The following is a 54,098-nucleotide window of genomic DNA, read 5'->3' as shown; positions in this document are numbered from 1 at the left end:
GGGCGTCGTGAGCGGGCATCGGATCCGCATCGTCGGCTTGTCTCCTGCGGTGACTGGGGCGAAGCGTCGCATGTACCGGACGTCGTGTTCGTGTGGTTGGGAGTATCGCGGTGATTACACGCGTCACGAAACGTTGGCGGCGGAGCGGGGCCGGGAGCATCTCGAGCAGGCTGGTCGGCCGCCGTGCCCGCATCCGGGAAAGAAGAAATTCGCTAGCCGGGAGCGGGCTGAGCAGTCGATGTCGACGGTGTGGCAACGCTCCCGCCGTAGCGGCGCGTTGCCGTCTCGTTCGTACCAGTGTGCGTGTGGGTTCTGGCATTTGACGAAGGCCGCGAGAAAGGACTACTCGGCATGAGCGAACGAGATGCATTGGCTGCGACGATCCGCGCCGACTACGACAAGCGGCCGCCGGACCGTTACCCGACGGAACACGCTCTCGCGGAGGCGGTTCTCGCTGCGGGTTGGCGTCCACCAGCACGACTGATCGAATCGGTCGAAGAGCTGGACGCTTGCGTGATGGAGACTGTTATCCGCGACGCTGACACGGCCGTGATGGAGCGATGGAATGGCGGTTGGGTCGCAGTTGGTTACGGCGTTGGGCAGCCGAAGTTGTCTGCGACGGTGTTGTGGGAGTCGGGTGATCCACGATGAGCCTCACGAAGCGTGACAAGTTCACACCCTCACGGACGCCATATGCGTTCGCACCGGCAACGTTCGACGGCGAGCGAGTCGACGCGCTGTGGGCGAGCCGTAAGCACGGCGAGACAGTCGTAACGCTCGGCTCCTACCGCCTGTTTTCGTTCACTGATCGTGATGCGAGCGACTTCGACTCGTTGCTGTCTGTCGCTGACACCCGCTACGGCGGGAACTGGATGTTTCGTTGGGATGGAACGACGTTGCTGCACAACCCGGAGTTCAAGTCGGCGTTCGGTGGCTGGCAATCGGTGACCGAGAAGCTGGATGCGGTGCTACGTGGCTTCCCTGAGGTGCCTGTGGATTGGGACGGTTGGTACTACCGAGAGAAGGCCGTCTGATGTCTGATGTGTCACCCGAAGCCATCATCGCGGAGCACGGCCTGTCGAGTTGGTCTTTGGTCTCTATGCCAGGGAGACATGAAGTGCGCGCGGTCTGCCTGTGTGGCCATGAGGAGGTGGCTCCGAAGTCTAAGTCGGAGTTCCTGATACCTCCGCAAGCACGCCGAATACTTGCAGGCCACCAGGTGGAGCGGTTGCGGCACCACGGACACACCATCGTGCCCAGCGACGGCATAGTGCGCACCTACCGGGCCGCGTCGACCCTCGGTCAGAAGTACATGTTGCCGACGACGTTCGGTTGCGATCGCGAGGAAGCCGAGCGGTGGTTCGAGTTGCATCAGAGCGCACTTGCCGGTCTGCCTGGCGTGGACACGGTTCAGTTGGAGTACCGCGACGAACTGGATTCGGATTGGGAACCCCTCGCCGCTGCTGCTTCGCCTACCGCACCCGCACAGGAGGAATCGTGAGCGCCTACCCGCAGGACATCTACACGAGCAACGATCGTTGGGGGCGGATTCACCAGGGCCACGACCTCGATCGTGCCGAGTTGCAAGCGGACCTGGAGCACAACGTCGGCCTGCAACACGGTAGCGAGGTGCTGTCGATCACCGAGTCACGTCTCGCTTACCGGCCGCGCGTCAAGTGGTGCGGGCGCGTGGATGGAGTCGGCTGCGACAACGAAGGCGAGTGGCACCGTCACTGGTTCGAGGTGCGGCAGAACGGGGAGCTGTTCACGATCGCGCAGTGGCTCCCCGCCCCTTCCGCACAGGACGGTGAGTGATGGGCGCGAAGTTTCGGTGCTGCCCGCACTGCGCGACAGACCCCAACCACGAAGCCCTCAACCTGACCGACAACCACGATGGTGCGTGTGAGGCGGAATGCGACGACGGCAATCGCATCGTCCGGGCCGCGCCTGTTTCCGCACAGGAGAACACCAACCATGAGTGACCATCGGCCTAGCCTGCGTGAAATCCGCGAGCAGTATATGGCTCTCGGATACGAGGATGTCGACTCCGGTCCTGTGATCGGACGCGGCAATTCAGAGTCGTGCGGCGACTGCGAAGCCTGCTGAGGAGAACACCAATGACTGACAACGCAATCGGAACCGTCCTCGACATGGGCTCGCCCGAGCCCGCAGAGAACGTGATCGCCGTCGATTCGATCGAGTTCGACGACATCGACGAGTACGACAGCGGAGTGGCGCTGAGGTTCGGGCGCACACACGACAACGAATGGAAGGGCTACCTGTTCGGCGGCAAGGTTTACTACGCCTGGGACGAGCTGGTGCGCCGGTTCGGGCCTGTGCGTATCGCCGCTCTCGCTGCTGTGCCTGCTGCTGGGGAGGAGAGCAAGTGAGCGCGGGGGATCGGGTAGCCATTGCATTCGCTGCCCTCGTAACACTGACTCGGATCACGTCACTGCTTGCTGCACTGTGGTTTGCAGTCGTCGCCTCGTGGAGATGGGATTCGAGCTACGTCCCCACCATCGCAGCACTGTTCACTGCCTACATCGCATCGTCGGCTGTCATGTCGCTGATGTTGTGGCGCTCCGGATTGAGGGGTGGTGTGTGAGCGTGGAAACCGACCTCACCGCACTACTGCGAGACCACGTCTGCCGCTACTTCGGGCCAGCATCATCCGACGACGCATCGAACTGCGAATGCGGATGGTGGGGCGAGAACTACCCCGCTCATGTGGCTTCTGTGGTGTCGGCGGCATACACCCTCACACCGAAGGAGCCGGAGCCTCCAGCGGTCGACATCGAACTGGAACGACCACGGCTCAAGGTGATGCACGCGCAGGAACAACGGGACCGCGAATACCGGCACCCCGAGACCGACTGGCAACACCAGTACGCCGTCGATCATGCGCTCGCGGAAGCACAGGATGCACTCGCGAAATACTACGAAGCGCGGAGGACCCCATGAGCGGAGCAACGATTCTCGCGTTCGTAGCTGGACTGTGCGTCGGATTCGGCGCGACACACGAGTGGTTCTGCCACATGTCGTTGCGCCAGTATTGGCGCTATCGGGCGCTGGCCTTCGCGATGAGAGGCGGTAAGCGATGAGCCTGCCAGTAGAACCGAACGAAGTTGTTCAGCTCGTTGAGGAGTACGTCGACAACGAGCGTCGATCCGCCGACAAGTTCGACAACAAGACTGCCCTTGACGAATCGGGCATCTCCGATCTGCATCGGCTAGCGGCACGTATCTACGCCCTCGGGCACTCCGACGGCACCTGCGTCGCCAACGAACGCCACAACCGGCGTCGAAGCCGCGAACGCAAGGACCAGGAGCAAAAGCCATGAGCGCCCGCGTGATCGAACCACGCGAGAACAGGAAACACCAGTGCGACCTCCCAACGATGCGAGGCGGCTACGGCTCCACCGGATACGCCGACTACTCAGTCGCGGAATGCGACGAGTGCGGCCAATGGTGGTACTCGGCGCCCTGCTACGAGCACTACGGGCCGACGTCGACGTGGAAGAAAGTGCGCTGGTACGTGTACCGGCTTCGTCGTCTCGCTGCGGAAAGCCAGACGTGAACACTGAAGCGGAGGCGTGGGAGTCGTTCATCGCGCAACTCGACACCGGGCAGCGCATCGAACTGCTCACCCACATGTCGCAAGCGCTGACGCTATCCCTGGGTGCCCTGTGTTCGATGCTGGGCATACCGGAGTCGATTGCGGCCGAGAATGCTGACAGCCTCACTCTCGAGCTGATGGACGAAATCCTGTGACCGCCACCCTCGTCACACTCCCCTACCTGCGGCCACCGAAAACATCCAACGAGTCCGCCCGGTCCACCGGCCGCCACAACTCGCGCACCACCAAGACCGTCCGCCGCGAAATGTGGGCCCTCGCGAAATCCCTGAAGATCCGCGAGCACACCCGCTCCGACGTCCTCATCACGTGGTGGGCGCCCAACGCCATCCGCCGCGACGCTGGCAGCCTCTTTCCTCTCCTGAAAGCGACGATCGACGGCTTCAAAGACGCCGGTGTCTGGCCCGACGACCACTACGTGTTCGTCCGCACCGAGTCCTGCCGCGTCGAACTCGACCGCGCGAACCCGCGCATCACCTTGGAGATCACCGAACTGGAGACCCCATGATCCTCGTAACGATCCGCGGCACCGCCAACCAGCGCGGTGCACTCAACGGCGCCATGACCGGCCACGTCGCCCGCCACTTCCAAAACAAGTGGGACCTTTACGACATCTCATATTCGGCATCGATCGGGAACATCCGCGCGGCCGGGGAACTCCCACTGTCCCTCGACGACTCCGTCACCCAGGCCGTCGCCGACCTCGTCCGCTTCGTCCAATCGACGAACGATGTTGTCGGACTCGTGTCGTACAGTCTCGGTGGCATTGCCGCGATGCGGTTCCTCGAAGGCGTCGCCTCCGGCAAGTACCGGAACCGTGACGGGTCGCGGATGGAGATCGCTTTCCACGTCGGCATCGCAAACCCGTCCCGAAACAGGGGCGACTCCGCCGTCTCCGGGCTGAAAGGCTCTGGCCTTCACTCATCCCACGGCCCACTCCCCGCCGGAATGTTGAACCTCGAAGTCTGCAACCCGCACGACATCATCGGCAACGCCGACGAATACTCCCCCGCACGACACATCGCCCGCGGACTCTCCCCCTTCGCAGCACTCGAAGGCAAAGCCGCCGACCCGTTCAAGTCCGTCGACGCCCTCCGCAAAGCTGACTGGCTCGCCCGCATCCGCCCCGGCCGCTACACCGAAGCACTCATCGGCCTCGCCGGATACGCATTCCCCAACCCGGCCCGGACACCGCGCACCACCGAACACACCCTGTATGCGACCGAGCGATTCCCCGGCTCGACGCTGACGTGGACGGACTGGGCGGCCGCCGAGATCGACCGCCGATTCTGACCGTTCGGAAACAGGTTGAGTGTCAACGTCGGCGCCGATAACGTTTGTGGTGCTTCAGGTGTGATCGGGTCGCGGTACTTCTTTGGGTGAATTATCCCGTGCCCCACGGCTTTCTCTGAAGCATTACAACTGAACAGCGTGGCTGGTGTGCAGATGCATGTGGTTACTTCTCCTGCTAAGAGAGAGACGTGGGTTCGAATCCCACCGAGGCTCAACGAGTCCCGTAGTTCAGCGGCCTAGAACACTTCGTTACCACCATCGACTTTTCCTCAGCCACGCACTAAACGCATTTGCACTCCCGGTGTGTCGCGTCGGACCGTTACTTCTGGTTCAGGCAACGGACTGTGGTTCGTTGTTGCGGTTCAAGCCCGCAGACGGTTACGCACTATTCCTCGGGGGCCTAATTCCATAGTGGCAGTGCCGGTGTGCCGACTGCGCATCCTTCTGTGTCGCGGGTTCGACCCCCGCCCTGTGCGTGCAGCTCAGGTAGCTCAGTTGGTAGAGCGAGAAATTTAATCAGCGTGGCCCCCTTCCGTTTCTCGGCACTGCTACGCATGGTTCGGCTCCCCTCCAACGATGTTGAGAGAGGCCCCATGTCGAAGTTCAACACCGCCCTGGCTCGTCCGGCGGGTAGAGGCCCGATCCGGTCGGAGACCTCCCCGTCCGGCCGCACGTTCGAAGGCGCACCCGGGTTCACCCGTGACACTAAGTCGGAACTGTTCCTGCTGGCGGTGGCGAACATGGTTGGCGAGGACACGTTCTACGAGAACGCCCGCGACCGCGACTCCCGCTTCACCTCACTGGTCAAGGCGGTCGCTGTCGATGACTTCGACTGGTTGACACGGTTCGCGACCTGGCTGCGTTCCGAGGCGAACATGCGGACTGCGTCTCTCGTTCTCGCTGCCGAAGCAGTGAAGGCCCGCCTCGACGCGGGCCTTGACGGTTCCCGCGGCATCGTCAACGCGGTCCTGCAGCGGCCGGACGAGCCAGGCGAGTTCATCGCCTACTGGCATTCACGGTACGGCCGGAAGCTGCCGAAGCCGGTGAAGCGCGGCGTCGCTGATGCAGTCGTTCGGCTGTACACGGAACGCTCGGTCCTCAAGTACGACACCGCGTCTCATGGTGTGCGGTTCGCTGACGTCATCCGGCTGACCCGGCCGACACCGAAGGCCGAGTGGCAGCAGGCGCTGTTCCATTACGTCATCGGGCAGCGGATCGGCGTCGACGGATTGGAGATCCCCGGCGAGCTCGAGACCCTGCGCCGCAATGCCTCGCTTCGCAAGCTCAACCCCACCCAGGTCACCCATCTCGCCGAGACGGGTGCGCTTGCGCCTGCGCTCGCAGACGCAGGCGCGACGTGGGAGTCGATTCCGTCGTTGGTGAACGGGCCGTGGACGAAGGAGCTGTGGGAGGCGATCATCCCGTCGATGGGCTACATGGCCCTGCTCCGGAATCTCCGCAACTTCGACCAGGCTGGCGTTTCCGATGAGGTGGCGGAGGTCGTCGCCGCGTTCCTGTCCGAACCGCTTCAGGTCGCGAGGTCTCGCCAGTTCCCGCTCCGCTTCCTGTCCGCGTACAACGCGGCCCCGTCGCTGCGCTGGTCGTACCCGCTGGAGAAGGCACTCGACGCATCGGTCGCCAACATCCCCTCCCTGCCGGGTCGGACGTTGATCATGGTCGACACGTCGAGCTCGATGCATTCCGGGTTCTCGAAGGACGGCACCCTGATGCGGTGGGACGCCGCCACCCTGTTCGGGTTGGCGTTGGCGCGGCGTTGCGACGACGCCACCGTCGTGTCCTACTCGAACCGGGCCGCGATCTTCCCGAAGGTCCTCGGTGAATCCCTCCTGTCCGGGTTGAAGCGGTGGCGGACGGACGGCTACTTCCTCGGCGGCGGTACAGCGACCGCCGGGGCGACGAAGGCTGCGTTCTCCAGTCACAACCGTGTCGTCATCCTCACGGACGAACAGGGCGGCGGCTACTACGGAGACCCGGGCGACGTCATCCCCGATCACGTCCCCCTGTTCACGTACAACCTGGCCGGATACCGGCATGGCCACACCGCATCCGGACCCAACCGTCACGTTTTCGGCGGACTGACGGATCAAGCGTTCCGGCAGATCCCCCTCCTGGAGAACGGAACCGACACCGACTGGCCGTTCTGATGAACCCAGAGCAGGACGTCCTCGACGACATCGATCGCCTCGTGGACGAGCAGATGGCGGGCGGCGAACCAGTCTTCGGGGGCCGCGCCCCAGTGTGCCGCTGCGGCAGGTCGTGGCACGGCCTGCCGCAGACAGGCTGCCCCGGCTCGGCTTCCGAGGGCCCGCTCACCGACAACGTGTTCGTTCCATGGGGCAGCGGAACACCAGGGTGGACTATCACCGTCGGGGACGGCGTCACGTCGGCGCTCCGTCGTCTCGCCGAGCATGCGGAGTCCATAGCGGCGATCTTCCGTGACATCGTCCTCGTTGATGCCCCTCGCCCTGAGGCGCCGAGACTGCAGCGCGGCGACCGCATCGGCTACCAGGACGAGAACGGCCGAGTCCATATCGGTGTCGTCGCCGAGCATTCGACAGATCCCGACACCGGTGTCACCACGACACGGATGGAAGGCGAAGACACGCCCCGCGAATCGGGGCATGCATGGGTCCGCATGCCCAGCCCTTCGTTAACGCCACCGATGTGGGCGAACAACCCGGGCCGTTCACGTCGCCCACGCCGAAACCGGAACCAGCCAAACCGACAGGGGATCCGATGAGCGACACCGCGAAACTCGTTCGACCACACCCGAAGTTCAACCCCGAAACCCGCACCTCGCACATCCTTCTGGAAGGCGTCGTCGGGTCGGTCGCCTACGGGCTGAACACGCCAACTTCAGACATCGACTACTCCGGCATCTACGTCGAACCGACCGAAGTGCTGCTGGGACTGCATCCGCCGCAGCGTGAACGGGCGACGTGGAAGCGGAAGGACCCGGACACCACGTTCCACGAACTCGGCAAGGCGCTCGGCCTCATGTTGTCGTGCAACCCGACCGCGTCCGAGATCCTGTGGCTCCCCCACTACCTCCGACAGAACCAGTTCGGTGAGGAACTGATCTCGCTGCGATCGAACTTCCTCACGAGGAAACGAGTCCGCGACGCGTTCTTCGGTTACGCCACCAGCCAGTTCCACCGTCTCGTGCACCGTGGACGCTTCCAAGGGTCGCTCGAGACCCGCCGCGAGAAGCACGCTCGGCACACGATGAGGCTGCTGTGGCAGGGCTACGAGCTGTACACGACCGGCGTGCTGCCGATCAAGGTGCCGGATCCGCAGCCCTTCTTCGACTTCGGTCGGTCGATAGTCAACGATCCCGAAGCGCTCGCCGCCCGCACCCTCATCACCGAATACCAGATCAAGTTCAACGCTGCCACGTCCCCGCTGCCCGACCAGCCGGACGAGGCGCCGGTCGAGGACTTCCTGCAGCGCGTCCGCCGCCACTACCTCGGGGAGATCGCATGGTGAACATCGACCAGCTTATGAGTCCGGTTGCGCTGCAGGCCCGGATCGATGAGGGCATGGTCAAAGTCCGCGCGCATCCGACGTTGCCGTACCGGATCTACAACTACTCGGAGCTCGCCGCCTACTCGCGCACGTGGGACGACGTCACTCTGCAGTGCCGCGGACTCATCGTCGACGACACCGGTGAAGTTATCGCCCGGCCGTTCCCGAAGTTCTTTAACGACGCCGAGCACGACGGCGACCGGCTGCCGCAGCTCGACCTGTCGGCACCGGTGGAAGTGACTGACAAACTCGACGGCTCACTCGGCATCCTGTACCCGACAGGCCAGGGCGGGTATGCGATCGCGACCCGCGGCTCGTTCGAATCAGATCAAGCGAAGTGGGCGACCCAACACTTCACGGACCTCTACTTCGATGTGTGGAGCCCGGAGCCGGGGTTCACGTACCTGTTCGAGATCATCTACAGGGCGAACCGAATCGTCGTCGACTACGACTTCGAGGGACTCGTCCTGCTCGCGGTGGTGGACAACGAGACCGGGCACGTCGGGTCCCCGCATGCCGGCTACGAGTGGCCTGGCCGGAAAGCGGAACGGTTCCCGTACGCCACTCTCGGGGAGGCACTTCGAGCGCCAGTCCGAGACAACGCCGAGGGCTTCGTCGTCCACTTCCAAGACGGCACCATGGTCAAGCTGAAGCTGGAACGGTACGTGCAGCTCCACAAGATCGTGACGGGCATGTCCGAGAAGACGGTGTGGGAGCATGCCGCCGCCGGGAAGCCGTTCGAGGATCTCGTTCTCGACCTGCCCGACGAATTCCACGACTGGCTCACCAAGACTTGGCTCACGCTGCAGAAGCAGCACCGGGCCATAGCGGACACTGCGCGCGCCGCATTCGATTCGATCCGCGAAATCGCGCCATCTGGTGACCGCCGAGAATTCGCCGAGATCGCGAAACGTCACGACAACACGCCGCTACTGTTCTGCCTCCTCGACGGCCAGCAGGACCGCATGAACACCGCCATCTGGAAGACCCTGAAACCCCGCGGTGACACGTTCATGCTCGACCATTCGGAGGCAGTCGCATGACCGTCGTCGTCGCGACGCGCGGCTACCCAGGATCCGGTAAGACGACGTGGGCTCGCACCTGGGTCGCCGAGGACCCGGAGAGGCGTGCCCGGCTGAACCGAGACGATCTCCGTGCGTCCCTGTTCGCTGTCGATGGTGTTGGCACCTATCTACAAGAGCGGGCCGTCACGATCGCCCAGCACACCGCGGCGAAACATCTGCTCGAGAATGGCGTCTCGGTGGTGTTCGATGATACGAATCTGCGGATGAAGTACGCCCGCGAGATCGCGTCTCTGGCGAAACAGGTGGGCGCCGACTTCGTGACGCAGGATGTCCCGACGCCGTTGGAGGAATGCCTACGCCGCGACAAGCACCGTGCAGTCGAGGGTGGCCGGTTCGTCGGCGAGACGGCGATCCGCGATATGGCGGCACGGTTCCCGATCAAGTCGTGGCAGCCGATCGAGGTGCGGCCTGACGTCGCGGTGAAGCCAGCACCGTATGTGCCGGACCTGTCTTCGCCGCGCGCCTACATCGTCGATGTCGACGGCACCCTCGCTTCGATGGGCGACCGTGGACCGTACGACTACACGCGCGTCTCCGAGGACACGCTGGTGGTTCACGTCGCAGAGGTTATCGATCGGCTCGACGGCAAGATCATCGTGATGTCCGGCCGCGAAGATTCCTGCCTAGCAGACACGGCGGCGTGGCTTCATCGCTTCGACGTCCGCTTCGACGAGCTGCTGATGCGCCAGAACGGTGACGGACGCAAGGACGCCGTCGTGAAGGCTGAACTGTTCGACAAGCATGTGCGCCACCGGTACAACGTGCAGGCCGTATTCGATGATCGAACGCAGGTCGTGCAAATGTGGCGGGAGATTGGCCTGCCCTGCTTCCAGGTCGCGCCAGGAGACTTCTGATGGACAACTCGTATGCAGCGGACTGGATGCTCTGCTACTGCCCGCAGTGTCGTCAGAAGCGTTGGGGCGACCAGATGTCGCGGATCCTCCAGGACGCAAATCCGCCGCTCGTCGTGACGGTGAGGCTGTGGCCGCCACGGCTTCCGTTCGAATGGCCGACGACACAGAAAGCGATCTGCCAGTGAGTGAATGGGCTTTGGTCGTCAGCTTCGGACTCGTGCTCGCGTTCCTGGCTGTCATGTATTGGCTGGGTGAGTCGTGAGGAAGTCGGAGTACCGCGAGGAGAGGTTGGCGTTGCAGCGTGAGGAGGTTGCGACGTTGCGGCGGATAGCGGCTGTGCTCGAACAGAACTCGGCGGTCCAAGCTATCGCGGCGGAACGGTCTCTCGCCCCAAAGCAGTACTTTGGTGACGGAGAACTTCTAGACGACGTCCTCGCGGAGCCGGTGTGGTTTCGATGCGAAGACATTCATTCGGCCCGAATCGAATCGTTCACCCTGCAGAGTCCGCCGGAAGTCGTCATCGGCAGTATCGCGTACTCCGAGCGGATTCGGCTTTACACGGACAAGCACGGATTCGCGATGAAACGTCACTGCGACAGACAAGGTCGCCCGATTGCGGTCGAGGTACTTACCAAGCGGAAACCATCGTGCGGCACATGGGCGGAAGTGGAGGGGGAACAGTGAAAGATGGGCGCGTGAAAGGCCCGAAGGCGTCTGATGACCTCATCCCCGCGATCCTGTCGGGATCGACTCACGAGTTCACGCAGACGCGGGTGGAGTGGGCGACAGTCACCGATGACAGTGATCGCTATGCGTCGGGACCGACGCGTGAGGCCGCCATCGAAAGTCATCTGCGTGGTAACCGTGATTTGAAGCAGGCTGTGGCCGACCTCAAGGCGTTGAATCCTGATTCCGGTTGGGAGAAGTACACGTTTCCGGAGATTCGTGGGGTGCGGAAGACGGTGACTGTTACCCGTACTGAGGTGTTCGTGTCGCCGGTGGAGACGGACGGGTTGCCTGCGGATGCTTTCGGGTGGGAGAGGGACTGACGGGTTGACCTGCTGTAAATCGTTATCTTTCCAGGGGTGTTGACAGCTCGAGTTTTTGGTGCATGTCCGGTACAATTGATTCCGTATACCGTTGTCCCACAATGGAAGTCGAGAATATGAGCGTTACTACCGATGCTGAATACCTGCCAGCCGCCATCACGGCACTCGACGACGCCATCCATGACCTCATCAAGGTCCAAACGATGCGAGATGCTGACGGGCAGGTGTACACGGCGCCGAACCTGTACGTGCAACTGAAGACTGCTCTGCACGGACAACAGTCAGGCGAAGGCAAGTCAGCGTTCCGATCCCGGCCTTCGGTGTGGATTGCCGGTCTCGATCTGGTGGAGCGTATCGAGCGAACCGTAGCGGAGTGGGCGGCGCCTCACCGAGGCCATACCCTTTCTCTCCTTGCAGATCTTCCCCATATGGGTTGGAGGCCGCAGGACTCGTCCGAGCTACAGAAGTGGGCGCTGACCATTCGCGGCTGGGTGAAGACAATCAATAACCTGCTCGACGGCGTCTCCGAGGTGGAGGTGACTGGCGCCTGCCCACAGTGCGAGGCGAAGACGGTGTGGCGTCGGGATGACCTCGACGAGAACGTGAAGCAGCCAGCGCTGTTGGTGACGGCCCAGGAAGCTCGCTGCCTCTCGTGTGGGACGGTTTGGCCGCCGACGTCGTTTGAGTTGCTGGCGGCGGCGATTGGCTGCGCGAAAGTTGCATGATGTCGCGATGTCGCGTGTCATGTCGCGTTCGCGACATCAAATGCTACGCTGATCCCTGTCGGTGAACTGTGTCCAAATCCAGTTGCACCGACATTCTTGTATCCCAGTCTTGGCTCCCTGACTTCCCCAGCATCCTCCCCCGGGTGTCCGTGCGATCACGGAGCAGGGAGCCAACTCACTTCCCGCCAATGCCGGGTTGAGCAGTACCACCACCATCACCAGAAAGATCATCATGATCACTGTCCGCATGCGCACCGACGACCACCGCTCGACGGTCGAATATCCGACAGCCACGAAATGGCATGTCGATGAACGCGGTGGATTGCACCTGATCGCAGGTAAAGGCAATGTCGGTACACACGCCGCTGGAACTTGGGCGTGCGTAAAGGAAGATGGGCAAACAGTCCGAAACGCTGTCGGCGATCTCGTCCCGGCAGTGGAGGCCGGTTCGCTATTCGACAATGCATTCGGCAAACTCTGCGAGGCGCTGGGTATGAACCCGGCAGCATTCAACGACGATGTCGTCAGCGACGCGCGATTGGCCTTTCAGCAGGCTGCACGTGCGGGGAAGGTGTCGGCATGACTGCGGTGAATATCTGGGGCGAGGAATGGAAACTCCTCGGCTCGGCGGCGGATGGATGGAAATGCACGGACACTCGGTGCACCATCCCGCTTGCCGATCCTTCGGCTCGCGCTATCGCTAATGAAGCGTTCTCCGATCGCGGCGTCTACGTCACGTATGACCGCTCGGCAGCTCGGGTCGGTGGGTTCGTACACACCGCAAGCATCGTCCAGGCAGAAACCAGCGAGAAACTTCTAGTCCTGGATTATGCGGGACGGGTTGCAACGGAGTGGGTGGCGAGTCATGCGTAGTTGGTTGGCTGAGGTTCTGCGTGTGACCGCGAACCACCTGTCCCCGATCAAGCCTGTGGTGATGAAGTGCAACGTTCACAGTGCGCCGGGCGTGAACGAGGCAATCTCAAAGGGAATCCAGCAGAGCCTGACCTACACCGGACGCAGGATGTAGCGATGCTCGCTGAGGCTCGCGCGCTCCTAGCCGATGACACGGTTATCCCGTACGTATTGATTGACCAGTATCTGAGGGCCTTTGAGATGTCCGGCGCGACGGAGATCTCCATCGCGCACATCCGCTCGATGATCGAGAATCTGCGGCGCTGACCATGCTCGCCGACTGGTGGTCCGAGATCGTGGCGTCAGTCATCCGTTGGGCTGTTCGACGGGCACGGTCATGACGCGTATCGCGAACCTGTTGCATGCGATCGCGTATCGCCTTGCACCGCAGTCGTACACAGTGTCTGAGTCGGATCATCATGGCCAGCATCGCATCACAGTCACTGCTGGCGGTAACCGCTTCGTCTGCAACTACGGGCCGCAGCATCCTGAGCAGGATGGCTGCTGATGCCGTCACTCGAGCAGCAGATCACCGACGCCTACCTCCTCGTCCTCGGAGCTAGGGAGCGCGGCGACCTCGACGCCGAGCTGGTTCAGACTGAGCGGCTCGACAATCTCCTCGCCCGATACCCACACGACTCACGCTTCTGACCAGCATGAAGTCACCATCCCTCACCGGCGGGTAAGCGAACACCGAACGGAGCCAGTCAGTGTCACGCACACCCGAACAGATCGCAGCCGACGACGCCATCGAAGCCGCGATCGAACAAGCCCGTGTCGCGTACGGCGAGGACGATCCGGACAGCGGCAAGATCATCACCGCCTGGTACCTCGTCTCGAAGGCCAGCTACTTCGACGGAGATGACGACCTGGTGGCATGGTCGTTCTTCAAGCGAAGCAGCATGGACATCGGAGACAGCCAAGGCATTCTCAATGTCGCCTCTATCCGTGAGGACGGCATCGCGAGCGCAGTCCTGTTCGGCGAAGACTGATGGCCACCGGCGACATCCACGTCGTGCCAGTCGACGACCTCATCGAACACCTCGACGGCGACTGCCCGTGCGGCCCAACCACCGAGCCTGTACCACGCGACGACGGCAGCATGGGCTGGCTGGTCACTCACCACAGCCTCGACGGCAGAGAGCTCCACGAGTAGTGTCACGCGCCACGCTGAAGGTGTGCCGCATCGCCGGATGCCCACGCATGCAGGCCGGCCCCCTGTGCCGGGAGCATGCAAAGGACCGAGAACGACATCAACGAGCGACAGTCCCCACGAAGGCCACACGCGACGGTGAAGAGCAGGCACGCCGCAAGGCAGCCGTCGACGCCCACCGAGCGATCAACGGCGAATGGTGCCCCGGAATCGGACGCCCCGCCCACTACCTCACAGAGCGGGACGGCGGCCTCACCGCCAACCACGTGACCCCTATCGCCCTCGGCGGCGACCCACGCGGACCGCTCTCCGTCACCTGCCGATCCTGCAACTCCCGCCAGGCCGCCCGATTCTGACACCAGCTCTGACCAGCGGAAACGTAAACTCGTTCGCATCGGTAACGACAATCCGGCAAGCCTCTGACCAGCGGAAACACCGGGGCGGGGGGTGACCCCCAGACCCCCCACCCGCGTTTCGCCGCGGGGGAGGTCAGCCGATGGCGCGGAGGGTTCAAGAATTCCGGACCGCCTTCGATGTCCAGCACTTTGGTTGTAGCTTCCTCGGCTGTGCCCCAGCGCCTTTGCGCGCTCGGCCGGCACGCAGATTCGTTCCATCCGGTCGGCGCGATGCCGACGGGCTTCCGTTTGTGGCGCGATGCCACGGAGGAGAAATCACATGGCCGGTCATGGCGGTGCTCGGAACAGATCCGGGCCGCAGAAAGATCCGAACTCTGCTCGGTCCGACCGAAGGGGGATCTCGCTGGTGGACCTTCCGGCGGAGGGATTCACTGGTCGGGTTCCGGCTTGGCCGTTGTCTCGTGCGACTGCACGGGAACGGGATGTGTGGAAAGAGGCGTGGCGAACTCCGCAGGCGACGCAGTGGGTCGGCCAGAAGTGGCGTCACCGTTCGGTCGGGCTCTGGGTCCGTTGGACAGTGCGCGCCGAGAATCCCGATTCGCCGGCCGCCGACGCTGTCCAGGCACAGCGGCTTGCCGATCAGATCGGACTCAGTCCCGCAGGACTGAAAGAGAACGGCTGGCAGATCGTCGCGGATGAAGTCGGCGCGGCCCGTGAATCGAAGCGAGCAACGGCTGCGAAGTCGGAGGCGAAGCCTCGTCCAGCTCGCCGTTTGAGGGCGGTCGCCGGTGGAGGCAACTGACGGCTTCCTGGTCGACTTCCCCACTCTTGGTGATCTTGGGGAAGCGTGGACTCGGCAGCACTGCCGGATCCCGGACGGCTACAACCGTGGCGCCGAGTTCGTGTGGTCGGATTGGCAGTTCTGGTGCTCCGCCAACTACTACCGGATCCGACCGGGCGTGGAGTGGATCGACGGGCAGCCGTTGTTCAACCAGGCGTTCACCTATCGCCGAGCTCAGATCGTCGCGCCGCAGAAGGCGTTGGCGCTGGATACGCCGATCGCTACTCCTGACGGTTGGTCGACGATGGCGGCTCTGCAAGTCGGAGATTTCGTGTTCGACGAGCAGGGTGACCCCACCCGTGTCGTGTCGAAGTCTCCTGTCTGGCATTCGGATACATACCGGGTGGCGTTTTCGGACGGTTCGTCGTTGACGGCGTGCAAGGACCATCAGTGGTGGGTCGAGTGGCGGAATCCGTCGTCCAAGTACGTGCCGATGCGGGTGCGGACCGAGGATCTCGTGGGGAACTTGGTTCGCGATGGTGCGCGGGTGTTCCGTGTCCCGAATGCGAAGCCGCTGCAGTTGCCCGACGCCGAGTTGCTGCTTGACCCATACACGCTGGGTGCATGGCTGGGTGACGGTAATTCCGATGATGGTCGACTCACTGGACTGGACGTCCAGATCTGGGAGAACATTGAGCTCGCGGGTCACGAAGTTCGGCGCCACAAGGTCGAGAAGCGGGTTGGCGTCGTCGGGTTGAAGGCGACACTTCGACGGCTGGGCGTGTTGAATAACAAGCACATTCCGGCTGAGTACTTGCGGTCATCGGAGAAGCAACGTTGGTCGTTGCTGCAGGGCTTGATGGACACGGACGGGCACTGCGACGAGCGTCAGGGCAAGTGCGAGTTCACGACCACACTTTCAGCCCTCCGCGACGGGATGCTTGAGCTCCTCGCGTCGCTTGGTATCCGGCCGAAGTGCTACTCGGGTCACGCGACGTTGAAAGGCCGTGTGACTGGCCCAAAGTGGCGCATAGCTTTCTCTGCTCGCAGCGATATGCCGGTGTTCGGCTTGGATCGGAAGCAGGAACGCCTACGTTCCCCTGGCCGCGGTCACGCCCAGTTCGGTCACCGTCGGATTGTCAGTGTGGAGCGCGTCGAAACTGTCCCCACGCAATGCCTGACTGTCGCTGCAGACTCGCACGTGTTCCTCGCCGGCCGGGAGATGATTCCGACCTGCAACACAGGCAAGGGACCGTGGTCGGCATCGATGGCGACGTTCGAGGCTGTCGGCCCGAGTCAGTTCCTCGGATGGGCTGGTCGCGATGACGGGTATGCGTGCTCTGACTACGGGTGCTCGTGCGGCTGGGAGTTTCCGTATGAGCCGGGGGAGCCGATGGGGATGCGGCATCCGTCGCCAGTCATTCAGCTGACTGCGACGAACGAGGACCAGGTCGACAACGTCTATCGGCCGCTGACGGCGATGATCCGTCTTGGGCCCCTGTCCGAGTTGCTGTTCGTGCGCGAGGGTTTCGTTCGAATCGCAGGCGAAAGTCCGGGTGAGGATTTCGACCGGATCGACGCAGTGACGTCGTCGGCGAATGGTCGTGTCGGTAACCCGGTGTCCTGGGTGCTGCACGACGAGTCCGGCTTGTACACGCGGTCGAACAAGATGCTGAAGGTCGCTCAGGATCAGCGTCGCGGCGCAGCCGGCATGAACGGTCGGACGATGGAGACCACGAATGCGTGGGATCCGGCCGAGAACTCGACCGCTCAGCAGACCTACGAGTCGCGGGTGACTGACGTGTTCAAGTTCTACCGCATTCCGCCGGTTGGCCTTTCGTGGGGCAACAAGCGTGAGCGTCGGAAGATCCTGAAGTACGTGTACGAGGGTTCGCCGTGGGTGAACCTCGACTCGATCGAGGCGGAAGCGCTGGAGATCGGCGAGACCGACCCAGCTCAGGCTGAGCGGTTCTTCGGGAATCGTCTTGTGTACGGCCAGGGCTCGTGGTTGCGGGACGGCTTGTGGAACGACAGGTACGTCGATGCTGTGGCTTCCTAACCCACCGGCCGGAACTCAGGTGGCCGTTGGCTTCGACGGTTCCGAGAACAATGACTGGACCGCGATCCGTTGCGAGACACGAGATGGCGTTCAGTTCACTCCTCGGTACGGGCCTGACGATCTCCCGACGATCTGGGATCCGAGTGAGTGGGAAGGCCGTATTCCTCGCGGCGAGGTCCATGCAGCGGTCGACGAGATCTTCGACAGGTACAAGGTCGAGCGAATGTACTGCGACCCGCAGGACTGGTACTCGGAGATCGGTGATTGGTCACGAAACCACGGCGAGGAGCACGTCTTCGAGTGGCACACAGGGCGTGTCAATCAGATGTACGAGTCGATCCGCCGTTTCGAGACGGATCTCGCGACCGGGCGCATATCGCATGACGGTTGCCCGATCACCGCGATTCACATCGCGAACGCACGCAAAGTGGCGAAGCCAGGCCAGAAATACGTTCTCGGCAAACCCACCGATCACCAAAAGATCGACGCCGCAATGGCATCAATCGTCGCACATGAGGCAGCTGCGGATTCCTGGGCAGCTGGCTGGCCCGAACCGAACCAGGTGAGCAGCCGAATGATCGTTTTCTGAACTGAATGGGGGTGTCGTGGCCGACAAGACACCACTGGAGCTGATCCCGGAGCTCGAAAAAGGGCTCCGCGTCGACGTCGACAACCTGACGAAGTGGGACAACTACTACGAGGGCGAGCAGCCCTTGAAGTACATGTCCGAGGCGATGAAGGACGAGATCGGCGAGACGGTCGCCGAGCTGGTAATCAACTGGGCGCGGTTCGTCGCCGACGCCTACGAGAACCGTCTCGATGTCGAGGGATTCCGGTTCGCGGACATGGATTCCGGCGACGACGAGCTGTGGTCGTGGTGGCAGTACAACAACATGGACGAGAAGTCGCAGCAGGCGCACCTCGATTCCATCTCGTTGTCGCGGTCGTACGTGACGATCGGCACGAACCCTGAGAAGGGGATGCCGCCGATCAACTCGATCGAGTCGCCGTTTCAGATGTGGGCGCAGCGGGACCCGGCGACGCAGAAGGTGACTGCCGCGATCAAGCGGTGGAAGGATCTCGACGACGTCGAGCATGCGCTCGTGTACACGCCGATGGAGACGTCGGAGTTCGTGCAGACACAGGGCGCGTGGGCGAAGGGCGAGTTCCAGGACAAGCACAACTTCGGGGTCGTTCCTGTCGTTCCGCTGGTGAACCGTCCTCGAACGTTGCGTCCGAACGGCACCACCGAGTTCAAGGATCTGCTGCCTCTCGCGGATGCCGCGAACAAGATGGCGACGGACATGATGATCTCGGGCGAGTTCCATGCGATGCCTCGCCGGTGGGCTTTCGGCCTGACGGCGAAGGACTTCGAGGATCCGTCGGGTCGTCGTGTGACGGCGTGGCAGCAGATCAAATCACGGATCTGGGCGAACGAGAACCCGAATGTGAAGGTCGGCCAGTTCGCTGAGGCTGATCTCGCGAACTTTCATTCGACGATCAAGCTGCTGGCGCAGTTGGCGTCGCAGATGGCTGCGCTGCCACCGCATTACATGGGCTTCGTCGGCGACAATCCTGCGTCCGCGGATGCGATCCGGTCGTCGGAAATTCAGCTGGTGAAGCGCATCGAGCGGAAGCACACGTTCCTTGGTGGCGCGCACGAGGATGTGCAGCGCATCAACCTCATGTTCATGCGCGGCAAGTCCGAGCTGGAGATGCGTGACTATTCGCTCGAGACGGTGTGGCGTGACCCGTCCACGCCGACCGAGTCGCAGAAGGCTGACGCTGCGGTCAAGAAGTACGAGTCAAAGATCGTGCCGTTGGAGCAGACGCGTATCGATCTCGGGTACACGGAGACTCAGCGGAAGCAGATGCGGCAGATGGACTTGGAAGCCGCGGTCGATCCGCAACTCGACCGCGTGAACCGTAGCTTCCAGGATGTCACCGGTGGCGCTGCCTGATTCTGTCGGCGCGTACTGGCTCGGCCAGCAGCGGATTTCCGCTGCAACGCTAGCGCTGGTGAAGCGGCTGTGGCTGCGGATGGGCAACGACTTCGACGAGTCGTGGGACCAGATCGCGCCGACATTGGTTGGTTCGGTGGAGCAGGCGCAGTTGGCGTCGGCGAACCTCGCTGTCGACTTTGTCCCGACGGTTCTCGACGAGCAAGGCCTGCAGCCTGACGTGCTCGCGGACGTCGTGCCGGAGTCGTTCGTCGGTGTGACCGGCGGCGGTGTCGAGCTCGGCGACGCGATGTACCGGTCGGTGATCGAGTCCAAGACTGCTGTCGCCTCGGGACTGGCTCCGGCTGACGCGCTGTCGGCGGGCGCCGAGGTGTTGCAGATGCTGGTGCAGACGACACTGTCGGACACGGGTCGTGCCGCGGAATCCGTTGGCATCACAGCTCGCCCGTCGGTCGGATATGTGCGGATGCTGAATCCGCCGTCGTGTGCGCGGTGCGTGATCCTGGCTGGCCGGTTCTACAAGTGGAGTGCCGGATTCAGACGGCACCCGCGGTGCGACTGCCGGCACGTTCCGTCGACGCAGAAGATCGCGTCCGAGATCTCGGTCGACCCGGACCGCTACTTTCGTTCGCTGTCGAAGGTCGAGCAGGATGCGGCGTTCGGCCCGACTGCCGCGCAAGCCATCCGGGACGGCGCAGACATCAGCCAGGTCGTGAACGCGGACCGTGGGATGCAGCGAGCGCAGGTGTACGGGCGGCAGCTGGCGTACACGACTGAGGGCACAACGAAGCGCGGTGTCGCGGGGAAGCTGATTCGTGCGCGCGGCCGGACTCCGACGACGACGCCGAGACTGATGCCGGAAGCGATTTACGAGGTCGCCGAGTCCCGCGAGGATGCGCTGCGGCTGCTGAAGCTGAACGGCTACGTGCTCGAACGCTCCGGTCCTGCTTCGGGTGTTGGGTCTCGCACCGGTTTGGTGCCGGATCTCGACGAGCTGCTGAACGTTCCGCTGCACCAGCTACCGACGGTCGATTTGGATCGGGTCATCGCATCCGGTCGGGTCATGTCGTCGCCGCCGGTTGTGCGACCGAGTCCGCCGGTGCAAGTGCCGGTGCCGCTCGCTGAGGCGACACCGCAGCAGGTGTTGGACACCGCTGCTGGGATTTCGGCGCATCTGCGGTTGGAGTTGAATCGGCGGAAAGATCCGATCGACCGTGCGACGCCACTGAACCCTGTCGCCTACGACCTGCCTGAGATCGCGGATTCCGTCCTGCAGGCTGGGCTGAACGTCCAGCCGCTGGAGTACATCTACAAGCCGGTCAACGATCGTGCTTCGACCACCGCGGTGCTGGACTCGATCTTCGGTCAAAACCGGACGTACATGTCGGAGTCGCCGCACCGCGGCGTCACTCGGCCGTACTCGAGCACCAGCATCGAAACAGGCGATCGAGCGGATGCGCTGCGGGTCGCGGTCGCGTTGAAGCAACTCGGGCGTGACGACATCAATTTCGATGTACGCCCGGGTCGATTCAGAGTCTCGGGCACCGCACAGGCGCCGACGCTAGTCGACGAGATCCTCGCGGACGGCTTGAATGTCGAGCATCTGATCGATCCTGACATCCTGCCCGGTGTCGACACGGCAATCCGCAGCCGTCTGGATGAATTGATCAGTGCGGCGAAGGTCAAGGACGATGCAGTGCTGGCGGCCGAGAAGGCCGCCGAGTCGGCGGCAGCGAAGCTGAAGTGGGACGAGAACCGGGCGAAAACCGGTGCACCGTTCAAGGGCTACCTGACGACCTACCGCGGCACCGATGTCGAGTCGCTGTCGCAGAACAAGCTCTACGAGGTAAACCAGTCGGTGCATTCCTGGCTCAGCTATCAGGCGGCCTCGAGCTACAGAGACGCGCCAGCGGGCCGGTTGACTGGTGGTGCACGAACGAGCGACTTCGACATGCGGGCCGTCACCAACGAGATCATCGAAACCAAGCTGAATGTCGCCGGAATCAACGACCCGGATGCAGATTTCTTGGAGTCGGAAGAAATCGGGTCCGCGTTGTGGTCGATTCTGCAGAAGCACCGCCGGGTTGAGTCCAGACCGCTTCCCGTAGATGTGACTGGGTCCCCGAAGGTTGTGAAGTCAGTCAAGGGCGGCGAGTTCGTCGACGAGTACAGCGACTTTGCCGCCGCAATGGAGGAATTGGACTTCGACATCGGCGACTCGGAACAGCTCCGAGAGGTGTTCGACGAGGTTCTGAAGTCCGGCCTGAACATGCGGCTGATCGGCGATCCTTCGGCGCCGGCACCATTGAAAATGGCTGCGCAGGAGAAGTTCTGGCGAATGGTCGAAGGGGATACCGATGAGGTCGACGTCGCCCCTTCGCCTGCTGGCGCCGCCCGAGGCTTGACGGTCGCTCGCGAACCCGCTGGGTTCAGCGCGAACGAGCCGGTGACACCCGAGATCGATGGTCGTGTCGGCTTCATGGAGCGGCTCCAGTTCGAGAACGACTTCCTATCTGTGCCATTCGCCGCCCGACAGATCCTCGGTGACACAGGTGTCCGGGTTGTGGCGTCACGGAAGGTATCGGAAGGCCCGTTCGCGGCGATGTTCGACGGAATCACCAGTGCCGATGGCCGTCCGATCGATGCGATCTCGTTCTACCAAAACCAGATCAAGGCAGTCGTCATCTCGACGGACGCGCCGCACGGTTCGGTGAACGTCGTCGCGCACGAGATCGGGCACGCGCTGGACTCGAACACGCTGCGAGACAATCCGATCGATGTCCGCTGGCAGGAACAGGGCAACCCGAACCTGCCTGCGAGCATCGTGGCACGAGCTCAGGAACCAGTCGACTACACGGTGGGCCGGTTCGTCGACGACCCGTACATCCAGTGGGCGCACAAGGAATTCGTCGAGGCGAACTCTGGCGTGAACGACTACTACCGATCGGGATCGGAGGGCACTTCGGTGTCCGGCCGGGAAGAGTGGATCGCGGAAGGCTACGCCGCGCTCGTGATGGGCAACCCTGCTCAGCTCGCAGCGATCTCAGGTGGCAGCCGTGAAGCGATGGATATACTTGCCTGGACGTTCCGACGGATGGGGGTCCTGCCATGATGCTGCCGAACTTGGTGCTGGGCAACTACCGTTACCTCGACGTGTTCGGCAACGTTCACCCGGCGCGGAAAGTGTTCACCGACGCCGAGATCAAGGCCCGCCTGCGGATCAATCCTGACTTCGATCCGCAGGAAGAATCGGCGCCGAACACCCCGACCAGACTCACCGACGAGAACCGTGAGTACTGGGAGAAAGCCGCCGCCAAGGGCGGCCACACACTCGACGAACTACTCGCCGAATAACCGTACACACCCTCTTAGCCCCGTAAGCCACGCGCTGCGGGGTTTTTTCATGCCCAAATTCTTCCCCACGCCGTGGGGATCTAAACCGCCTCAGGCGATCTGGGGTGGTCGACGTCGCGATGACGTGTCCAACCCTTCCTGGAGGTTTCCATCCGATGACTGCTCCCGCTCCGGCTACGACCGCACCGGCTGCACCTGTCCCCACTCCCGCGGATGTTGCTGCGCAGCAGCCGCCCGCGGCCCCGCCGGCTGACCCGGCCACTCCCCCAGCTGCACCTTCGCCTGCACCCGGCGCGACGCCGGATCCGCAGTATCCCGACGGTCTCGGTGACCCCGGAAAGAAGGCCCTCGACGCGGAACGTGAAGCACGTGCCGCTGCCGAGAAGGCGCTGAAGGAATTTCAGGACAAGGCGGCTGCCGACGCGAAGGCCGCGGAAGACGCCAAGCTCTCCGAACTCGAACGAGCGCAGAACTTCGGCGCCGAACGGGACACCGCCGCAAAGGAAAAGGAAGCCGAGAACCTTCGGCTCCGATTCGCGATCGCTAATTCGGTCCCCGCTGTGTGGATCGACCGACTCAAGGGCGCGACGCCCGAAGAGCTGGCTGCTGACTGGGCGACCATCCAGCCAACTCTGGCCCCTGCCACTCCTCCACCCCCTGTGGTGGATCCGAACGCGCCGCGTGTTCCTGCTCCGGTGCCGTCGCAGGGTGCTCAACCCGGTCCCCCGCAGACCGCGGACGACCTCCTCTACGGGGAGTTCTACGGATCTTCCCAGAATCGAAAGTGAGGCCCTGACATGGCCGAATACGTTCCCATCCGTAAGCCAGGTGCCGATCTTCCGATCGCTACCTCGGCAGCCGTCACCGGCGGACAGCTGGTTGCGGTGTCCGGCAACGACACCGTCGCTCCGACCTCGGCAGCGACTGCCGCATGGCTCGGTGTCGCCGCGTTCGATGCAGCGTCCGGCGAGAAGGTCACCGTCCACGCCGGCGGCGTGCACGAGCTCGCTGCGTCCGGCGCGATCGCTGCTGGCGCGAATGTCGTCGCCGCAGCGGCCGGCGCCGTTGCAACTGTCGGTGCAGGTACCGCCGACCAGGTCGTCGGCGTCGCGCTCGCTGCCGCCGCGTCCGGCAAGGTCCGCGTCCTGCTGCGCTGACGCGCCGCCCCAACACATCCCATTCCCCCTGGGGCCGAGCGGCTCCCAGTCTTGAAGGAGGGCCACCGTGGCCATCACCTACCCATCGGGGCCGCCCACGTTCTCGGGCGACATCACCTCGATCAACCGATTCCTCGCCAACCCGACCGTCGTGGCGAAGCGCGTCAACGAGATCGCGCAGCAGCGCTTCATCTCCGACATCATCCTGACCTCCCGGACCGACGTGTCCGGCGGCGCAGTGGTGTTCGAGCAGGACGACCCGCTGTACACCGAGCGTGCACCCGAGGCGATCACGCCGGGCGCCGAGTACCCCCTCGCGGGCCTCGGTGACGGCACGCCTCAGGCCGTGAAGGTCACCAAGTGGGGCCAGGACGTGCCCATCACCGACGAGAAGATCAAGCGCTCGAACTTCTCCCCCGTGGAGAAGGCGTTCCAGCGTCTGGTCAACACGCTGGTGAAGACCGTCGACGGTCTGTCGCTGTCGCTGATCGCTTCCCAGGTCACTGCCACCCAGGCTGCGGCGAACCCGTGGACGGGCAGCTCGGCGACGATCCTGCGCGACATCATGCTCGCGAAGGCGAAGGTCGCTGCCCTGAACAAGGGCTACGACCCGAACGTCATCGTCGTCGACGACGCCACCTGGGCGATCCTCGCGTCCGACGAGAAGCTGTCGACGCTGCTTCCCCGTGAGACCGGCGACAACGCCGTGTCGACCGGACAGTTCCGTCAGGTCGCGGGCCTGACGTTGCTGCCGACGTCGAACCTGCCCGCAGCCGGCGCGTGGCTGATCGACACCAACGCTCTCGGAGGCATCGCCGACGAGAAGCTCGGCCAGGGCTACACCGGCGACGTCATCGAGACGAAGTCGATCCGCGACGACGACAACGACCAGTGGCGCGTCCGTGCCCGCCGTGTCTGCGTGCCGTACGTCAACGAACCCGGCGCAGCCATCCGCATCACCGGCATCGCGGCGTAAGGGGAAACTGACATGGGACACATCGTGACAGCGCCGCTCGTCGGCGTGAACGGCTCGGACGGCAAGATCAAGTACCTGTACCAGGGTGCAACCGTGCCGTCGGACATTTCGGCTGACGCGATCAAGCGTCTGCTCGGCGACGGACTCATCGCGAAGGAAGGCTCCGACGACTCGGACGAGCCGACCGCCGCGGAGAAGCGTACCGCCGCTGCAGCAAAGGCCAAGGCCGACAAGGAAGCAGCCGAGAAGGCCGCTGCCGGAGCCAAGGCCTGATTCGTGGCCTACCCGCTGATCTCGGAAGGGGATCTGCAGACGTTCCGTTCGGAGGTGTTCTCCGAGGCGCAGCTGCCGCAGGTCCTCTTCCTGATCCGCTTCGCGTCCGCTGTTGCGCGGCAGGAAGTTCCGACGCTCGACGCGTCGGTCGAGTCTGCCGCGTTGGACATCGATCTCGTCAAGGGCGTCATCTGCGTGATGGTGTCTCGGGCGCTCGACAACATGCGGATCGGCCCGAATATCAAGTCGGAGCAGTTCCCTGAGGTCACCACCGAGTACAACTTTTCGTCGGCTGATTTCGAGGAGCTCGTCTACATGACGGACAAGCAGAAGGCGCGGCTGACGCCTCCGGTGACGACGTCGAAGTCGTTTTCGATTGCGCCGGGCTGATGAAATTTCCCGAACAGTGGCGGCTTCAACGACCCTCTGGCGCGCCGACTTTCGATCCGTCGACCGGAAACAAGAAGCCCGGGGTGAAGCCCGAACCGATTCCGGTGCGTGGGTTGCTGCAGCAGCGGCAACTGTCGGCGTCGTCCGTCGACGCGGGCAACGTCGAGTTCGACGACGGGCATGTGACGTCGGTGTACGTGCTGCTGCTGGAGCCTGATAGTCCACTACCTGAATCTCGTGACGAGTTGATCGATGCGGATGGTCTCCGCTATCAGGTCGTCGCTAATGCGCGGTCCCGCCGCCACATCCGCGGTGGACGTAAACCTTCCTACCTCGCCGTGATGGTGCGGCGAACAAACGATTTGGAGTAATCCCATGGCTGTTGTCACCTACACCGATGCCGACGGTGTCGAGCATTGGGCCGACGAGCATTCGAAGGCATACGAGAAGCATGTGAAGTCGCAGGAAGCCCCTGTCGAGGAGGTTCCTGTCGACGAGCCTGCTGCGCGGCCGGTCGTCGAGACGCCTGCTCGCGTTCAGGCTCCTCGCACTGATCCGAAGGCCGCCGCTGACGCGAAGGTCGCGGAGCCGAAGAAGGACTGATGGTCGCCAGGGTCCGGGTCTTCCGCAGGCAGTCGGAGCGGGAGGCCCGCGAAGCGTCCACACCGAAGCGCGAGGAAATCGCCATTCAGATTGCGCAGGAGTTCCGTGGCACGGCCCCCCGCAGGTCCGGTCAGTTCGCGAACAACTCGCACGTCGTCGTCGAAGGCGACCGGGTGTTCGCGGTGAACGACGACCCGCTCGGTTTCTACAAGGAGTACGGGACGTCGAAGTCTCGGGGTGCGGCGTCGTTGACGAACGCGGCACGAAAGCACGGCAAATACACCGGCTTTCAGCCTCGGGGTGCTGGCGGCCGAAGGGCTAGGCGACGCTCGTGACCACGGTGACCCCGTACGCGCCTGCCGCGCTCCGCGACTTCCTGATCGGGCAGCCCGAGTTCACGAACCAGGTGCCCGTCGAGTCGGTGTCGACGTCCGACATCCCCGACAAGATCACCGGCCCGTTCGTCACGTTGGCTGCGGTCTCCAATTTCGGGCAGGACCCGATGCTGCGGAAACCGTTGGTGCAGCTCGATGTGTGGGTGCCGAAGTGGGAAATCCTCGGCGGCGACATCGCCCCCGACGAGCTCGCTTGGAACATCGCCGACCTGTCGGGGCGGCTTGTCCACAAGGCGAGGATTCAGCGGTTCCGTGACACCCAGTCGTCGTGGCGGGCGACGTGGGACGAAGGCCCGATCACCGACGTCGACACGGAACGCGGACCCGATCTTCCCCTGTTCCGTGCGATCTGCCGGTTCGAAATGAAGTTCACCGTCCGCTAACTCGCCCTATTCGGGCGTCTCAACTGTCCCACCTCGGGTGCTCGCCTGGCACGTCCGAGGTGGGACTTCCAATGCTCACGGTCGTGAGCTCACCTCAGAAGGAGAATCCGTGAGTACATACGCAAATCCGGAGAAGGCCTATGTCTGGCAGGACGGCAACGCGTTCCGTGCCCCTGCCGGCACCCCGATTCCGACGAACCCGTTCGGTGAAGCACCTTCGTCCGGCACCGGCACCCCGGTCGTGTGGGATGCGTTCGGCGGCATCGAGGCCGGGTTCGAGCAGAACCCCAGCCAGGACACGAAGGAACTGCCGATCTGGAACTACCGGCAGTCCTCGTACAAGATCGCACGCTCGCCTCGCAGCGACCGGCTGAAGCTGAAGCCTGTCGACTATTCGAAGGCGACGATCACCACCCTGCTGCAGGGCGGTTCGATCACCGAGACGACCACGGGTTCGGGTGTGTGGAAGTGGAACCTCGGCGACTCGGAAGAGTTCGCGATCCTGCTCGTCTTGGAGGACGAGGACGACTCGCATGCCCTTTACTGCGAGCGCGCCACCCTGTTCACCCCGCCGCCGCGTTCGCTCGGCGGCGACAAGATCGACGGCTTCGACATGGAGCTGCTCGCTCTCGCGCCGGTGATTCCGCTGTCCGATTCCAATCCCCTCGCTTGATCTGAGAGGCGACACCCATGCCAGGCACCCAACGTAAGTCCGCTGCCCGTAAGACGGCGGCGAAGAAGGCCGCTCCCCGCACGGTTCCCGCGACGGAACCTGCGGCGGAGCCGGTCGAGAATCCGGATGCGTTCGACCTGCTCGACGCTCTCGGCACCACCGAGCAGGAACCACTGCCCGTGAGCCTCTTCGGTGTGCACGCCACCATCCGGCGGACGTACAGCGCCGAAGAGGACCTCAAGTTCAGCGAGCACCTGCGCCGCAACGAGATCCTGCAGGCACTCGAACTGGTGGTCGGGGACGACGCCAGAGCGCTCGCAACGGAGATTGACAAACTCTCGATCGAGCAGGGCGTCAAGGTTGTCAACAAAATCGCGCAGCTCTCCACTCTCGTCGAGGGGGAAGCCGTGGCGCTCTTGCCTACCTCTGCTCGGCGGATGGCTGGGGCGCTTGCTACGCGATCTTCCAGAGGATCCACCACCTAGACCTTCGGCAGGCTCTCAAGCTGCGCCGCGAGGACTTCATTGCTTTGCTCAACCACGCGCTGGAAGTCCTCGACCAGGAGGCCCGCGACTCGGAAAACCTCGCGATGCTGGTCGACCGCAAGGACTACTGGCTGACATCCGAGTATCGATCCTGGGTCACCGATCCAGACGACCCCGAAGTCAAGGCCGAGCGGGAACGGTTCAAGAAGGTGAAGCCTTCACCGCGGCCGCTCATTCCACCTGTGGCGCAACGCCATCCCGACATCACCGCAGCTCTGCTGCAGCGACACCGGGACGAGTCGGCGAAATACGCGCCCAAGGCGGAGCAACCCACCAAACCGAAGCTGAAGGACCTCATCGGCGGCTGGCAATTCGGCTAACGCTGAAGCTCAGCAATCGTGCTCGTATCGCAGGTAAAGGCATACCAGAACGGGCCCTCACTAACTTCGCCGGTTACGACGAGGTTGGAGTCTGTTTCGACGTTCCGGGTCAATGCCGCCGACGAATAGCTCTGTTGTCGAGCGCTCTTTTCGCACGACTGGGTGACAAGACGCGCTTGCTCGGCGGCCTTGTCGTTCTCATGCCTGATTCCTAAGAAGCCCGCCACTGCCAGGACAGCAACTACCACGGCGACGGCGGCAAATACGAGCTTCTTTCTGGTGTCCATCGCTTGTGAATACCAGACATTTTTCCCACGAACAACTCCGTTCATAGGCGGAAGAAACGCTCATAGGGGGTGCGCCTTGGCTGGTGGCCGCATAGATATTGAGGTGGCGGCTGACGTCAGCCGTGTTGCAGGAGACCTCGAGCGTGGACTCGGCCGTGCAGTCGGCGTAGCGGGCACCTTCGGCAAGATCATGGGCGCCGGCATCCTCGCCGGTGGTGTCACCGCAGCGTTCGGTGAGGTCATCAAGACCGGCAACGACTTTACGAACGAGCTGAACACGATGCAGGCGGTGTCGTCGGCGACGGCACAGCAGATGGCCGCCGTGTCGGAGCGGGCCAAGGAACTCGGCAACGACAATCAGCTGTCTGCGACGTCGGCGTCCGATGCGGCGGCCGCGATGACTGAGCTCGCCAAGGGTGGTTTCACGGTCGAGCAGTCGATGGAGGCTGCGCGTGGAACGCTGCAGCTCGCTGCTGCTGCGCAGATCGACGCCGGTACCGCGGCGACGATTCAGTCGCAGGCACTGCAGGCATTCGGGTTGGACGCCTCGTATGCGGCGACTGCGGCCGATGTGCTCGCGAACGCCGCGAACGCTTCCTCAGCTGAGATCACCGACATCGCTGCAGGTTTGCAGCAGTCCGGTGCCGTCGCGAACCAGTTCGGCCTGACGGTCGAAGACACTGCGGCTGCCCTCGGTGTGCTGTCGAACGCCGGTATCTCGGGTTCCGACGCCGGTACCTTGCTGAAGTCCGCGCTTCTCGCGGTGACAGACCAGGGCAAGCCCGCGCAGGCGGCGATCGAAGAGCTCGGTCTGACGATTTACGACGCCGAGGGCCAGTTCGTCGGCATGTCGAGTTTGTTCGGCCAGCTCGATGAGGCCGCGGCCAGCATGACACCTGAATTATATCAAGCGGCGACGGCGACTCTGTTCGGTTCGGACGCTATGCGTCTCGCCGGTGTCGCGGCCGAGCAGGGCCAGGCCGGGTACGACGCCATGCATACGGCGATCGAACGGCAGGGCGCGGCCGCCGAGGTCGCTGCTGCGAAGACGCAGGGCCTTCCGGGTGCGATGGCGTCGATCGAAAACGCCACCGAGACACTCACACTCGGCCTGTACGGGCTGATCGAGGGCCCGCTCGAAGGCTTCGCGACCGCGGCCGCTGACAAAATTTCGGCCGTCACGCCTGGCATCATCTCCGGTCTTCAGGATGCTGGCGGAGCGGCCGTCGAATTCGGTCAGATGCTCGCCCCGGTCGCTGGATTCGTCGGCGACGCTGTCGGCGCGTTCCTCGACCTCCCTGCCCCGGTGCAGGCCGTCGCCGGTGCTCTCGCTGCACTGCAGGTCACCGGTGGAGCCGACAAGATCGGCAGCTGGTTCCAGGACATCACCGAGAACTTTCAGAGTTTCCGCGAGGAAATGCAGGGCGAGATCGACATGCAGGCCGCCCTCGGCAGCATCGGCGAAAACGATCCGTTCACCGAACTCACGGGTGGCGCCGACGAGCTGGCTGGTGCGCTTGAGGAGAACGCCGAGCCGCTGTCCGAGCTCGCTGCAGGTTTGGCGACGCTCGAACGCCGCCACCCGGCGATCCGCCAGATGGCCGACGGTTACCGCGGTGTCACCACCGCAACGCAGAGGTTCGCTGACCGTCAGCGGAACCTGGCCACCACCTCCGGCGCTGTGACTGGCGCACTCCGTAACGGTGCTGCGCAGGCTGCCAGGTTCGGTGGAGTCGTTGGCGGCGCCGCTGTGGCAGGTGCTAACGGACTCGTATCTGCAACGAAGGGTGTTGTCGGCGTCCTGGGTGGGCCGTGGATGGTCGGCATCATGGCTGCGACTGCGATTGTCGGCCAGTTCTCCTCCGAGAACGCGAAGGCGAGCCAGCAGGCACAGGTGCTCCAGGATTCCTCGACCAACCTCGCAGTTGCGCAACGCGATGTCGCAAAAGCATTCCAGGAGTCGAATGGCGAGATCTCCGACACGGTTATGTCGGCCCTCGCAGTACAGATCGACACCGTTCGTGGCGAACTCGGCGAGCTGGCCGACACGGCGCCCGGCTCGTTCGGCATTTTTCGGGCTGGCTACGAGGACGTCATCGGTTGGTTCTCCGGTGTCGCGCAGGCAGGTACCGAGGCTTACAACAAGCAGGAAGAAACAGCCGAATCCGCTGCCCGCGTTAAGCAGGCTTTCGACGACCTCGGCCTGTCGAACGAAGAGCTTGCTTCGAAGCTGACAGCTTCCAATACGGAGTTCGCGACCTTCGAGGCAGTACTTCGTAATTCCGGCGAGGGCGGCGCAGAAGCGGCCGACAAGATGCGCCTCCTTCGAGAGGAAGCTCAGCGGGCGGAACAGACCGCGAAGAACACCACTCCCGGCTTCTTCGACATGAAGGCCGCGATCGCCACCCTCGGCGACGAGGCAGCCTCCGCAGACGATCGGGTCAGCGCACTCAAGACTGCCCTGGATGTGTTCCTAGGCAACGAGATTCCACTCTCCGACGCTGTTCAGGCCTACAACGACACTATCAGGCAACTCGGCGAGGAACAGCCAGCTGGGGTTGACCCGGCCGGCGGTGTCGGTGATGCGCTCGTAGGCGAAAACGGCGCCGTCAACACTCAGCTCGCGAACGGTTCTGCTCTGCGTGATTCGCTGACGGAGATCCGTGACCGCACGATCGAGGTCACCAACGCCACGATCACTGCGTCGCTAGCGCAGGGCAAGAGCTTGCCAGAGGCGCAAGAAGCCGCGCGCGCAGCGATTGCTTCAAACGCTGACGCACTACTTGGGCTTGGCAACAACTACCAGCTCACGAAGACGCAGATCGAAGCGATGGCGGCTGCTGAAGGTTTGCTGCCCGAGCAGATCATCATGCTGGCCAGCCTGTCCGGGGCCGACGATGTGACCCAGCAACTCACCGTAATCTCGAGCATGCTCAAGGGCGTCGGCCAGCCCGTCGACGTCCCCGTCGACGTCCTCGACGCGGAGGCTCTCCAAAAGATCAAAGACCTCGGTGGCACCGTCGAAACGGACATCAACGGCAAGCCCGGCATCGTCCGGATCACAGCACCCACCGACGACGCACTGCGTCAGCTCCGAGACATCGACCTCGCCGCCAACAACACGGCGCGTAACCGCACAGTGTCCATCGACGTAGTCCTCAACAACATCGAAGAAGTCGATCGACGACTCGACGCGGCAGTCAGATCGGGCGTGGCAGTTCGCGGTCAGACTTTCGCAACTGGCGGGCCAATCACCGGCGGCGTGCCCGGCAAGGACTCGGTGCCGATCCTGGCGATGCCGGGCGAGCACATGCTCACCGTCGACGACGTCAACCGTCTCGGCGGGCAGGAAGGCGTCTACCGGTTCCGGGACGCTTTGGCGCGCGGCGAGGTCCGCGGCTATGCGGGTGGCGGCGCGATCGTCGACAGCCTGACCGCGTATGTCGGACAGAAGTTCCCGGCCCTGAAGATGACGTCCGGCTACATAGGCCGCGAGGGCGAGACCGGTTCGTACCACAGCATGGGGATGGCAGCGGACTTCTCGAACGGCTTCGGAAACACCGACGCCCAGCTGGGACTCGCGACGCTGATGGCCAGCAAGTTCGGATCCGAGCTGAAAGAGCTGATCTACGACGACCCACGCTTCGGCCGCGAGATCAAGGACGGCGAGTTCGTCGACGACTCGTTCTACGACGGCGCAGGCGACCACACCAACCACGTGCACATCGCCACCGACCACGTTCTGGTCGACCCCGGCGACGAACCCGAGACTGAGGTAGCGCCGCTGTCCGAGCGGGACGCGATCGCCGACGCGATCATCGCCGAAGGCCGGCGTCGCGGCATCACCGACAACGGCATCAAGGCCGCCGTCATGACCGGACTCGCCGAGTCGGACCTGTCGCTCGTCGAGGGCGGACCTGACACGTCGACCGGCCCGTTCCAGCAGCAGGAATGGTGGGGCTCGTACGAGGAGCGGATGGACCCGACCATCGCGGCCGGGAAATTCTACGACCGTCTCGTCGAGTTCGACTACGACTCGATGGACCCGGCTGACGCGGCACAACGGGTGCAGCAGTCCGCGTTCTCCGACGGCTCGAACTACCGGGAGCGTGCCGGTGAAGCGGAGTCGATCATCGCCGCCCTCGACTCGCGGGACTCGTCGACGTCGCTGTCCACGAGTTCGTCGTCGACGAAGAAGGTGACGTGGGCGGAGAAGGACCAGATCGCGCTGGACAGGGCCCAGGTCGCTGTCACCCAGGCGCAGGAAGCCCGCGACAAGATCTACGCGAACGAGAAGAAGTCGCAGGCTGACCGCGAGCAGGCCGATCTAAAGGTCAAGGCCGCGAAGCAGAAGGTCATCGATCTGCAGGCCAAGAAGGACGCTGCCGCGTCGGGTGCGGTCGAGGGCCCGGCACCGCAAGCACCGGATCTCGCGAAGAACTTCACCGACGAAGAGATCTCGCTGATGCGGGCGCAGCTCGCGGTCGATCAGGCCAATGCGAAGCGCAACGAGGTGTACGCCGACCCCGAAGCGACCGAGAACGACCGCACCGAGGCCGATCTCGCGTTGGCGTCGGCCCGCAACGCGCTGAAGGAGGAGCAGGAGAAGGAGGCCACCGGCGGGTCGTCGACTTCGTCCGGCGGCAGCGGCGAGGGATTCTCCGTCAAGGAACGCCTGAAGGACTTCGGCTCGCAGGTGTCCAGCATCCTCGTCGACGCCCTGTTCGAACAGTTGCCGTTCGGTATCGGCGAGTCTCGCTGGTGGGACCTGAAGGTCCCCACCTTCGGCGCCGAAGCGGAGGCCGCCAAAAGGAAGTCGTCGACGGGCGACAAGTCTAGAGAGCTCGTTCCGGTCGGCGCGTCCGGATGGGTGGAGAGCCTGTTCGGTCCGGCCGCCGGCGGCCTGCAGAACCTCGTCGAGAACGGAAAGTACGACCCGAGCCTGACGGCGATGGGCCTCACCGAGGACAACCCGCTGGTCGTCACAGCTCTCGGGTCGCGGTCGCTGTTCACCGGCAACTTCGACCAGAACACCCGCAGCACGTTCGGTGTCGAAGAGGACCATCCCGCGGTCACCACCTTCCTCGAGAACAAGTCCCTCGCGGAACGACCGTGGGAACAGAAGCTCGCCGACCTGCTCGATTCGCAGCGCAAGACCCCGATGTTGCTGCGTGACACCGGCGGTCGGCTGCCACACGGGCATGCGGCGCTCAACCTGTCCGGCGAAGACGAGTGGGTCACCACTGCGTCGCAACGGGATCGGCAGATGCGCGAGATCGCAGCTGTCCGCGCCAACAACCAGGCCGGCGGTGTGGCGACTGTGGACACATCGAAGATGGAGGCTCGCATCGACGAGATGGCCAAGGCTGCCCGCCAGCCCACCGTGGTGTTCCAAACCGACTCAGTCGATCAGGGCATCCGGGCGTGGCGCAGTGAAGTGAATGTCCGCTCGCTGTCGTTCAAGAAGCGCTCATGAAGCGGCACGTAACCCAGGTCGAGCTCGAAGGGGTCAACGGCCGCATGGTGACGCTGTCCGGCGAGGGGTCTGACGAGTCTGCAACGTACCTGGCGACGGGGATGACCGGGTTCATGGACGTCCCCGTCGAGGTGCTGCGCGGTTCTCACGCGTTCCAGGAGGGCTCGACGTTCTTCGGTGCGCGAGTGCTGGAGCGGCCGTTGGAGTTCGGTGTCGTCATCGATTCGACGAACGGCCAGCCGTGGCAGGAGAACGACTCCGAGTTCCGGAAGATGTGGAGCCATTTCGAGGACTCGAAGCTGTGGATCGAGACCGAGTCGTCGCGCCGGCATCTGAAGATCCGGCCGCTCGAATTCACCTACGACATCGAGTACGACCCCAATCAGGTGCAGGTCGAGACGGTGAAGCTCAAGTGCATCGCGATGGATCCGTGGTGGTACGAGGACGACTACACCGACGAGTGGTCATCGACTCGGGTCACTGCTGCGGGTGACTTCGAGATCGGGTCGGTGTGGATGGAGAACTCCACCCCACACGAGATCTACCCGAAGTGGCTGCTCATGGACCCGGGCATTCCCCGCCTCCCCGACTATTCGTGGGGCGACAAGCGGCACAACAAGTTCGGGACCAACGGCTACTTCGATGCGGCGAAGGAATTCGCGACCCGCAAGATCGTGATGGCCGAAGTATTACCCGGCGGGCCGCCGGGAATCCCGGACGCCACCTACTCGGTGCGAGTCGACACACGGCCCGATGCCCGTCTCGGCGGCTATCAGTCGTTCGACCAGTCATACCGGCAACGGATGAAAATGGTCCGCTTCCTCTACTCCGTTCCCGCCTACACCGAGCGCATCGAACTGCCGGTGTCGATGTCGAAAGCCGCTGCGGGAGCGTCGATTCAACTGCGAATGACCAGCTCCTGGCCACGCCCCTGGGGCATGCAAGCGTGAGGGAGGAACTGTGACTGCTCCCGTCGCCGACAAGATCGACTTCGAGAAGTTCAACCAGCAGATCGAAGACATGCTCAAAGAGGAGGCCGACCGCCGTCGGCTCCCTCCCGAGGTCGAGTTGTACGACGGCGACTGGAATTCCGTCGGAATCTGCGGACAGATCAACTCGGCGTCGTTCCAGTTCATCGACAACGAGGTCGGGTCGGCCTCGCTCGAAATGCCGCTGGACTACTACCTGTCCGAGTGGGCCATCAACGTCGACGGCCGCGCCACCTCCGACGTGCACGTCCGGATGGAGAAGGACGGCGCCCGCTGGACCGGCAAGATGGACGAGCTCAAGATCATCAAGGATGACTCGGGCCGCCGGTTCGTCCGACTGCTGTTCAAGCACGACCTGCAACAGCTCGCCCACATGGTGGTGTACCCGAATCCGTTCCTGCCGCCGGAGATTCAGTTCCCCCGCCTATGGCTGTGCTTCGGCAAGGCGAAGTGGGCGCTGAAGACGACGCTGCTGTGCACGATCATGCGGCTCGAATCGTCGCTGTGGACGCTGCCCGACAATCCGCTCGACAAGTCGCAGTGGAACAACTTCAACCAGTCGACCTGGTGGAACGTTGTCAAACCGTCTATGCCGGGCGATATCGACAATTCGCTGCCCGCGATCGTGCATTCGCGGATGAAGACGATGTTCGACACCGGCAAGAAAATCGTCGCCGACTCGCAGCTGTCGTGGGTGTGCCGCCGCTATCTGCCGGGTGATCCACCGCCGTGGGAGGGCGCGAACCTGCGCTACGGCTGCCTGGTGTGGGATCTCGTCGACAAGTCCGGATTCAACACGGGCACAGCGTTTCAGGGCAACCTGTTCGCCGGGATCATCAAAGAGTTTCTGAACATTCACGGCGACGGCATCACCGAGACGGTGGAGCAGGTCGACGACCCCAACATTCCCGGCATCTACCCTGCGCCGCAGGTGCGCGGCACGACACCGGCGAACCCGGGTGTCGTGTTCTGGGAGTCGGAGATGTCCGGCATCCAGTCGTCCGAGTACTCGCAGAAGCCGTCGGGCCCGGTCGGGTCTGTCGCCGGCGGGCATTCGATGCCCGGCGTCAACGAGTTGATCTCGGCGACGGTGCAGATGATCGGCGACCTCACCGCAATGATCCCAGGCGTTCCGCCGCTCGGCGGTATCGCAGACGCACTACTGAAGCCGCTGTACACCGATGTTTTCCTGGCGTTCGGGAAGATCAAGAACTCGAATCGTGCCCGGCGTGCGGGTGGTGCGCACTATCACGAGGAGTTCGCTGAGGGCGCCGACAAGGCGTACACCCTCGGGTATCTGATCGCGCAGCGCGCACAGATGTGGAAGACCCGCGAGGTCCGGACCTGCACGTTGAAGGTGGCGGACTCGGCGCCGTGGACGGTCGGCGACTACGGCGGCGGCGACTTCTTCCTCGGCGACCGTGTCGGATTCAACATCATCGGCATGCCGCCCGGCGTCGTCTACGTCGAGCAGGTCTCGGAACTCACCCTCGCGTGGGACCGCTCCACAGCGCCGACGTGGGACATCACGATCGGCCAGCGCATCCCCACTGATCCGGTGATGGAGCTGTACGAGGCCATCCAGGAAATCTTCTCCATCACAACCGAACTCGGAATCATGTAAGGGGGTCACGTTGCCGCGCATACCTACTCAGCAGTGGTGCCTCGCCCAAGAGGATCCGAAGAAGCGTCACCAGTGGTTGTTCGTCGGGTCGATGGTGTACGGCGCCACCGCCCGCTACACCCCGGACGACGACAGTCTCGAGGTGTTGTCCGAACGCATCCCGGAGGGCGGGTATGTGCATGTCTCCGACCTGCATACGCTCGCCGACGCCGACGGCAACATCCATGTGTCGAAGCTTCCGGTGCAGACGAAGAAGCTGAAGCTCCCGGCGATGGGCCAGCATCACACGCTGAACAACACTTCGCAGTGGGTCGACTTCGACGAGCCGGATTCGGTGCCGATGGTGGCGCAGGACATGGACGCATTCACCACCGAACAGAATCAGGTGCACTTCCAGCAGCTGCTGGACAAGGGATTCCGCCCGCCCGAGGAGGCGGAGGGGCCCGCCACCGCGACGGTGGAAACCGACCCGCCGAAGACATTCAACCCGACGGAATGGACGCCGTCCGAGGTGAAGGGCTACCTCCTCGGCCAGGACGACACCGAGCGCCGCCGGGTCCTCGCGTTGGAGATGCTCGGTAAGCGCCGCGACAAGATTCTGAACTACCCGGATTGGAAGGGTCTGTGACCTATCCGGTCGGGAATCCGCCATCTGAGGCGTATGTCGAGGGCACCGTCTCGGATGCGCAAGGGCAGTCCGAGGAATCGATTCGCGCGGGTCTGCGGCAGCAGATCGGCGGGTTCGGCATCGCGCAAGGCCTGTTCGGTGGCCTGTTCGCGGGCATCGCCGACTGGATCCTGAACTTCAACGCGGTCCTCGACGAGCAGGTCACACAAGCGGGCGAGATCACCGAGGATCTCACCAGCCTGGAGAACCGTGTCGAACTGTTGGAAGGCGGCGCGGTCACCGTCCGCACCTACGCGTTCAACAGCATTTGGACGAAACCACCTGGATTGATCCGGCTGGGTGTCGCAGTCGAAGGTGGCGGGCACGCGGGCCGGTCCGGTTCGACGGTCACTGCCCGCGTCGGCGGTCTCGGCGGACTGTCGGGCGGCTACCGATTCCAATGGTTCGAGCTCGCAGCGATCGAGCACGACCTCGGCGCCACTGAAGAAGTGGTGATCGGAGCGGGCGGCCAGATTCCGTCACAGCTGGGTGGGGTGTCCCGCTTCGGAAACCACGTCGTGTCCGTGCCGGGGGTCGGCGCCATTCTCTCGGTCGAGGGAGCGGTGATCTCGAATTCGGCTACTGAGCGCGGCGGCAAAGGCGGGGACGGGTCCGACCCTGTCACGGGTGACGCGCCCACCGGCGGCGAGCAGGGAGGCTCATCTGCATTCGCTGCTGGAGGCGCAGGCGGATCTACCGGCGGGACCCGAGCCGGATCCGACGGCCAGGACGCAGTTCTGAGTCCTGTGGCCCGCGGTAATGGCGGCGGCGGTGGCGGCGGCGGCGGAACGCAGCTCGCCGGAACTGTCGGCGGCAAGGGCGGCAACGGCGGCTACCCGTCAGGCCCTGGTGGCGGTGGCGGCGGACGTGGCCACGGTATCGGCTCGACGGACGGAGAGGGCGGTCTGGCCTCCGACGGCCGCGTCACTCTCATCGAATACACGAAACTTGAGGACTGAATATGCCTGTCGCATATCGGATTACCGAACAAATACCGGGGAAAGCCGGTGAGGCTTACGGCTACGAACTGTCCGAGCCATATAGCGGCGCCGACTACCTGATTGTGTCGCGAATCGACTGGGCTGCATTCGGGCTGCGGGAGACCCGCATCGCGCCTGGCCAGTTGCTCGACGGGCAGGTGATAACTCAAACCGGGGTCGATAACTCGCTCGCGCTGTCCATCCCGTTCCCGCTGTGCACACATGCGGAAGCTCTGGCCGAGATCGGCTACGAAATCGGCGAGAAGCCTCCGGTGGAAGAGACGCCTCCGGGCGACCCCGACGTCAAGGTAGAGCCCACCGCGGAGGTGGAGCCGTGAGCTTCATCCGCACCAAGGAGCAGGCGTCCCCGTTCAAAGCGTCGCAGACGGTGTCGAAGGTCGCCGAAATCTGCGGCGTCACAGTCCCCGATGTAGTGGCGGTCATGGCGGCCCGGTCCAAGCCCGGCGCCACCTCATCCACCTCGGTCGACTTCACCACCGCCGAAACCATTCTCCGAGTCTTTCAGGAGTCCTGATGCCGATCCTCAAGCACAGCAACACCCCTCAGGAGACTGGATTCTGGTGCGGCCCAGCGTCGACGCAGATCGTCCTGACCGGGTTCGGTATCGATGTCGCTGAACGTGATCTCGCGCTGGAGCTCGGGACAACGACGAACGGCACCGACTGGATCGGGCAGATCAGCCAAGTGCTGCAGCGCCGCTCCGGGCGCCCGTACATCACCGTCGAGATGCCGAACGATCCGCCGACGCGTGCACAGGTGGACCGACTGTGGGACGACATCGTCCGGTCGATCGACGGCGGCAACGGGGTCGTCGCGAACATCGTCGCCCCGGCATCGAACCATCCACCTGGCTACCCGAATTACACGATCTATCACTACTTCACGGTGATGGGCTACGAGCCGGACGGGCGTCAGGTGTACGTCGCGGACCCGGCCCGCTTCGGCGGCTACTCCGAGTACTGGTTCACGGTCGAGAAGCTGGCGTCGATGATCACACCGAAGGGCTACAGCGCAGCACCCACTGGTGCACCTGTTCCAGTGGTCGACGCCCAGGCTGAGACGTGGGCGCTGATCGAAGATCAATTCCTGGGTCCGCGCTGATGGACGCACAGACGCTCCGCGCTGCGATGCAGGAAACCTACGTGTCCGACGCGACCATCGCCGCCTACCTCCCGCACTTCGAGGAGGCAATGCGCGCGGCGCAGATCGACACCGTCAGGCGGGCAGCGGCGTGGTGCAGCCAGATCGGACACGAGTCGGCGGGCCTGCGGTACATGGCCGAGATCCAGACGTCCGGGCACGACTGGTCGTGGGACCGCACACGCTACCGCGGGCGCGGCCCCATCCAACTCACCTGGCAGTCGAACTACCGCAAGTTCGGAACGTGGTGTCACGACGTCGGTTACATCGACAATCCCGAATTGTTCGTCGAGCGACCCGAACTCGTCGAGCAACCACGTTGGGGGTTCCTCGCCGCGTCCTGGTACTGGCTGCGCGGCGGTCCCCGCGCCGGGGAGATCAATTCGTTCGCCGACGCCGGCGACATCCTCGCGGTCTCGCGCTGCGTGAACGGCTGGGTTCCTACACCGAACGGCATGCCTGATCGGCAAGCCAGATACGACCGAGCACTCCGGCTCGGCGACGCACTACTTCCTCAGGAGGACGACATGGCAGACGCCGCAGGAGTTTTCGAACAGGTCATGGGGCCGGAAGGCGACGACGGCAAACGAGGCTGGCCCCAGCTGGGCGATTTCCTCCAGTCGAAGCGGTCCATCGTCGACGCACTCGGCCGCGTCATCCAGCAGAACAACTTCTCGATCGAGCAGAACGCACGCATCGAGCAGAAACTCGACATCATCATCACCGCGTTGAAAGCAGGCAAGTGATGGGCGACACCGTAGCGGAGATCGTCACCCGCGAGGTCTTGGCGAAGGTCGGCACTGAACTCGACGCGGTCCGTGTGCGCGCCGAGCAGGTCATCGCTGACGCGGCCGCCCGCGTCGAAACAGAAGCTCGGGCACGTCTCGACGCAGCTGTCACTCAATTCCCGGCCTCGACGCCGGTGATCACCGAGGACGGCGACTTCGACCCGGTCGGCTGGATCAAAGCACAAGCCGCGTCGCGTGCCTGGCGCACACTTCTGCAAGGCATCATTTCGGCCGTCGTCATCGCATTCGGTACCGCAGTGGTGCAGTCGATCGCCGATCCAGGCTTCGACTACACCTCCGCCTCCGATTGGAAGATCGCCATTGGGCTCGGCGTCGGCGCCGTCGGAACCGCGCTCGTCAGCCTCGTACAGAACAAGCTGGCGATCAAGCCGCCGAAGGTGGGTCTATGAGCCCTCACTCGATAGCAATCCTGCTGAAGGATCTGCTGTTCTTCGCGAGGACGGCGACCCTCGTTCTCGGTGCGATCGCGATCGGCTACGGCGCGCTCACGCTCGTGTTCGGTGAAGCACTGTGGGACGGCCCATCTCACGTGTACGGGACGGCCCTGTCGGTTCCGTACGCACCGCAGTCCTGGGGTCTCGTCGCGATGGCCGCGGGCATCTGCGTGATCAGCGGTCAACTATTGGACCGGCACCGGCTGATCATCGTCGGCGCGACGGTGATGGTGTTGTGGTTCCTGTTCTTCGGAGGATCGTTCCTGTTCGACGTCGTCGAATCGCAAAGCCCATTCGGCGCGCCGGGAGCACTGGTCTACCTGTCGCTGTGTCTGCTGATGGCGCTGCGATCGGCCGTCAAAGTTCCAGGGCGGCTGTGATGTTGCGCCGCGCATGGATGTTCATGCTCGGTGGCCGCAAGGTCATCTCGGGCAGCTGGCCGCTGTACCGCATCTGCATGCTGATGCTCACCATTTCGGGTGCCTTCCAACTGATCACAGGCAAAGTGCCGGGATCGGTGTCGGCGACGAACTCGCCCGAGTGGACCGACATCGTCTACATGTGGATGCAATTCCTCGGCGGAGCAGTGACGTTGGCGTCGCTCACGATCGGCTGGCGGGACATCAGCGCGGCTATGGGCATCGAACGCGTAGGCGCCGTCCTGGTCGCGTTCTCCTCACTGATCTACGTGATGTCCGTCGTGGACTACAACTCCGGACCGCCGACCTCATCCGGCGTCTGGCTCGTCATCGGCGTCGGAACGTACTGCGCGTACCGCGTCTTCGAAATCTCCGACACGTTCCGTGAGGCCGAGCGAAAGAGGCGCGAATGCTAGGGACGGTCATACAGCTGGTCGGCGCCTCGGGTGTGACCGCAGCTCTCACCCTCACGCTGACTTGGCTGAAAGACCGTCGCCGCAACTCAGCTGACACGAACCAGATCATCGCCAACATGTACGCCGGATCGGTGAAGTTCGCCGACGAGCGTCTCGACAAGGCGATCGCCGACCTCGATCTCTGCTCCCGCAAGTGCGACGCCTTGTCCGATCTCGTGCTCGGTCTTATCGACCAGTCCATTGATCAGGCGACGGCGCGAACGCGGCACCGCGAGATCCAATCTTGGAGGAGGGCCTCGTGAGCGGCTACGACCCCATCGTTGACGACCTAATCCTGACCCGAGGCGCTGACTGGGCGCACCGCTACAACAAAGCCCAGTCGGACACCGCGTTCCCCACCGGAACGACAGCCGAAATTCAGGTCACGAAAGACGACAAGCCCGGCTCTCCCGTCCTCGCGACGTGGCCGGCCGAGTCTGTCACCGACAACTACATCGAATTCTGGGTGCAGTCCGAGGACCTCGACGGTGTACCCGCCCGCTACCGCTATCGGCTGATGGTGCACTACCCGGCCGTCGCCCCGATCACCGACACATTCGACTTCTGCTGGTACCGCGGAACCGTGAGAAGGAAAGACTGACATGGCTGCTATAAAGATGACCGCCGATTTCCGTGAGGGCGCTGCGGTGTGGGCGACCAGCCAAGGCAATTCGCTGAGTCTGCACACCGGCGACCCGGGAACGACCGGCGCCAACGAAATCTCGGGCGGCTCCTACTCCCGGGTGGCGACGACGTGGACCGCTGGTGCGGTCGATGGGGCGGTGGCCGGCAGCGAGGTCGAGTTCAACATTCCCGGACCGGTCGCCCCCGCTACCGTCGTCACGCCGACGCATCTGGGGTGCTGGTCGGGGTCGACGTTCAAGTGGGCGGTGCCGATCTCGAACATCCAATACCCGGGCCCGTCGAAGGTCCGGATCACGGCCACGTTCTCGGCGCCGCAGGGCTGACAGTGGATTCGTCCACCGCCGCCCGGCCGACTATCCCGGTCACGGCCATTCCGAGACCGGCGCGGTCGTCGAGTGTGGCGGCGCGCCCGTTCATGACGGTGTCGCAGGCGCCGCCGGACACGGTGCCGAGGCAACCGCAGAAGGCGGTTCTGCAGGATGTCGCGGCCGACCTGTTCTTCGATGTCGCGGTGGCGCAGACCCCGATCATCTTCCTCCCGGCGTCCGCCGAGCTTCCGTTCGACGTGACGGTGATTCAGCAGCCGACAGGTGGCACGTACACGATGGCCGTGGCCGCTGAGCTTCCCCTGACGGTCGACCCGTCGACTGTGCCCGTCGCGCCGGCCGCGCCGACCTTCGACTTCGACGTCACCGCTGCCACAGCCCCTGTCGTGGAGGTGGCGCCAACGCTGCAGTTCGACGTCGCGGTGTCGCAGTACGTGCTCGCGAACCAGGGCATCGACAAGTCCGGCAACCAGATCCTCACGTCCGCCAACGTGTGGACGCGGCTGTCCCCGTGGGCTGTCCGCTCCGGGTACCCGGCGACGGTCATCGTCGACGGCGACGGTATCCGAGTGCCCGCCGGTGTGGTGGCCTCCTACGAGTATCGGCTCGCTGTGTCGTCCGCGGCGGGCACCGGCAACACCCAGTCGATGCGGCTGGTGAACGGCTCGACGGTCGTCGACTCGGTCACCATCGCGAACACGACGACCACCACCACCCGCACCGGGACGTTCACCGGCACCGGCGAGGTCGCCCACCTCGAAGCGTCCGTCACGTCACCGAACTCGGGCCGCGGCACCATCACTGCCTCCACCTATCTCGTCCTCACCGTCGTCTGATTCCGATCCCCCTCCCCTTGTCTCGCGATTGGAGTACCGCCATGCCCACACCTATCTGGATCGGAGTCTGACATGGCCGTTGGATTCACCACTGTCCGCGTCAACATCGGCGTGTTCATCATCGACGGTGTCGACGACGACGACGTCTACGACGATGTTCCCGCGTCGGGGCGGGTGATCTTCGAGCCGATGCTCGACCCGGGTAAGCCGGTGCAGGTCGACGACAACGGGCAGATGAAGATCAAGGTCGTCGCACCGTTCACCGCCGACATCGGATTGACGGGCGAGATCTCGCACCGGAACCGCAACTATGTGACGGTGCCGGCGCCGACGAGTGCCACCTCGAATGTGTCGCAGTTGCAGTGGAAGGCAACGTTCAAGGACCTCACGTATGGCGGGCAGGTGTTGCCGCAGCAGCCGCCGATCTACTTCTGGGCAGAGCCGGGTGTGGAGATCAACCTCGCCGATCACGTGAATGTGGCACCCGGTTCGACGGCGGTGCAACTGTCGCGTGGTGCTCGCGGGTTCGGTGTCGTCGGCGCGGTCCCGGTGGAGGATGCCGCGTTCGCGATCGAATACCAGACCGCGAGTGGCACCGAGCTCTCCGAACCGATTCCCCTTCCGGAGGGCGGCAGCGGCGTCCCCGACGAAGGTGTGACCGAGGCGAAACTCGCCCCGGAGGTGCGGGATCAGATCGCGTCGAAAGCCACCCTGACGGGCATGTACCCAGCCGTCCCCCTGTACGGGTACGGGAATTCATGGATGGACGCGGCCGGGTTCTTCGGGGCCCTGCCGTCCCGGTTCGGATTCTCTCTGTCGGGGAATCGTGCGGTCGGCGGACATCGGGTGCAGGACACCGCGATCACCGCCCTCTCCCCAGGTGTGGGCGAGTGGACCCCCGGTAGCGGTGTGGTGGTCGTCAACGATCTCGGCAACAACCTGGCCGACCCGGATGATGCGGCTAACCGCGGCGCCGCCCTGGAGTCGGCCCGCGCCCTGTGCGCGATCTTGTCGTCTGCGTCGAAGACCGAGTCGACGGGTTGGACGTATTCGTCGTCACCGGCGTGGTCGGACACGGCGATGGGCTACGCCGGCGCGTCGGGCGACTCGTACGCCATCTCCACCAACGATGGCGCGTATGTGGATTTCCCGGTCCCGGCGGGCACCTCGTATCTGACGGTGTTCGGCGGCGACGGTGCCGCATTCAAGACGGGCACGGTGACGGTGACGCAGGGCGGCCGCACGTTCACGAAGGCCACGAACGAGAAGGCCCGCGCTACCACGTATCGGGCGTCGCTGGGGGTGGCACCTGTCGTGGTGCGTCTCGACGGCATGTCGGCGGGGACGGCGCGGGCGACGTTCACCACCGGCGGTGTCGCAGGCGCGGTGTCTGCCGTCGACTGCCTCCTCACCCTGTCGCAGACACCGCCGACGATCGTGTGGATCAAACCCGTCGCAGTCACCGCCACCGGCTACACCGGCAAGACAGCACTGCTGACGTATCTGCGGTCGATCCCGGATGTGTTGGCGCAGGAATTCCCGAACGTGGTGGTGGTCGACCCGGCAGCCGGGTGGGACCCGACCACCATGCTCGGCCCGGATGGGCTGCACCCGAATACGGCGGGGTGGGCGCACGTCGGCGACGCGGTGTCCGCGGCATTGGTGAGGCAGTCGGTCGGAGGACTGGACGAAACCGCCGTCGCAGAGGTCGTCGCAACGGTAGGTGACGCACGTTATGCGCCGAAAGTGGAGACCGCCGTCCTGACCCGAGACAGCGCCGGACGGATCACCTCAGCCGTGGAGAACGGCGTTACCGTCACCTACGGCCGTGACTCTGCTGGCCGCATCCAATCCGAGACAAAGGCCGGAAAGATCACGACCTACACCCGCGACGGTTCCGGCCGCGTCGCTTCCTGGGAGACGGTGAACGCCTGATGGACATCCTCGCTATCGACGAAGCCGCCGCTGACGCCGCGGCAAAGTACACCCTCGGCAAGAAAGCAAATTCCGTCCGCCTCGACGTGCCACCGACGCTGGCATCCGGGCAGACCCGCTACAACGCCACATCCTTCGCTCAGCCGGTCGCCACTGACGGCAACGACCTGTACGTTGCCGTCTACAACACCGCGGGCGCACTGACCCTACACAAGCGGACCCTCCCACTTGGGGCATGGACAACGTTTGACCTGTCCGCTATTGCCGGAAACCCGCTGGCGTTGCCTGTCGACACCGACAGTCACAACACCGCATCGATATTCGTCGACGCCCAGGGTTATATCCACGTCGCAGCGAACATGCACGGCGACGCCATGCGCTACGTTCGCTCGACCAACCCTCGCGACATCACCGCCTGGAATGCGCCGGGAATGACCGGTACCAACGAAGCGCAGGTCACCTACCCGCGGTTCGCGATGCATCCGGACGGCACACTATTCCTGCTCTACCGCGACGGCGCATCCGGGATGGGCGATCTGTACCTCAATCGCAAACCAGTCGGCGGGGTGTGGACCCAGGTCGGAAAGATCGCCGACGGCAAGACCACCAGCGAAAACCCCTACGAGACACGCTTCGTGATCGACCGTCAAGGGCGGTTGAACATTGGGTTCACCTGGCGTCCGAACGGCGGCGACCACAACACCAACGCCGACGTGCATTTCCTGCGCTCCGACGACAAGGGCGCGACATGGAGGTCGGTGACCGGGACCACAGTTACGCTTCCACTCACTCACGCCAACACTTCCGCCCGCGCACTTGCGACCGCGGCAACGAACTCCGGGATCATAAACCAGTTCGGGCTCGACGTCGACACCGCAGGACGGCCACACATGGCGCTCACCCTCGCGGACGGAACCGCCCCCGACCGGAACGTTCACCACCTGTGGTGGAACGGCACGAACTGGGTCAACGATCAGGTCACAAACCTCGGTAACGGCATGGGCTACAACGAGATCCCGACCCGACCGGTGATGATCTGCTCGGACAACGGCCGCGCCCTGATCGCCTACTCGTCACCGCGCTTCGGGCCGACCATCGGCACCTACCGGATGATCGACGTCACCGACTCGACACCGGTCGACTTCCCGATTGCCCTGATCGACGGGCGCGACGCCGAGCTGACCGTCGACGAGCGTGCCCTGCGCGAGAAGAACATCTACCGCACCATCGTCACCTCCGCCAACGGTGATGTGACATCGGTCGGCCCGGAATACAACGCACTGGACAACTGGTCGGCCCAGCTCGCGGCGGTGCTGTCAGTTGACCTCGACCTCATCAGTGAGGTGGCGCAGCGCAAGGTGCGGCTTCCGTCGATCGAGGTACTCGGGACGCTCTCCCTTCCGGAAAACCTCACCGTTCTGCCTCCGCAAGTCGTCACGGTTACCGGGGCTCCGACTGGTGGCACGTTCACGCTGTCGATCGGTGGGCAGACTACTGCGCCCATCGCATGGAATGCCTCCGCCGCCGTCGTCCAAGCGGCATTGGGTTCTCTGTCGTCGGTGGGAGTCGGCAAGGTCCAGGTATCCGGGGCTGGCCCGTACACCGTGACGTTCGACGGATTCGTCGTCGGCACACTGACGGCGTCGGCGTCAGGACTCACCGGTGGAACAAGCCCAGCGGTGACCATCGCGAACTCGTCCACGCTTGCCATCATCTCGACGTCGGCTCCAGCGTTCGTCACCCCGCGGGACGCGCGCAACAGACGATTGTTCGCACAGTTGGCAATGCGGGCTCGCATCGACTCGGCAGGCAGCGGCAAATCGCTGACCATCATGGTTCGCGAGGTCAAGCAGGGCGGCACATCCCGAAACTTCGGAACCTTGCAGTTCACGGGCGGATCGACCAGCATCGCGGCGACGCCGTGGATGCCGCTGAATCAGTTCGCAAGTGGTGCCAACGCGGACATCTTCGTGGATCATCTTGCGAGTTGCGGCGGCGGGGCCGTGGGCGTCGTGTCCGCTTCGTCGCTACGCGTAGGCGCGCTCGACGGCCCGATCTTCTACTGATTCGTTGTCCTGGCTTGGCGCTCGCCTGGAGTAGGCGAGTCCTACGCAGAGCCACAGAAGGATCGCCGAACTAGGCCAAGCCAGGACATCGAAGATGAAGAACTGCGCTATCCACACAACCAGCATGAGCCTGACTGCACCAGCGTCGCGCTGTATCGCTGCAAAAATCAGCCCGCAGATAAGGACGAGACCGGCCAGGCCGTATTGGATGAACAGCAGTAGAAACTGGTTGTCAATCGCGAGAAATCGATCCGACTGCAGCAGCCCGGCATTTAGCAGTCGCGGCGTGGATGCGCTGCCATCACCGAAGGCCATGGAGAGGAAGCCGCGAACGTCGGAGAGACGAGGGACAACTGCGATGGCACCTGCACGGTGAGTGAAAGATCCGCTGTCCAACAGTTCGCGGATACGATCCTCGGACAAGGCAAGCCCGATCAAGGCCAGTGGCACGCCGAAGAATAGACCCCGAGCTGCCATCGCACCCCACGTGGATGCCCCCCACGTGACGAGTACGAGCGCTATCAGAACGAGGACGGCGTTACGACTGCCTGAAGCCACGATCCCTCCGGCGAGGAGCACGATCAGGGCGACACGATAGTGGGCCTTCGCTACCGCGTCCGTCGCGACGATCATGGACACGGCGATCAGTGCCAGAGCTGCCAGGACGAGTGGGTGCCCAAGTGTCCCTTGGGCGCGTTCGAACCCGTCGATCAAGGTCGACTGCAGCCGAATCGACTCTCCGTCACGTCTGATGTTCGCCCCGCGCCACAGCGGTTCAGCCCCGCTGACCACCTCGTAAATGGCGTACAGCGATTGCGCCGCTGCAACACCGATGACCCACCGAAACACCGGGCGCTCGACCCCATGGGCGCGTACGGAAGCGCCGAGTACCAAGCCTGCGATTGCGATCCCTGCAAACGCTGCCAACGTCAGCCACTGGTAGGAATCGTTTGCCCGCAGGTTGGCGATGCTGCCAGAGACTATGAACATGCCCAAGGCCACAATTACGCCCGGCCGAAGTGTGGTCCCTCGGTCCTTCACAACGGTGACGATGGTGACCAGTGCGATCGCGGCGAGGATCGGGAGCCGTAGAGCGGTGTCTGCCCCGGTAAGTCGCAAGACTGGAATTGCGGTCAGGGCCAGGATCACTCCGACGGTCGCGGCCAGCGTGATCTTGGCGCTCGGGGTTCGGGGCACCCACGCATTGTGCCGTACCGGAGGAGTCAATGCCGTACCGGAGGAGTCAATCGAGCATGAAGGTCGATCCCTCGTTCAGCTCGACGTCGGAGCGGACGCCGAGTCCGCGGGACGGTATCGAAACGCTGTAGCTCCCCGCCTGTTCGATGACGGGCAGAATGAATGGCATCGCACAGGTGTCCTCGACCTCGAAGCCCGCGAGTAGTTGCGTGGTCCAGTGTGGACCGTTGTCGGTCGACACCGTGACTGGTGTTCCTGCCTGGAGGTCGCTGCCCGCTGGGATGCATTGGTCAGCGCGGTTGGTGTACGCGGAGACAACGATGGCCGAGTTCACTGGGCCCGGTTCGACGGTGTCCCACGGGTAGAGGAAGTACATGCCGAGGCATCCGGCGATGATGACGCCGAACAAGATCGCTTCACGGCGACTGGTCATGGCGAGCATTGTGCCGTACAGCCCGGTCTGTGCGCGCATCGAATGACCCGCGAGAAGCGGCGCATAATACGAGATTTGTACCCATCGCCGACAGTGTCACCTGCGCAGCCGGGTTGGTCCGGGGCGTGAAAACCGACCGGCTAGCATCACACGATGGCCGAGTATCAGATAACGCCGTATGTGGTCTCCGTGACACCGACGGGAGATCGCAAATCACCGCGTCGCATGGGTGACATTTCACTGACTGAGATTTCGGCTCTGCAGGCGGTCACGGACACCTTCGTCACCCTCAGCCACGAGCAAGAACCACGTCGTCGAGCAGACGAAGAGTCAGGACGTCAGATCGACTACCTGAACGTGCGCGCCGCGAACCGTCAGGTGGAAGTGACCTGCAGCTTGGGAGTTTCGGGCTACAACAGCATGCTGAAACTTGCTGCACTCGATGTCCCTGCTCAACGTGATCATCGCGATACAGAATGGTTCGAACTACGGGCGGTATTCGCTGCGGCTCCCACTGCCCGGGCAGGCATACTGCTCATCGAAGGAGTCGGGAGCTTCGGCATGGCATCGCTGATCAGTGAGGTTCTGCAGCAGGGAATCAGGGCTAACGTCGAGAACGTCACCGTATCCGTGAAGCCGATTCAGGATGCGCAAGCATGGGGCGAAACATTCGCAGCCATGACAACTCAAGCCTTGGAGTTCAGAACACTCATTCCCGGCGAGGTCGCAGATAACGCGCCCACCGGCGGCAAATCTGTACCGCTATCGAAGATTCTCAAGATCAGCCGACGCGGAGGCCTCGGGCCGTACAGCACCATCACCGGCAAGAAGCCACATGAGATCGCAGATAAATACGGGGTCGGATCCGACATCGACGACGACACATGGGTCGTCGCCACAGTCGCGAACCCTGATCGACGTGGCAGCGGTAGAAAGATCAACGTGGGCGAGAACAAGGTCTCCTCGATCTCGTTTCCTGTGGAGCGCGCTTCGATGTCCGGCAGTCCGACCGACGCGGAGTTCTATGCAACCGCGGGCCAGATCGTGGAAGATGTACGACAGGGCGTGGGCTTGGGCAACTTGGAGGTCGAAGCGATGGACGATGCGGTCGACCTGCGCAACGTAGAACAAACAACTGCGGCGAACTGGACGGTGCCTAATGAAGCTGCTTCCAGCTAGTGTCGTTTCTGAGCAGATTCGAACGCTCGGAGGTTCTTCATGGAGGGTCGCGGCTGGCGACTACGGGTGGCTGTACGTAGTCCCAGGCCTGGTGGGCGTGCTCGCGGCTGTGATCGGCGTACCTAGCGTCGATCCCGCTAATCTACTTGCGGGTGTCGCGGTGCTGACCGGCCTTATCTTCAATCTGTCATTCAGCGTTTTCGACAAAAGCCTGCAGATCCGCCGAGATCCGATCCAATCGGCCGACCCGATCATCGTGATGCTGGTGGAGGAGTTGCGTGTAAATATCAACTACACCGTTTTGATCGGTATCGTCCTCACCGGCATCCTCACGAGCGCGACCTTGTTCACGACACCATTCCAAATCTTCGCCGCGGTCACGGTGGGCTTGGTGGCTGCCGCGATGGCGCATCTGTTGTTGATGTGCGGGATGATCCTGAAGCGGTTCAACTCGTTGCACGATGCGATGAAGCCGTAGCGCTCGCGAGACCAGACAGACCCCGCCCCCTGCGAGTCGGGGTTTTCTGCTGTTCGAGGTCCAACTGGGATACTGGGCGGCATGGCTGACGAGCAGGACTTCACGTTCCGACCACCCGCAGACGAGGGCCAGCCCGGGTACGTCACGACGGCTGACGGCCGGCGCGCGTTCCGGTACGAGGGCAAGGACGAGCTGATCTACGACGAGTCGGCTACCGCGCCGGGACCGTCTGCGGCGGAGTAGCTTTCCGGGGTGTGTCGGAGCCCGGGTGTACCCTGTGTGATCTGAAATGGGCGGCCTCGGCCGGTGCTACCAACACCGATCGAGGCCTTGCCATCCACCACCAGAATGCACCTGGAGAAGTGAATGACCGCGCTACACGTTACAGCCATGCCTGCGTCCGGGGAGTTTTCCTCGATTGACCGCGAGTTCTACATCGAAGCGTTTCTCCACCGGTGGGATTCGGAGAACACGCGGATCGCGTACCGCAACGACATCGACGTCCTCTCGCAGTGGTGCACCGCCCACAATCTCGAGATGTTTGCGGTGCACCGCATCCATCTTGAGATGTTCATGCGGCACCTCGCGGAGGAGCGCGGCAACTCGGCGAACACGATCATCCATCGCATCGGCACGATCCGGCAGTTCTTCGACCTGGCCGTCGACGACGGGCTCATGCAGAAGAACCCGACAACGAAGCTGCGCTTACCGAAGCGACCACCAACCAGCGCGGTGCACAAGGCGCTGACCCCGCGTGACTACGAACGGTTGGCGTGGGCTGCCGCAGAATCGAAGCCAACCGAGTACGCGCTCATCCTGACGATGGGCATGTGCGGACTCAGGGTCACTCCGGCCTGCAGCCTCGACGTCGAAACCTCGACCGTTGTCGATCAGGCGTACCGCATGTTCGTGTTCGTCACGAAGGGCGGCGAAACGATGTCGGTGCCGCAGCCACCCGCGGTCGTTCAGGCCGTCGACCGCATCGTCGACGGGCGCACCACCGGCCCCCTTTTCCTGCGCCGGGACGGGTCGCGGATGACACGCGCCTCGGCAGCCCGAATCATGACGAGGCTCGGCAAGAGGGCGGGCATCGAGCAGCACATCACCCCGCACACCCTGCGCCACACTTTTGCTGTGACCTCGCTGGAGAACGGGGAGCCGCTCGAAAACGTCGCGCTCTCGCTGGGGCACAAGGACTCGTCGACGACGTACCGGCACTATGGGCGTAGGCGGATTCCGAACAATCAGCACACGTCGCATTCCGTTGCGGCGAGCATCCGGATTCCTACGCTTCCTCCGCTGCGGGCTGCGTCGTGACGGCTTCGCGGCTCCACGAGAAGGTGGATCGTCCCCCGTCTGAAGGCACACAGTCCGCGGTGAGCGGCGGGGTGTAGACAATCTGGTCGCATTCGCGGCAGGTGTGGGTGCGATGCATAGTTCCGCACTGGCAGTTGCGGGAGCCAACGAGCATCCGGTTCGGGCCGAGCTGATGCCCCAGAGGGCAGAGTGTCGGAGCATCCTCCGTCCAGCCGTGCTGGGTCCGGCGCAGCGAATTGTGGTCCACCCGAACCCTCCCGTGGAGATGAAAAGCGGGACCCGGTCTTCCCTACCGAGCCCCGCAAGCGAGAACCTACCATCAATCGAACACATGTACGAAGCGCCCCACCTCAACAGAGGTGGGGCGCTTTTCGCGTTTCTCGACGGTGGGTCTACTCGGTGACGAGCTCGACGTAGGTGGGCTTGTCGTACGCGTTCTTCGAGTCGGCGAACCCGAACGCGACCGCCTGCGCCGCGGCCGGAACCTCGTAGACGAACTTCATCGGGCTGTCGAAGCCAGGCTGCAGCATGTCGTTGCAGCCGGGGTTTCCTTCGATGTTGTACTGCTCGTCGACGGTCGTGTATTGACGCTGCCCGTCGGTGGTGAGGGTGTTCTGGATGGGGAAGGAACAGGTGAGGTCGATGGGCTCGAGTCCGTCGTTCAGGACGGTCGTGTCTACGACGAAGAATTTGCCGCCCGCGCGCGCCGGCTTCTGCGTGAACTCTGCGTAGCTGCCGCTGTAGCCGGAATCGTTGAACGAGATGGTCGGCGATTCGATGACCGAGTGGACTGTGATCACGATGCCTTCGCTACGCGCTTCCTCCCCGATGATCGGATAGTCACCGCCTTCTTCCGACGCTGTGGTTGTGGCTGCCGTGGTGGTGGCCGATGCAGTAGTCGAGTCCTGTGTGGTCTGCTCGGCGGCAGCGGGCTCCTCGTTCGACGAGCATCCTGCGAGTAGGATCGCGGCGGCCGCGCCGACGATGAGTGTCCGTTTCATGAGCTAACTCCTACCAGACTCAAGGCTTCGTTCTCTGCAGTGCTGTCGGCTTCGGTGGCCGCGTCACGCCATCGTCGGACGGTGGTGTCGGAGACGCCGAGCTGGCTCGCGATTTCTCGTAGCGACATGTCGCCCTCTGCGACGAGCTGCAGCGCGAGCCGGCGTCGCTCAGGGTCTCCCTTCATGGGCGAGTCTGTCGGCGTCTCGGCGGGTTCCTCTCGCTCGGCTGCCGCGGTTCGATCCGCCGGTAGCCTCCCGAGCCGAACCGTCAGATGGGTCACCCACAGCAGGAAGATCGGCGGAGTCAGTGCGACACCAACCGCGATCCACGTCGACTGCGTGACCCAGGCGTGGATGCCGTTGCCGACGACCGACACCGCGGCGGCGGCGACGAGCAGCGGCCACGAATGCCAGTCTGGTGCGGCGAACACGGCGACCGTGCCGACGACGATGGTGCCGTCGATCATGACCGGCCACAGGTAGGCCTGCGGCCCGAGTCCGGCGATGTGCGCGAGGTCGGCGAGGGCGATGTATGAGATCGCGAAGCTGATGATGGACAGGGCGACGGTGCCGCGGCGGGCCGTCACGAGTGCAGTGGTTCGAGACATGGTTCTCCCCTGGAACCGGACGGCGCGGTGAGCCGTCTGAATGGCTATGGACGAGATCGAGCGCGAGGCGATTCGAGATGAGGGCGGCAACCCGGACGATCCGCAGACTGCGATCGCGCACGCGTGTGTGCGGGCGACGCTGAGGAACTATGCGCGGAGTGATGTCGGTGCCGCGGTGGATGTGAATTTCGAGTGGTCGTGCTGCACGTTTGCTGCACGACCACCCGTTCGATACCGGTGAAACCCGCTCTGACCTGGTGCCCCCGGCAGGATTCGAACCTGCGACCAAGGGATTAGAAG

Annotated in this window: 73 protein-coding genes; 68 read left to right on the top strand and 5 right to left on the bottom strand. The window is 63.6% G+C overall.

Features of this window, described 5'->3' with window-relative positions; all coding sequences use genetic code 11:
• Positions 1–351: 351 nt before the first annotated feature.
• The 46 genes from RhoFasB10_RS18730 (at position 352) to RhoFasB10_RS18505 (ending at position 28,476) form a co-directional block, all read left to right on the top strand.
• Positions 352–651 carry a hypothetical protein gene (locus tag RhoFasB10_RS18730; protein ID WP_167677948.1) on the top strand — a complete coding sequence of 100 codons (300 nt, stop codon included), beginning with the start codon at positions 352–354 and terminating at the stop codon, positions 649–651.
• The gene (locus RhoFasB10_RS18725; protein WP_167677946.1) at positions 648–1,034 is read left to right on the top strand and encodes a hypothetical protein; all 387 of its coding nucleotides are present in this window, start codon (positions 648–650) and stop codon (positions 1,032–1,034) included. The genes RhoFasB10_RS18730 and RhoFasB10_RS18725 overlap by 4 nt, the downstream gene beginning before the upstream one ends.
• Before the next feature lie 116 nt (positions 1,035–1,150).
• Positions 1,151–1,501 (top strand): hypothetical protein, encoded by a 351-nt coding sequence (locus RhoFasB10_RS18720; protein ID WP_167677945.1) that lies wholly within the window; start codon positions 1,151–1,153, stop codon positions 1,499–1,501.
• The gene (locus tag RhoFasB10_RS18715; RefSeq protein ID WP_167677943.1) at positions 1,498–1,815 is read left to right on the top strand and encodes a hypothetical protein; all 318 of its coding nucleotides are present in this window, start codon (positions 1,498–1,500) and stop codon (positions 1,813–1,815) included. The genes RhoFasB10_RS18720 and RhoFasB10_RS18715 overlap by 4 nt, the downstream gene beginning before the upstream one ends.
• Before the next feature lie 302 nt (positions 1,816–2,117).
• Positions 2,118–2,390, top strand: a complete 273-nt coding sequence (locus tag RhoFasB10_RS18710; protein WP_167677941.1) for a hypothetical protein — start codon at positions 2,118–2,120, stop codon at positions 2,388–2,390.
• Positions 2,387–2,605: a hypothetical protein gene (locus tag RhoFasB10_RS18705; RefSeq protein WP_167677939.1), complete on the top strand. Its 219-nt coding sequence runs from the start codon at positions 2,387–2,389 to the stop codon at positions 2,603–2,605. Before RhoFasB10_RS18710 ends, RhoFasB10_RS18705 begins: the two co-directional genes overlap by 4 nt.
• Positions 2,602–2,961 carry a hypothetical protein gene (locus RhoFasB10_RS18700; RefSeq protein WP_167677937.1) on the top strand — a complete coding sequence of 120 codons (360 nt, stop codon included), beginning with the start codon at positions 2,602–2,604 and terminating at the stop codon, positions 2,959–2,961. Before RhoFasB10_RS18705 ends, RhoFasB10_RS18700 begins: the two co-directional genes overlap by 4 nt.
• Positions 2,958–3,101, top strand: coding sequence for a hypothetical protein (locus tag RhoFasB10_RS18695; protein ID WP_167677935.1), 144 nt, complete (start codon positions 2,958–2,960; stop codon positions 3,099–3,101). Before RhoFasB10_RS18700 ends, RhoFasB10_RS18695 begins: the two co-directional genes overlap by 4 nt.
• Positions 3,098–3,340, top strand: coding sequence for a hypothetical protein (locus RhoFasB10_RS18690; RefSeq protein ID WP_167677933.1), 243 nt, complete (start codon positions 3,098–3,100; stop codon positions 3,338–3,340). The genes RhoFasB10_RS18695 and RhoFasB10_RS18690 overlap by 4 nt, the downstream gene beginning before the upstream one ends.
• Entirely contained in the window at positions 3,337–3,576 is a 240-nt protein-coding gene (locus RhoFasB10_RS18685) for a hypothetical protein (protein WP_167677931.1), read from the top strand. The genes RhoFasB10_RS18690 and RhoFasB10_RS18685 overlap by 4 nt, the downstream gene beginning before the upstream one ends.
• Positions 3,573–3,770 carry a hypothetical protein gene (locus RhoFasB10_RS18680; protein ID WP_167677929.1) on the top strand — a complete coding sequence of 66 codons (198 nt, stop codon included), beginning with the start codon at positions 3,573–3,575 and terminating at the stop codon, positions 3,768–3,770. Before RhoFasB10_RS18685 ends, RhoFasB10_RS18680 begins: the two co-directional genes overlap by 4 nt.
• Positions 3,767–4,141, top strand: a complete 375-nt coding sequence (locus tag RhoFasB10_RS18675) for a hypothetical protein (RefSeq protein WP_167677927.1) — start codon at positions 3,767–3,769, stop codon at positions 4,139–4,141. The genes RhoFasB10_RS18680 and RhoFasB10_RS18675 overlap by 4 nt, the downstream gene beginning before the upstream one ends.
• Positions 4,138–4,926 (top strand): hypothetical protein, encoded by a 789-nt coding sequence (locus RhoFasB10_RS18670; protein WP_167677925.1) that lies wholly within the window; start codon positions 4,138–4,140, stop codon positions 4,924–4,926. The genes RhoFasB10_RS18675 and RhoFasB10_RS18670 overlap by 4 nt, the downstream gene beginning before the upstream one ends.
• Positions 4,927–5,519: 593 nt before the next feature.
• Positions 5,520–7,091: a TROVE domain-containing protein gene (locus RhoFasB10_RS18665; protein WP_167677923.1), complete on the top strand. Its 1,572-nt coding sequence runs from the start codon at positions 5,520–5,522 to the stop codon at positions 7,089–7,091.
• Positions 7,091–7,687 carry a hypothetical protein gene (locus RhoFasB10_RS18660; protein WP_167677921.1) on the top strand — a complete coding sequence of 199 codons (597 nt, stop codon included), beginning with the start codon at positions 7,091–7,093 and terminating at the stop codon, positions 7,685–7,687. Before RhoFasB10_RS18665 ends, RhoFasB10_RS18660 begins: the two co-directional genes overlap by 1 nt.
• Positions 7,684–8,433 carry a nucleotidyltransferase domain-containing protein gene (locus RhoFasB10_RS18655; protein WP_167677919.1) on the top strand — a complete coding sequence of 250 codons (750 nt, stop codon included), beginning with the start codon at positions 7,684–7,686 and terminating at the stop codon, positions 8,431–8,433. The genes RhoFasB10_RS18660 and RhoFasB10_RS18655 overlap by 4 nt, the downstream gene beginning before the upstream one ends.
• Positions 8,427–9,515 carry an RNA ligase gene (locus RhoFasB10_RS18650; protein WP_167677917.1) on the top strand — a complete coding sequence of 363 codons (1,089 nt, stop codon included), beginning with the start codon at positions 8,427–8,429 and terminating at the stop codon, positions 9,513–9,515. Before RhoFasB10_RS18655 ends, RhoFasB10_RS18650 begins: the two co-directional genes overlap by 7 nt.
• Complete coding sequence (locus tag RhoFasB10_RS18645; protein ID WP_167677915.1) at positions 9,512–10,411, top strand: AAA family ATPase; 900 nt, start codon at positions 9,512–9,514, stop codon at positions 10,409–10,411. The genes RhoFasB10_RS18650 and RhoFasB10_RS18645 overlap by 4 nt, the downstream gene beginning before the upstream one ends.
• A complete protein-coding gene (locus RhoFasB10_RS18640; RefSeq protein ID WP_167677913.1) occupies positions 10,411–10,596 on the top strand; it encodes a hypothetical protein in 186 nt (61 codons plus the stop codon). The genes RhoFasB10_RS18645 and RhoFasB10_RS18640 overlap by 1 nt, the downstream gene beginning before the upstream one ends.
• Before the next feature lie 510 nt (positions 10,597–11,106).
• Positions 11,107–11,460 (top strand): hypothetical protein, encoded by a 354-nt coding sequence (locus tag RhoFasB10_RS18635; RefSeq protein ID WP_167677911.1) that lies wholly within the window; start codon positions 11,107–11,109, stop codon positions 11,458–11,460.
• A gap of 101 nt (positions 11,461–11,561) precedes the next feature.
• Positions 11,562–12,185, top strand: a complete 624-nt coding sequence (locus RhoFasB10_RS18630; RefSeq protein ID WP_167677910.1) for a hypothetical protein — start codon at positions 11,562–11,564, stop codon at positions 12,183–12,185.
• Positions 12,186–12,381: 196 nt separating this feature from the next.
• Positions 12,382–12,768, top strand: a complete 387-nt coding sequence (locus RhoFasB10_RS18625; protein ID WP_167677908.1) for a hypothetical protein — start codon at positions 12,382–12,384, stop codon at positions 12,766–12,768.
• Positions 12,765–13,058 (top strand): hypothetical protein, encoded by a 294-nt coding sequence (locus tag RhoFasB10_RS18620; protein WP_167677906.1) that lies wholly within the window; start codon positions 12,765–12,767, stop codon positions 13,056–13,058. The genes RhoFasB10_RS18625 and RhoFasB10_RS18620 overlap by 4 nt, the downstream gene beginning before the upstream one ends.
• A 156-nt stretch (positions 13,059–13,214) precedes the next feature.
• On the top strand, positions 13,215–13,364 hold the full coding sequence (locus tag RhoFasB10_RS18615) for a hypothetical protein (RefSeq protein WP_167677904.1): 150 nt from the start codon (positions 13,215–13,217) through the stop codon (positions 13,362–13,364).
• 240 nt (positions 13,365–13,604) lie between these two features.
• Positions 13,605–13,748 carry a hypothetical protein gene (locus RhoFasB10_RS18610; protein ID WP_167677902.1) on the top strand — a complete coding sequence of 48 codons (144 nt, stop codon included), beginning with the start codon at positions 13,605–13,607 and terminating at the stop codon, positions 13,746–13,748.
• A gap of 59 nt (positions 13,749–13,807) precedes the next feature.
• Positions 13,808–14,089, top strand: coding sequence for a hypothetical protein (locus RhoFasB10_RS18605; protein WP_167677900.1), 282 nt, complete (start codon positions 13,808–13,810; stop codon positions 14,087–14,089).
• Positions 14,089–14,253: a hypothetical protein gene (locus RhoFasB10_RS18600; RefSeq protein ID WP_167677898.1), complete on the top strand. Its 165-nt coding sequence runs from the start codon at positions 14,089–14,091 to the stop codon at positions 14,251–14,253. The genes RhoFasB10_RS18605 and RhoFasB10_RS18600 overlap by 1 nt, the downstream gene beginning before the upstream one ends.
• Positions 14,253–14,606 (top strand): hypothetical protein, encoded by a 354-nt coding sequence (locus RhoFasB10_RS18595; protein WP_167677896.1) that lies wholly within the window; start codon positions 14,253–14,255, stop codon positions 14,604–14,606. The genes RhoFasB10_RS18600 and RhoFasB10_RS18595 overlap by 1 nt, the downstream gene beginning before the upstream one ends.
• 406 nt (positions 14,607–15,012) lie before the next feature.
• Positions 15,013–15,408: a hypothetical protein gene (locus RhoFasB10_RS18590; protein ID WP_346764427.1), complete on the top strand. Its 396-nt coding sequence runs from the start codon at positions 15,013–15,015 to the stop codon at positions 15,406–15,408.
• Entirely contained in the window at positions 15,395–17,446 is a 2,052-nt protein-coding gene (locus RhoFasB10_RS26445) for an LAGLIDADG family homing endonuclease (protein WP_167677892.1), read from the top strand. The genes RhoFasB10_RS18590 and RhoFasB10_RS26445 overlap by 14 nt, the downstream gene beginning before the upstream one ends.
• Entirely contained in the window at positions 17,430–18,035 is a 606-nt protein-coding gene (locus RhoFasB10_RS18580; RefSeq protein ID WP_167677890.1) for a terminase TerL endonuclease subunit, read from the top strand. Before RhoFasB10_RS26445 ends, RhoFasB10_RS18580 begins: the two co-directional genes overlap by 17 nt.
• Before the next feature lie 16 nt (positions 18,036–18,051).
• Positions 18,052–19,407 (top strand): phage portal protein, encoded by a 1,356-nt coding sequence (locus tag RhoFasB10_RS18575; RefSeq protein ID WP_167677888.1) that lies wholly within the window; start codon positions 18,052–18,054, stop codon positions 19,405–19,407.
• Positions 19,394–22,519 carry a hypothetical protein gene (locus RhoFasB10_RS18570; protein WP_167677886.1) on the top strand — a complete coding sequence of 1,042 codons (3,126 nt, stop codon included), beginning with the start codon at positions 19,394–19,396 and terminating at the stop codon, positions 22,517–22,519. The genes RhoFasB10_RS18575 and RhoFasB10_RS18570 overlap by 14 nt, the downstream gene beginning before the upstream one ends.
• Positions 22,516–22,761 carry a hypothetical protein gene (locus tag RhoFasB10_RS18565; protein ID WP_167677884.1) on the top strand — a complete coding sequence of 82 codons (246 nt, stop codon included), beginning with the start codon at positions 22,516–22,518 and terminating at the stop codon, positions 22,759–22,761. The genes RhoFasB10_RS18570 and RhoFasB10_RS18565 overlap by 4 nt, the downstream gene beginning before the upstream one ends.
• A gap of 155 nt (positions 22,762–22,916) precedes the next feature.
• Positions 22,917–23,549, top strand: a complete 633-nt coding sequence (locus RhoFasB10_RS18560; RefSeq protein WP_167677815.1) for a hypothetical protein — start codon at positions 22,917–22,919, stop codon at positions 23,547–23,549.
• A gap of 9 nt (positions 23,550–23,558) precedes the next feature.
• Entirely contained in the window at positions 23,559–23,918 is a 360-nt protein-coding gene (locus RhoFasB10_RS18555; RefSeq protein ID WP_167677883.1) for a capsid cement protein, read from the top strand.
• A gap of 67 nt (positions 23,919–23,985) precedes the next feature.
• Positions 23,986–24,894, top strand: coding sequence for a hypothetical protein (locus RhoFasB10_RS18550; protein WP_167677881.1), 909 nt, complete (start codon positions 23,986–23,988; stop codon positions 24,892–24,894).
• A 12-nt stretch (positions 24,895–24,906) separates the two neighbouring features.
• Entirely contained in the window at positions 24,907–25,167 is a 261-nt protein-coding gene (locus RhoFasB10_RS18545) for a hypothetical protein (protein WP_167677879.1), read from the top strand.
• 3 nt (positions 25,168–25,170) lie between these two features.
• Positions 25,171–25,557, top strand: a complete 387-nt coding sequence (locus RhoFasB10_RS18540; RefSeq protein WP_167677877.1) for a hypothetical protein — start codon at positions 25,171–25,173, stop codon at positions 25,555–25,557.
• 83 nt (positions 25,558–25,640) lie between these two features.
• Entirely contained in the window at positions 25,641–25,928 is a 288-nt protein-coding gene (locus RhoFasB10_RS18535; RefSeq protein WP_346764426.1) for a hypothetical protein, read from the top strand.
• Between the two features lie 4 nt (positions 25,929–25,932).
• Positions 25,933–26,160, top strand: a complete 228-nt coding sequence (locus tag RhoFasB10_RS18530) for a hypothetical protein (protein WP_167677873.1) — start codon at positions 25,933–25,935, stop codon at positions 26,158–26,160.
• Positions 26,160–26,495 carry an HK97 gp10 family phage protein gene (locus RhoFasB10_RS18525; protein WP_167677871.1) on the top strand — a complete coding sequence of 112 codons (336 nt, stop codon included), beginning with the start codon at positions 26,160–26,162 and terminating at the stop codon, positions 26,493–26,495. Before RhoFasB10_RS18530 ends, RhoFasB10_RS18525 begins: the two co-directional genes overlap by 1 nt.
• Complete coding sequence (locus tag RhoFasB10_RS18520; RefSeq protein ID WP_167677869.1) at positions 26,492–26,938, top strand: hypothetical protein; 447 nt, start codon at positions 26,492–26,494, stop codon at positions 26,936–26,938. The genes RhoFasB10_RS18525 and RhoFasB10_RS18520 overlap by 4 nt, the downstream gene beginning before the upstream one ends.
• 109 nt (positions 26,939–27,047) lie before the next feature.
• Positions 27,048–27,611 (top strand): hypothetical protein, encoded by a 564-nt coding sequence (locus RhoFasB10_RS18515; RefSeq protein ID WP_167677867.1) that lies wholly within the window; start codon positions 27,048–27,050, stop codon positions 27,609–27,611.
• A gap of 17 nt (positions 27,612–27,628) precedes the next feature.
• Positions 27,629–28,096, top strand: a complete 468-nt coding sequence (locus RhoFasB10_RS18510; protein ID WP_167677865.1) for a hypothetical protein — start codon at positions 27,629–27,631, stop codon at positions 28,094–28,096.
• Positions 28,097–28,140: 44 nt separating this feature from the next.
• Positions 28,141–28,476, top strand: a complete 336-nt coding sequence (locus RhoFasB10_RS18505) for a hypothetical protein (RefSeq protein WP_240931269.1) — start codon at positions 28,141–28,143, stop codon at positions 28,474–28,476.
• On the opposite strand, the gene RhoFasB10_RS18500 is transcribed toward RhoFasB10_RS18505, so the two are convergent.
• Positions 28,473–28,763, bottom strand: a complete 291-nt coding sequence (locus RhoFasB10_RS18500) for a hypothetical protein (protein WP_167677863.1) — start codon at positions 28,761–28,763, stop codon at positions 28,473–28,475. The genes RhoFasB10_RS18505 and RhoFasB10_RS18500 overlap by 4 nt on opposite strands.
• Before the next feature lie 103 nt (positions 28,764–28,866).
• Between RhoFasB10_RS18500 and RhoFasB10_RS26440 the strand changes: the two genes are divergently transcribed.
• From RhoFasB10_RS26440 to RhoFasB10_RS18410, 18 genes are all read left to right on the top strand, one after another.
• On the top strand, positions 28,867–34,239 hold the full coding sequence (locus RhoFasB10_RS26440) for a phage tail tape measure protein (protein WP_346764425.1): 5,373 nt from the start codon (positions 28,867–28,869) through the stop codon (positions 34,237–34,239).
• Entirely contained in the window at positions 34,236–35,189 is a 954-nt protein-coding gene (locus RhoFasB10_RS18490; protein ID WP_167677861.1) for a phage tail protein, read from the top strand. The genes RhoFasB10_RS26440 and RhoFasB10_RS18490 overlap by 4 nt, the downstream gene beginning before the upstream one ends.
• A gap of 10 nt (positions 35,190–35,199) precedes the next feature.
• The gene (locus RhoFasB10_RS18485) at positions 35,200–36,852 is read left to right on the top strand and encodes a phage tail protein (RefSeq protein ID WP_167677859.1); all 1,653 of its coding nucleotides are present in this window, start codon (positions 35,200–35,202) and stop codon (positions 36,850–36,852) included.
• 10 nt (positions 36,853–36,862) lie between these two features.
• Complete coding sequence (locus tag RhoFasB10_RS18480) at positions 36,863–37,480, top strand: DUF2744 domain-containing protein (RefSeq protein WP_206031091.1); 618 nt, start codon at positions 36,863–36,865, stop codon at positions 37,478–37,480.
• On the top strand, positions 37,477–38,478 hold the full coding sequence (locus tag RhoFasB10_RS18475; RefSeq protein WP_167677857.1) for a hypothetical protein: 1,002 nt from the start codon (positions 37,477–37,479) through the stop codon (positions 38,476–38,478). The genes RhoFasB10_RS18480 and RhoFasB10_RS18475 overlap by 4 nt, the downstream gene beginning before the upstream one ends.
• Before the next feature lie 2 nt (positions 38,479–38,480).
• Positions 38,481–38,837 carry a hypothetical protein gene (locus tag RhoFasB10_RS18470; protein ID WP_167677855.1) on the top strand — a complete coding sequence of 119 codons (357 nt, stop codon included), beginning with the start codon at positions 38,481–38,483 and terminating at the stop codon, positions 38,835–38,837.
• A complete protein-coding gene (locus tag RhoFasB10_RS18465; RefSeq protein ID WP_167677853.1) occupies positions 38,834–39,034 on the top strand; it encodes a hypothetical protein in 201 nt (66 codons plus the stop codon). Before RhoFasB10_RS18470 ends, RhoFasB10_RS18465 begins: the two co-directional genes overlap by 4 nt.
• Complete coding sequence (locus tag RhoFasB10_RS18460; RefSeq protein WP_167677851.1) at positions 39,034–39,621, top strand: C39 family peptidase; 588 nt, start codon at positions 39,034–39,036, stop codon at positions 39,619–39,621. Before RhoFasB10_RS18465 ends, RhoFasB10_RS18460 begins: the two co-directional genes overlap by 1 nt.
• A complete protein-coding gene (locus RhoFasB10_RS18455; RefSeq protein ID WP_167677849.1) occupies positions 39,621–40,406 on the top strand; it encodes a glycoside hydrolase family 19 protein in 786 nt (261 codons plus the stop codon). Before RhoFasB10_RS18460 ends, RhoFasB10_RS18455 begins: the two co-directional genes overlap by 1 nt.
• On the top strand, positions 40,406–40,858 hold the full coding sequence (locus RhoFasB10_RS18450; RefSeq protein WP_167677848.1) for a hypothetical protein: 453 nt from the start codon (positions 40,406–40,408) through the stop codon (positions 40,856–40,858). Before RhoFasB10_RS18455 ends, RhoFasB10_RS18450 begins: the two co-directional genes overlap by 1 nt.
• Positions 40,855–41,283 carry a hypothetical protein gene (locus RhoFasB10_RS18445; RefSeq protein ID WP_167677846.1) on the top strand — a complete coding sequence of 143 codons (429 nt, stop codon included), beginning with the start codon at positions 40,855–40,857 and terminating at the stop codon, positions 41,281–41,283. The genes RhoFasB10_RS18450 and RhoFasB10_RS18445 overlap by 4 nt, the downstream gene beginning before the upstream one ends.
• The gene (locus tag RhoFasB10_RS18440; protein ID WP_167677844.1) at positions 41,283–41,738 is read left to right on the top strand and encodes a hypothetical protein; all 456 of its coding nucleotides are present in this window, start codon (positions 41,283–41,285) and stop codon (positions 41,736–41,738) included. The genes RhoFasB10_RS18445 and RhoFasB10_RS18440 overlap by 1 nt, the downstream gene beginning before the upstream one ends.
• Positions 41,739–41,770: 32 nt before the next feature.
• Positions 41,771–42,040 carry a hypothetical protein gene (locus tag RhoFasB10_RS18435; protein WP_167677842.1) on the top strand — a complete coding sequence of 90 codons (270 nt, stop codon included), beginning with the start codon at positions 41,771–41,773 and terminating at the stop codon, positions 42,038–42,040.
• Positions 42,037–42,378, top strand: coding sequence for a hypothetical protein (locus RhoFasB10_RS18430; RefSeq protein ID WP_167677840.1), 342 nt, complete (start codon positions 42,037–42,039; stop codon positions 42,376–42,378). Before RhoFasB10_RS18435 ends, RhoFasB10_RS18430 begins: the two co-directional genes overlap by 4 nt.
• 1 nt (position 42,379) lies before the next feature.
• A complete protein-coding gene (locus tag RhoFasB10_RS18425) occupies positions 42,380–42,745 on the top strand; it encodes a hypothetical protein (RefSeq protein WP_167677813.1) in 366 nt (121 codons plus the stop codon).
• 2 nt (positions 42,746–42,747) lie between these two features.
• Positions 42,748–43,584, top strand: a complete 837-nt coding sequence (locus RhoFasB10_RS18420) for a hypothetical protein (protein WP_167677838.1) — start codon at positions 42,748–42,750, stop codon at positions 43,582–43,584.
• Between the two features lie 72 nt (positions 43,585–43,656).
• Positions 43,657–45,519, top strand: a complete 1,863-nt coding sequence (locus RhoFasB10_RS18415; protein ID WP_167677836.1) for a hypothetical protein — start codon at positions 43,657–43,659, stop codon at positions 45,517–45,519.
• A complete protein-coding gene (locus RhoFasB10_RS18410) occupies positions 45,519–47,585 on the top strand; it encodes a BNR repeat-containing protein (RefSeq protein WP_167677834.1) in 2,067 nt (688 codons plus the stop codon). Before RhoFasB10_RS18415 ends, RhoFasB10_RS18410 begins: the two co-directional genes overlap by 1 nt.
• On the opposite strand, the gene RhoFasB10_RS18405 is transcribed toward RhoFasB10_RS18410, so the two are convergent.
• Both RhoFasB10_RS18405 and RhoFasB10_RS18400 read right to left on the bottom strand, forming a co-directional pair.
• Positions 47,547–48,782 carry a hypothetical protein gene (locus RhoFasB10_RS18405; RefSeq protein WP_167677831.1) on the bottom strand — a complete coding sequence of 412 codons (1,236 nt, stop codon included), beginning with the start codon at positions 48,780–48,782 and terminating at the stop codon, positions 47,547–47,549. The genes RhoFasB10_RS18410 and RhoFasB10_RS18405 overlap by 39 nt on opposite strands.
• Before the next feature lie 46 nt (positions 48,783–48,828).
• Positions 48,829–49,215, bottom strand: coding sequence for a hypothetical protein (locus RhoFasB10_RS18400; RefSeq protein ID WP_167677829.1), 387 nt, complete (start codon positions 49,213–49,215; stop codon positions 48,829–48,831).
• 153 nt (positions 49,216–49,368) lie between these two features.
• On the opposite strand from RhoFasB10_RS18400, the gene RhoFasB10_RS18395 reads away from it, so the two are divergent.
• The 4 genes from RhoFasB10_RS18395 to RhoFasB10_RS18380 all read left to right on the top strand — a co-directional run bounded on the left by RhoFasB10_RS18395 (position 49,369) and on the right by RhoFasB10_RS18380 (position 52,189).
• Positions 49,369–50,394: a hypothetical protein gene (locus RhoFasB10_RS18395; protein ID WP_167677827.1), complete on the top strand. Its 1,026-nt coding sequence runs from the start codon at positions 49,369–49,371 to the stop codon at positions 50,392–50,394.
• A gap of 91 nt (positions 50,395–50,485) precedes the next feature.
• Positions 50,486–50,872 (top strand): hypothetical protein, encoded by a 387-nt coding sequence (locus RhoFasB10_RS18390; protein ID WP_167677825.1) that lies wholly within the window; start codon positions 50,486–50,488, stop codon positions 50,870–50,872.
• A gap of 81 nt (positions 50,873–50,953) precedes the next feature.
• Complete coding sequence (locus RhoFasB10_RS18385; RefSeq protein WP_167677823.1) at positions 50,954–51,115, top strand: hypothetical protein; 162 nt, start codon at positions 50,954–50,956, stop codon at positions 51,113–51,115.
• Positions 51,116–51,238: 123 nt separating this feature from the next.
• Entirely contained in the window at positions 51,239–52,189 is a 951-nt protein-coding gene (locus RhoFasB10_RS18380; protein ID WP_167677821.1) for a tyrosine-type recombinase/integrase, read from the top strand.
• 392 nt (positions 52,190–52,581) lie between these two features.
• Here RhoFasB10_RS18380 and RhoFasB10_RS18375 read toward each other — a convergent pair whose 3' ends face one another.
• A complete protein-coding gene (locus RhoFasB10_RS18375; protein WP_167677819.1) occupies positions 52,582–53,190 on the bottom strand; it encodes a DUF4352 domain-containing protein in 609 nt (202 codons plus the stop codon).
• Positions 53,187–53,798 carry a sigma-70 region 4 domain-containing protein gene (locus RhoFasB10_RS18370; protein WP_167677817.1) on the bottom strand — a complete coding sequence of 204 codons (612 nt, stop codon included), beginning with the start codon at positions 53,796–53,798 and terminating at the stop codon, positions 53,187–53,189. Before RhoFasB10_RS18370 ends, RhoFasB10_RS18375 begins: the two co-directional genes overlap by 4 nt.
• Positions 53,799–54,098 lie beyond the last annotated feature (300 nt).

The organism is Rhodococcus sp. B10, from assembly GCF_011770055.1.
Lineage (GTDB): Bacteria > Actinomycetota > Actinomycetes > Mycobacteriales > Mycobacteriaceae > Rhodococcoides > Rhodococcoides kyotonensis_B.
The sequence above is the reverse complement of the archived record's forward strand: the minus strand, read 5'-3'. Positions and strand labels throughout refer to the sequence as shown.

Coding starts and splice junctions, on each gene's coding strand:
- RhoFasB10_RS18650 (WP_167677917.1), top strand. CDS start 8,427: ATGGTGAACATCGACCAGCTTATGAGTCCGGTTGCGCTGCAGGCCCGG.
- RhoFasB10_RS18670 (WP_167677925.1), top strand. CDS start 4,138: ATGATCCTCGTAACGATCCGCGGCACCGCCAACCAGCGCGGTGCACTC.
- RhoFasB10_RS18555 (WP_167677883.1), top strand. CDS start 23,559: ATGGCCGAATACGTTCCCATCCGTAAGCCAGGTGCCGATCTTCCGATC.
- RhoFasB10_RS18655 (WP_167677919.1), top strand. CDS start 7,684: ATGAGCGACACCGCGAAACTCGTTCGACCACACCCGAAGTTCAACCCC.
- RhoFasB10_RS18460 (WP_167677851.1), top strand. CDS start 39,034: ATGCCGATCCTCAAGCACAGCAACACCCCTCAGGAGACTGGATTCTGG.
- RhoFasB10_RS18725 (WP_167677946.1), top strand. CDS start 648: ATGAGCCTCACGAAGCGTGACAAGTTCACACCCTCACGGACGCCATAT.
- RhoFasB10_RS18455 (WP_167677849.1), top strand. CDS start 39,621: ATGGACGCACAGACGCTCCGCGCTGCGATGCAGGAAACCTACGTGTCC.
- RhoFasB10_RS18395 (WP_167677827.1), top strand. CDS start 49,369: ATGGCCGAGTATCAGATAACGCCGTATGTGGTCTCCGTGACACCGACG.
- RhoFasB10_RS18510 (WP_167677865.1), top strand. CDS start 27,629: ATGCCAGGCACCCAACGTAAGTCCGCTGCCCGTAAGACGGCGGCGAAG.
- RhoFasB10_RS18400 (WP_167677829.1), bottom strand. CDS start 49,215: ATGACCAGTCGCCGTGAAGCGATCTTGTTCGGCGTCATCATCGCCGGA.
- RhoFasB10_RS18380 (WP_167677821.1), top strand. CDS start 51,239: ATGACCGCGCTACACGTTACAGCCATGCCTGCGTCCGGGGAGTTTTCC.
- RhoFasB10_RS18600 (WP_167677898.1), top strand. CDS start 14,089: ATGGCCACCGGCGACATCCACGTCGTGCCAGTCGACGACCTCATCGAA.
- RhoFasB10_RS18425 (WP_167677813.1), top strand. CDS start 42,380: ATGGCTGCTATAAAGATGACCGCCGATTTCCGTGAGGGCGCTGCGGTG.
- RhoFasB10_RS18370 (WP_167677817.1), bottom strand. CDS start 53,798: ATGTCTCGAACCACTGCACTCGTGACGGCCCGCCGCGGCACCGTCGCC.
- RhoFasB10_RS18660 (WP_167677921.1), top strand. CDS start 7,091: ATGAACCCAGAGCAGGACGTCCTCGACGACATCGATCGCCTCGTGGAC.
- RhoFasB10_RS18620 (WP_167677906.1), top strand. CDS start 12,765: ATGACTGCGGTGAATATCTGGGGCGAGGAATGGAAACTCCTCGGCTCG.
- RhoFasB10_RS18440 (WP_167677844.1), top strand. CDS start 41,283: ATGTTGCGCCGCGCATGGATGTTCATGCTCGGTGGCCGCAAGGTCATC.
- RhoFasB10_RS18685 (WP_167677931.1), top strand. CDS start 3,337: ATGAGCGCCCGCGTGATCGAACCACGCGAGAACAGGAAACACCAGTGC.
- RhoFasB10_RS18525 (WP_167677871.1), top strand. CDS start 26,160: ATGGTCGCCAGGGTCCGGGTCTTCCGCAGGCAGTCGGAGCGGGAGGCC.
- RhoFasB10_RS18470 (WP_167677855.1), top strand. CDS start 38,481: ATGCCTGTCGCATATCGGATTACCGAACAAATACCGGGGAAAGCCGGT.
- RhoFasB10_RS18445 (WP_167677846.1), top strand. CDS start 40,855: ATGAGCCCTCACTCGATAGCAATCCTGCTGAAGGATCTGCTGTTCTTC.
- RhoFasB10_RS18695 (WP_167677935.1), top strand. CDS start 2,958: ATGAGCGGAGCAACGATTCTCGCGTTCGTAGCTGGACTGTGCGTCGGA.
- RhoFasB10_RS18610 (WP_167677902.1), top strand. CDS start 13,605: ATGCCGTCACTCGAGCAGCAGATCACCGACGCCTACCTCCTCGTCCTC.
- RhoFasB10_RS18690 (WP_167677933.1), top strand. CDS start 3,098: ATGAGCCTGCCAGTAGAACCGAACGAAGTTGTTCAGCTCGTTGAGGAG.
- RhoFasB10_RS18710 (WP_167677941.1), top strand. CDS start 2,118: ATGACTGACAACGCAATCGGAACCGTCCTCGACATGGGCTCGCCCGAG.
- RhoFasB10_RS18385 (WP_167677823.1), top strand. CDS start 50,954: ATGGCTGACGAGCAGGACTTCACGTTCCGACCACCCGCAGACGAGGGC.
- RhoFasB10_RS18580 (WP_167677890.1), top strand. CDS start 17,430: ATGCTGTGGCTTCCTAACCCACCGGCCGGAACTCAGGTGGCCGTTGGC.
- RhoFasB10_RS18500 (WP_167677863.1), bottom strand. CDS start 28,763: ATGGACACCAGAAAGAAGCTCGTATTTGCCGCCGTCGCCGTGGTAGTT.
- RhoFasB10_RS18410 (WP_167677834.1), top strand. CDS start 45,519: ATGGACATCCTCGCTATCGACGAAGCCGCCGCTGACGCCGCGGCAAAG.
- RhoFasB10_RS18415 (WP_167677836.1), top strand. CDS start 43,657: ATGGCCGTTGGATTCACCACTGTCCGCGTCAACATCGGCGTGTTCATC.
- RhoFasB10_RS18545 (WP_167677879.1), top strand. CDS start 24,907: ATGGGACACATCGTGACAGCGCCGCTCGTCGGCGTGAACGGCTCGGAC.
- RhoFasB10_RS18615 (WP_167677904.1), top strand. CDS start 13,215: ATGCTCGCTGAGGCTCGCGCGCTCCTAGCCGATGACACGGTTATCCCG.
- RhoFasB10_RS18645 (WP_167677915.1), top strand. CDS start 9,512: ATGACCGTCGTCGTCGCGACGCGCGGCTACCCAGGATCCGGTAAGACG.
- RhoFasB10_RS18730 (WP_167677948.1), top strand. CDS start 352: ATGAGCGAACGAGATGCATTGGCTGCGACGATCCGCGCCGACTACGAC.
- RhoFasB10_RS18640 (WP_167677913.1), top strand. CDS start 10,411: ATGGACAACTCGTATGCAGCGGACTGGATGCTCTGCTACTGCCCGCAG.
- RhoFasB10_RS18490 (WP_167677861.1), top strand. CDS start 34,236: ATGAAGCGGCACGTAACCCAGGTCGAGCTCGAAGGGGTCAACGGCCGC.
- RhoFasB10_RS18530 (WP_167677873.1), top strand. CDS start 25,933: ATGGCTGTTGTCACCTACACCGATGCCGACGGTGTCGAGCATTGGGCC.
- RhoFasB10_RS18450 (WP_167677848.1), top strand. CDS start 40,406: ATGGGCGACACCGTAGCGGAGATCGTCACCCGCGAGGTCTTGGCGAAG.
- RhoFasB10_RS18665 (WP_167677923.1), top strand. CDS start 5,520: ATGTCGAAGTTCAACACCGCCCTGGCTCGTCCGGCGGGTAGAGGCCCG.
- RhoFasB10_RS18375 (WP_167677819.1), bottom strand. CDS start 53,190: ATGAAACGGACACTCATCGTCGGCGCGGCCGCCGCGATCCTACTCGCA.
- RhoFasB10_RS18560 (WP_167677815.1), top strand. CDS start 22,917: ATGACTGCTCCCGCTCCGGCTACGACCGCACCGGCTGCACCTGTCCCC.
- RhoFasB10_RS18630 (WP_167677910.1), top strand. CDS start 11,562: ATGGAAGTCGAGAATATGAGCGTTACTACCGATGCTGAATACCTGCCA.
- RhoFasB10_RS18565 (WP_167677884.1), top strand. CDS start 22,516: ATGATGCTGCCGAACTTGGTGCTGGGCAACTACCGTTACCTCGACGTG.